A 57671-nucleotide genomic window follows, 5' to 3' on the forward strand; every position below is an offset into this window, starting at 1 on the left:
TCTCCCCTGACAACAACCGTTGTCAGGGATCAAGGTGTCCGAGCCTCGGGGACAACTCCACGCTTTTCGTCCGCTTGACACCCTTCCTCAGGTGTGGCCCGCTCTTGGTGCGGCTTGTGATGGGACCCCACCGCCGACCGCACCCGACTAAGCAACAGGCAGCCGCCCAACGCAACAGGCGTGCCATCAACCCACGAACGGCGCTGGCCCCCATCTCAGATTGCCGGGGTCTGGGGCAGAGCCCCAGGGGAACCACCAAACAGCAACCCGCCAACGCAAACCAGCCACCTACGGACCAGAAGCGTCAGAGAACAGCCCGAACCGCCTCACCAACAGGCGTCTCCCCATTGGTCACTTCCAACGTCTTCCCCACAGTCCCAGGCGTCGAAAGCAACTCCACCAACACAGCCGCAACATCAGCCCGAGTGACCGAAGCCCGAGGCAACCGAGGCGCACCAAGCGTCACAAGCCCAGTAGGAGCATCGTTGACCAACGGCCCAGGCCGCAAAATCGTCCAATCCAGATCCCGCGACCGCAGATCCTCCTCAGCCAACTTCTTGGCCTTCAGGTACACCGCGAACTCAGGATCGACAGAGGCAGAATCAGCAGCCTCGATCCCCACGGTCGAAACCTGGAGAACCCGCCGCACCCCCGCCTCCACACAAGCAGAGGCGAACAGAGCAGCGGCCCCGTAGTCCACGGTGTCCTTGCGGGCGGCGCCAGATCCGGCGCCGGCACCAGCGGCGAACACTGCCGCGTCCGCGCCGTTCAAATACGAGGCGACCGAGTCCAGATCAGCGGACTCCAGGTCGCACAACACCGGAACGGCTCCGGCTTCCTGCACGTCACCGAAGTGATCGGGATTGCGTACCAGCGCGGTGGCGGCGTCTCCACGGGTGGCCAGCTGCTGCTCGAGAAGCAGCGCGATCTGCCCGTGTCCGCCGGCTATGACTACTCGCATGTCCCGACCGTAGATCAGTGCGCCGTGCCCAGCATGACACGTGGTTCAGGAGGCGGTGGCGAGGACCTGCTCGTAGACCAGTTCGTTGACCCAGCGGGTGATGGCGGTGTCCTCGGCGGGGACACTCTCCTGGCGGCCGGACACGTCGACCGAGAGGTCCTTGTCGTCGTCGGCCAGCAGGACCGAGACGCCGTAGCGGCGGACGCGCGGCAGGCAGTTCGCGAGGTAGTCGTGCGAGAAGGCGACCGACTCGGGCAGGACGGCCGCGGCGTTGCCGTAGCGGGCGAAGGGGACGGCGGAGGCCAGTGCGGTGCGCCAGTGGCGGGCGACGGCCAGGACGCCGACGATCTTCACGGCGGCGGGGGGAACGCGGCCTTCCATCTCCGGCCACACCCAGGTGGAGACGGTGGTCTTGTCGGCCTCGGGGCCCGCACCCACGCACACGCGCTCGGCGTGGGCGTCGGCCAGGAGCTCGGCCACCACGACGACCTTGCGGCCCATCAGGACCATTTCGGGGAGAACCACGCCGTGCCAGCCGAGGCGGATCGCCGCAGCGGCTGCCAACTCCTCGACGGACGCGGGCAGTTCCGGAACCGGGACCGGGGTGGTCGACAGACCGTTCGAGCTGTCGAGTGCCGCGATCCTTGCTGGGGTGCTGCTCACGCCAGTGCCTCCTCGTCACCCGCGGCGGGAGATCCGCCGCGTTTCGACTCGTGCTCTGGATAAGAATTAGCAGGAAGCGCGCGGCCCGCCCCCAGGTCACAGGACCCCCTGCGATCGACGGCGCGGACCGGTCGGTGACCGGTCGAGGAGTGGTGAGGGGAGTTCGGTCCTACGGTGCTGCCGTCTGGGTGACGTTAATCCGTATGGACGCACCAAAAGACCTGCTCAAAGTGGGTGCGCCAGGCGTGGCGGCGAAATGCCGGTGAGCGGCGCCGTTCGCCGTCCGGCGACCGTTCACCGCGCCAGAACGACCACCTACATGACGATCACTGTTTTGCCGGGGCCGTGACCTGCGAAAACATCAACAGCGCCGCGCAACGGCAGACGGCGCGAAATGGGTACTTCCAGGTCACCGGCCTGCACCAACGACGTGAGGCGCACCAACGCCTCACGCGACCCCTTCAGACCGAAGTTCTGCGCAGGATCACTGGAGACGTAGTTGGTGTTGAAGGCCAACGGCGCGTAGCGCGCGTTCGCCTCGAACGACGAACGGTCGGCGCTGACGAGGTCGATGAGCGCGTCCGCCTCCACGAGGGAGTCGCCGCGACCGACGGGGATGACGCGCTTGCCGGCCGCACGCGCGATCTGGACGGCGAACGACCCGACGCCGCCGGACGCACCGACGATCAGGACGGAGCGAGCGGCACCGAGCGACTCGACCAACTGCAAAGCCGTCATGCCCGCGGTGGGCAATGCGGCGGCGACGGCGGGATCCATGTCTTCCGGCAACGGTGCCAATGGGTTGGTGGCCGGAACTGTGACGTACTCGGCGTATGTTCCGCCGCCGACGGGACGCCGGAAGAACGTGCCGAAAATCCTCTCTCCGGAACCTTCCACCACTCCTGCACCATCAGTTCCGGGAACGAGGGGGAACTGATGTGGAGCGGAGTCCCGCAGCATCCCGTTCACGACTTTGCGGTCGAACGGGTTCACGCTCGCGGCGAGCAGGCGCACCTTCAGCTCATCAGGGCCCGCCACCGGCTCCGGAACCTCGACCAGCTCGAGCTCCGCGCCGAATTCCGCCGCTGCCATCGCCCACATGCCGACCCCCGAACGAGTGACAGACATCACCTGTTGGATCAACGAATCCGATACCACCGATCAACGAAAGAACCCCCCTCGCGATTCCGCGAGGGGGGTTCTTTCTGTCTTTCGATGGGCAAGGGGGGAGTTGAACCCCCACGTCCTTTCGGACACACGGACCTGAACCGTGCGCGTCTGCCATTCCGCCACTTGCCCCTGGAGACGTTGGAAACACTAGCACGCGTCCAAACCAGGTTCCTAATCGCCCCCTGTAGGCCTGGTCGTACCCGGATACGATCGGTGTGGACGCCCGGCCGGGCGGGACGAGCGGAAGGAGTCGACATGGGCCTGCAACGCTTCGAGCGCAAGCTGGAAGGTCTGGTCGGCAACACCTTCGCGCGCGTGTTCGGCGGCAGTGTTGTGCCCCAAGAGGTGGCACAGGCACTGCAACGGGAGGGTGACAGCAACATCCGCGAGCTCGCGGGTGGCAGACTGCTAGCCCCCAACCACTACAAGGTGCTGCTCGGAGCTCAGGACCACGAACGACTTGCGGGCGACGAGCAGGATGAACTACGCATCACACAGCTTCTCGCAGAGGGCCTGCGGGAGCACCTGGCCGAGTCCGGATGGGATACCTATGGTGACGTCGTAGTCTCCCTGGAGCGCTCCGAGGCGCTGCACACCGGACAGTTCCGAACCAGCTCGTCCGTCGACCCCGACGTGAAAGCGGCCAGCCGACGGTCAGCACCACCTCGCACCGCAGGAGACCGATCCATGAGCCAGCCACCCGGCTACGGACAAGGACAGGGCCAGCCCGCCCAGGACCCTTATGGTCAGGGCGGCTACGGCCAGCAGGGCTACGACCAGCAGCAGCAGGGCTATGACCAGCAAGGTTATGGCCAGCAGGGTTACGGCCAGCAACAGGACCAGGGCTACGGCCAGCAGGGTTACGGCCAGCAGCAGGGCTACGACCAGGGTTACGGCGGCGGCCAGCAGGGCGGCGGCTACGACCAGGGTTACGGCCAGCAGCAGGGCTACGGCCAGCAGGGCTACGACCAGGGTTATGGCGGCGGCCAGCAGCAGCAGGGCTACGACCAGGGTTACGGCGGCGGCCAGCAGGGCGGCGGCTACGACCAGGGTTATGGCCAGCAGCAGGGCGGCGGTTACGACCAGGGTTACGGTCAGCAGCCGGCCGGCGGTTACGACCAGGGTTACGGCCAGCAGCAGGGCTACGGCCAGCAGGCAGGCGGCTACGACCAGGGCTACGGCCAGGGCGGATACGCCCCTCCGGCCACCCAGGGCGCCAACCGTCAGCTCAACGCGACGCTGCACCTCGACGACGGATCCAACCGGACGTACAACCTGAAGCAGGGTGGAAACGTCGTAGGACGTGGGCAGGAAGCCGACTTCCGCCTCCCGGACACCGGGGTCTCCAGGCGCCACCTGGAAATCTCGTGGGACGGGCAGAATGCGATGCTCGCTGATCTCGGTTCGACCAACGGCACCACGGTGAACGGCACGCCAGTGCAGACTTGGCAGCTCGCGGAAGGCGACGTCGTCCGCATCGGCCACTCGTCACTGGTCTTCCGCACCGCGGGCTAGAGGTCGACACGGGCGTCGGTAAGCAACTCAAGGCAGGAGCGGTTACAACCGGTGCCAGAGCTGGTGATGCAGCTGACCAGAGCGGGCTTTCTCGTGCTCCTCTGGCTCTTTGTGCTGGCCGCCCTACGTGTGGTCCGCTCTGATCTCTACGCAGCCTCAGGGCTCCGGGCGTCAGGTCTGCCCGGATTCCGGAGGTCCGAGAAGTCGGCGAGGGGAAGCAAGGCGCCTCGGCAACTCGTGGTCACCCACGGGGCGCTGACGGGCACCCGCATCTCGCTCGACGGCAGGCCGATCCTGATCGGCCGCGCTGACGACTCCACTCTCGTCCTGGACGACGACTTCGCGTCGACCAGGCACGCGAGGCTGTCCATGCGCGGTACCGACTGGTACGTGGAGGACCTCGGCTCCACGAACGGCACCTACCTAGACCGAGCCAAGGTCACCGCACCCCTGCGCGTACCTCTCGGCACCCCGATCCGCATTGGCAAAACGGTGATCGAGCTGCGCTCATGACCTTGGTTCTTCGATACGCGGCCCGCAGCGACAGGGGCCTGGTTCGCGCCAACAACCAGGACTCCGTGTACGCGGGCCCCCGCCTGCTCGCAGTAGCCGACGGCATGGGTGGCCACGCCGCCGGTGAGGTCGCGAGCAAGGTGGTCATCGCCTCGCTGGCCCACGTCGACGACGACGAGCCCGGCGACGACCTCCTCGGCAAGCTGCGCGACGCGGTCGCGAGTGGCAACGGCGCCATCTCCGAACTCGTGACGAGCGACCCGGACCTGGAGGGCATGGGCACCACGCTCACGGCCATCCTGTTCGCGGGCAATCGCCTGGGTCTCGTGCACATCGGCGACTCGCGCGCGTACCTCCTGAGGGAGGGTTCCTTCGCGCAGATCACGCACGACGACACGTTCGTCCAGTCGTTGATCGACGAGGGCCGGATCACCCCGGACGAGGCCGCCACGCACCCGCAACGCTCGTTGCTGCTGCGCGCTCTCACGGGGCACGACTTCGAGCCCAGCCTCACGGTGCGCGAAGCCCGCTCCGGCGACCGGTTCCTGCTCTGCTCGGACGGTCTGTCCGGTGTCGTGAGCCTGGAGACGCTCGACGAGGCGATCCGCATCACCGACCCGCAGGCGTGCGCGGACCGGATGATCGAGCTCGCGCTCAAGGGCGGCGGCCCCGACAACGTCACGGTGATCGTGGCGGACGTCCAGGACGTCACCTTCGGCGACGACTACCCGATCGTCGGTGGCGCGGCCGGTGACGGCAGCGAGGAGCACAACACCCCGCCCGACTCCGCGGCGTCCCGTGCGAGCGCGCTCACGCAGCAGCGCCCGCCGATGCCACCGCGGATGGAGGCCCCGCCGCCGCCCCCGCAGGACCCCAAGCGCAAGAAGCGCAACGCCCTCAAGGCGTTCGCGCTCATCTTCGTGCTGGTCCTGCTGGCCGGTGTCGTGGCGGTCGGCGGCAAGCTGTGGCTCAACACCCAGTACTACGTCGGCGCCACCGAGGACGGCCAGGTCGCGATCTTCCGCGGCCTCAACGGCTCCGTGCTCGGCTTCAAGCTGTCGTCCAAGATCGAGGACTCGTGCCCGCCCGGATCCACGGGCTGCACCCCGATCACGCTGAAGGACCTGCAGGAAGCCGGTCGCAAGACCATCACCGCCGGCATCCGCAGCGACAACGGCCTGGACGGCGCGCGCGCCGCGGTGCGCTTGCTGCGCACCGAGCACATGCTGCCGCTGTGCAAGGACACGTCGTCGACGTCGAGCACCACCACGACGCCGCCGAGCACCCCGTCCAGCACGCCCAGCAGCACGCCCGGCAGCTCCTCCAGCACGCCGCCCCCCAACGGTTCGGCGAACCCGGAGACCGGTTCCACCGAGCCTTCGCTCACCCCCTCCCAGCAAAAGCCGGGTGTGGAATGCCGGGAGGGTCCGTAGTTGATGGGCTCGCCCGCCCCCACCGGGGAAGGCTCACCAGGCGCGTCGGTGGCGACGAACACGTCGCCAGGGCTGAAGGCGCCGACGCGGCGCGGCACCGAACTGGTGATGCTGTCGTTCGCCGCCGGCCTCGTGACGCTGGCACTGATCCTGGTCGAACTGAACCAGGAACGCTCGCTGAGCATGAGGATCCTCTACCTCGGCGTCGCGTACCTGGCGCTCTTCGCCTGCGCTCACCTCGCGGTGCGCAGGTGGGCGCCGTACGCCGACCCGGCGATCCTCCCGTGCGTCGCGCTGCTCAACGGGCTCGGACTGGTGGTCATCCACCGGATCGACCTGGCGCTCGAGGGCACCGTCTTCCTCGACGGCTCGACGTGGGACCCGGTGGCGTTCAAGCAGGTCATCTGGACCGGCATCGGGTTGCTGATGTTCGCGGCGACGCTGAAGTTCCTGCCGGACCACCGGATGCTCGCGCGCTTCGGCTACACGTTCGGCCTCGTCGGACTGGTCGCCCTGCTGCTGCCCGGTGTGCTGCCCGGCTTCATCGCGCCGACGATCAACGGCGCGAAGATCTGGCTGCGCATCGGCCCGTTGTCGATCCAGCCGGGTGAGTTCGCCAAGATCCTCCTGATGGTCTTCTTCGCCGCGTTCCTCGTGTCGAAGCGGGACCTGTTCACAGTGGCCGGCCGCCGTTTCCTCGGCATGGACCTGCCCCGCGCCCGCGACCTGGGCCCGCTGTTCGCGGCCTGGGGCGTCACGGTCGCGGTCATGGTGCTGCAGAAGGACCTCGGCTCCTCGCTGCTGTTCTTCGGCATCGTGCTCGTGCTGCTCTACGTCGCCACCGAACGTGCGGCGTGGGTCGTGCTCGGCCTCGGCCTGTTCTCCGGCGGTGCGATCGTCGCGTGGAAGCTCTTCACGCACGTGCAGCAGCGCGTGGCGAACTGGCAGGACCCGATCGCGCGCTACGACGTGGTCGGCGGCGGTTACCAGATCTCGCAGTCGCTGTTCGCCCTCGCGACCGGCGGCATCGGCGGTGCCGGGCTCGGCGCGGGCCGGCCGGAGATGATCCCCGAGGCCAACACCGACTTCATCACCGCCGTGATCGGCGAGGAGCTCGGGTTCGTCGGCTTCGCGGCGCTGCTGCTGGTCTACATGGTCTTCGCGTTGCGCGGTCTGCGCGGCGCGATCTCGGTGCGCGACAGCTTCGGCAAGCTGCTGGGCGGCGGTCTCGCGTTCGCGGTCTGCTTCCAGGTGTTCATCGTCGTCGGCGGCATCACCAAGCTGATCCCGATGACGGGCATCACCGCGCCGTTCCTGTCCTACGGCGGTTCGTCGCTCCTCGCGAACTACATCCTGGTCGCGTTGCTACTGCGAATTTCTGCGGCGGCGAGGGCTCCTCAGCGGGCCGCGAAGCCGAAACCCCAGCAGCCGGCCATCGCCGACCAGCACACTGTGATGGTGGAGCGTCCCAAATGAACACACCGCTCCGCCGCGTCGGCATGGCCATGATGGTGATGATCCTGCTCCTGCTGGGCAACGCCACGTGGGTCCAGGTGATCAACGCCGACGAGTGGCGAAAGAACGCCTACAACCGCCGGGTGCTGCTCGACGAGTACGCCCGCAAGCGCGGTCTGATCACGGTCGCCGACGGCACGGTGATCGCGGACGTCAAGGAGACGACCGACCGCCTGCGGTTCCTGCGCACCTACAACGCGGGCCCGGCCTACGCGCCCGTCACCGGGTACCTGTCGGTCACCTACGGCACCTCCGGCATGGAGCGCGCCGAGAACGACCTGCTGAACGGGTCGGACGACAGGCTGCTGGCGCGCCGCATCTCCGCGCTGATCACCGGTCGCGACCCGGTCGGCGGCAACGTGCAGCTCACCCTGAACGCCAAGGTGCAGCAGACCGCGTACGACCAGCTGACGGCGAAGGGCTTCACCGGCTCGGTCGTCGCGATCAAGCCGGACACCGGTGAGGTCCTCGCGATGGCGAGCACGCCGTCCTACGACCCGAACCTGCTCGCGAGCCACGACGCGAACGAGCAGGCGTCGGCGTGGAAGCAGCTCACCGCGAAGGACGCGAACGACCCGCTGGTCAACCGCGCGACGCAGGCCCTGTACCCGGCCGGTTCGACGTTGAAGGTCGTCGTCGCGGCGGCCGCGCTCGCCGACGGCAAGAACAAGGACACGCAGTACACGGCCAAGGGGTCGATCACGCTGCCCGGCAGCCAGACGCCGCTGCCGAACTTCAACGGCACCCCGTGCGGCCCCGGCGAGACGGTGTCGATGGAGACGGCGCTCGCCAAGTCGTGCAACACGGCGTTCGGTGAGATGGCGGGCCAGGTCGGTGCCAGCAAGCTGCGCCGGCAGGCCGAGAAGTTCGGCTTCAACGACCCCGACCTCACCGTGCCGCTGGCCGTGGAGACCTCGACGCTCGGCCCGATCCCGGACGAGGCGTCGCTCTACCAGACCGGCATCGGCCAGCGCGACGTGCAGATCACGCCGCTGGAGAACGCGGTGATCGCGGCGACGATCGCGAACAACGGCAAGCGCATGCAGCCGTACCTCGTGTCGAAGATCCTCGGCCCGGACCTCAAGTCGATCGAGGACACCGAGCCCGACGAGGTCGAGACCGCGATGAGCACGGCGAACGCCAACGCCCTGCGCGACATGATGATCCAGTCGGAGATCAACACCGGTGGTGAGGGCCGTCTGCAGAACGTGCAGGTCGCGTCGAAGACCGGTACCGCGGAGCACGGTTCCGACGTGACCAAGAACAACCCGCACGCCTGGTACATCGCCTTCGCGCCGGCGCAGAAGCCGGAGATCGCGATCGCGGTCATCGTGGAGGACGGTGGCGACCGGGGTCTGGGCGCCACCGGCGGCAAGGTCGCCGCGCCGATCGGGCGCGCCGTGATGAACGCGTACCTGGCAGGCCGATGATGCTGACCACGGGCCAGCTCCTCGCCGACCGCTACCGCCTCACCAGGCGGATAGCGGTCGGTGGCATGGGAGAGGTCTGGGAGGCGGCGGACGACAGGCTCGACCGCCGCGTCGCGGTGAAGGTGCTCAAGGCGGAGCTCTCCGGAGATCCCGAGTTCCTGCACCGCTTCCGCGTCGAGGCGCGGATGACCGCGTCGCTCAACCACCCCGGCATCGCGTCGGTGCACGACTACGGCGAGACGGCGTCCGTCCCGGACGGGCCGGAGGACACGGCGTACCTGGTGATGGAACTCGTCGAGGGCGACCCGCTCGCGACGATCATCTCCCGCGGCCGGCTGAGCGCCGACGTGACGCTGGACCTGTTGGAGCAGACCGGGAACGCGTTGCAGGCTGCCCACGAACGCGGGCTCGTGCACCGCGACGTGAAGCCCGGCAACATCATGGTCACGCCGTCGGGGAAGGTGAAGATCACCGACTTCGGCATCGCGAAGGCCGTGGACGCGGCACCCGTGACGCGGTCCGGCATGGTGATGGGCACCGCGCACTACATCGCCCCGGAACAAGCTCTTGGCGGCGAGGCCGAACCGGCGAGCGATGTTTACTCGTTGGCTGTGTGTGGCTACGAGTGCATGGCCGGTCACCGGCCGTTCCTGTCGGACAACGCGGTGACCGTGGCGATGATGCACATCCGCGACATCGCGCCGCCGCTGCCGCCGGACGTTCCTCCGGGCGCGCGGGCGTTGATCGAGGCCACGCTGGTGAAGGACCCGAGGCAGCGCTACCGGACCGGCGGGGAGTTCGCCGCGGCGGTCAGCGCGGTGCGGGTGGGCCAGCCGCTTCCGACGCCGTCGGGGTTCACGATGCCCCCGCCGATCCCGCAGCAGGTCGTGCAGCAGCCGCCACCGCCCCCGGTGTCGCAGTCGCTGCCGATCCCGCAGCAGCAGATGCCGCACCACCCGACCGGCCCGGTGCACACGATCACCCATCCGCCGCATCAGACCGGCATGCAACCGGCGCACCCGAGCGGAACGTTCACCCCCATGCCGACAGCACCGGGGAGAAACCGGACCGTCGTCTGGGTTATGGTCGCTTTTCTGGTGACCGTGCTCCTGGTGCTCGGCGTGGTGGTCGTGTGGAAGATGACCACGCAGTCGAACGGTGGCAACGGGCAGGGTGGCCGGCCGACCGCCTCGAACTCGGTGAACCCGAACGCACCGGCGAGCGGGCAGGCGAAGCCTGATTCCGCCGACCGGATCCCGGGAAGTTCACCGAAGCGGATCAACGAGGACGACTACATCGGTCGTTCCGGCGACGAGGTCAGCATCGACCTGATCGACCACGGCCTGGAGCCCCGGGTGCAGAGCGCGCAGGGCACGTCGCCGGGCGACCTGAAGAAGTGCAGGGTCACCGCCATCGCGCCGACAGGCGAGGTGCCGGCCGGCTCGCAGGTGAAGGTGACGTGCGCGCCATGAGAAGGACCAGAACCGTTTTGGGAACACCGTCGACGAGGAGCGGGACGAAGCACCGATGAGCACTCCGCGACTGCTCTCAAACCGCTACGAACTGGGCGAGACACTCGGGTACGGCGGCATGTCCGAGGTCCACAAGGGGCGGGACGTCCGCCTCGGCCGAGACGTGGCGATCAAGGTGCTGCGAGCAGACCTCGCCCGCGACGCTCAGTTCCAGGAGAGGTTCAAGCGCGAGGCCCAGAACTCGGCCGCGCTGAACCACCCGGCGATCGTCGCGGTGTACGACACAGGCGAGACGCAGACCGAGTACGGCCCGTTGCCGTACATCGTGATGGAGTTCGTCGACGGGCGGACACTGCGCGACATCGTGAAGACGCAGGGCCCGCTGTCGGGCAAGCGCGCGATGGAGGTCATGGCCGACGTGTCGGCCGCACTCGACTTCAGCCACCGGCACGGCATCGTCCACCGCGACGTGAAGCCGGCCAACGTGATGATCACGAAGTCCGGCGCCGTGAAGGTGATGGACTTCGGCATCGCCCGTGCGCTGCACGACGGCCAGGCCGCGGTCACCCAGACCGCCGCGGTGATCGGCACCGCCCAGTACCTGTCGCCGGAACAGGCGCGCGGCGAGTCCGTCGACGGCCGTTCCGACGTCTACGCCGCCGGGTGCGTGCTGTTCGAACTGCTGACGGGCGAGCCCCCGTTCACCGGTGACTCCCCCGTCGCGGTCGCGTACCAGCACGTGCGGGAGGACCCGAAGGCCCCGTCGCAGCTGAACCCGAAGGTCTCGCCGCAGCTCGACGCGATCGTGCTGAAGGCGATGTCGAAGGGTCCGGCGAACCGCTACCAGTCGGCCGCGGAGATGCGCGCCGACCTGGTTCGCGTGCTGTCGGGCCAGCGTCCGTCCGCGCCCGCCGTGATGACGGCCGAGGACCGTACCGCCGTGATGAACGAGCAGGCGGCCGCACGTCCCGCGCGCACGCAGGTCGTGTCCGGTGGCAGGCACCGCCCGGCGGCGTTGAAGTCCGAGCCCGGCGACGACTACGACCCGCTCGCCGACGAGGAAGAAGAGCGTCGCGCGAGGCGCAAGAAGGCCATCATGGTCACGCTGGTCGTGATCCTGTGCGTGGCCGTGCTCGGCCTCGCCGCGTGGATCACCGCGAACGTGATGGACAGCAGCAGCGGCAGCGACACCCCGGAGAAGGTCCCGGTCCCGTCGATCGTCGGCCTGAGCCCGCAGGACGCCAAGGAGAAGATCACCCAGGCCGGCCTGGTCCCGGTGCAGGAGGAAGTGGCCTGCGAACCCGGCACCGGTGGCTCACCCGCGAAGTGCAACGCCGACCAGATCAACAAGGTGGTCGGCACGAACCCGCCCGAGGGCACGCAGATGTCGAAGGGCGGGAAGGTCACCATCTCCATCGGCGCGCCTCCCGGTGAGGGCACCGTCCCCGACCTGAAGGGCAAGACCCCTTCGGAGGCCCAGGGAATCCTGGACAAGGACCCCAACGGCTTCAAGCTGCAGCAGGCCAACGAGACCGTCGAGGTCGAGGACTCCACCAAGGCCGGCAAGGTCGCGCAGCAGGTCCCGGACGTCGGCGTGAAGCTGAAGAAGGGCAGCACGATCACCATCCAGCTCGGCAGGGCACCGGACAAGGTGAACGTGCCGAACGTGGTCGGTGACGACCAGGGCGACGCCCGCCAGACGCTGGAGGGCGCGGGGTCGAACTTCAAGGTCGTCATCGACGAGGTCGACAGCGCGAGGCCGCAGGGCACCGTCCTCTCGCAGACGCCCGCCGGCAACGCCAAGGTCGACAAGGGCACGACGATCACGCTGAAGGTCTCGAAGGGCAACCAGTTCGAGATGCCCGACCTGGTCGGTCTCGAGCAGAGGGCCGCCGAGAACAAGCTGAAGTCGCTGGGCTGGAACGGTTCCTTCAACGTGCAGAAGGAGCAGACCACCGACCCGACGAAGCGCGACCAGGTGCTCTCGCAGCAGCCGGCCAAGGGCACCGCGATCAGCAAGGGCACCGCGGTGAACGTGACCGTAGGCCAGCTGGGGATCGGCGGCAGTTAGTCCCGAACGTGCGAAAGGGCGGCTTCCTCGCGGAAGCCGCCCTTTTTCGTGTGCGTCAGAGTCGAGCGGCGGCGGCGAGCGTGCGCATGCCGCTCTCGAGCTGCGCGACCGTGGCCTCGGGGACCTCGAAGCCGCAGACCTTCAGCCAGTTGGCGAGCATCCGGTGGCCGCCGTCGGTCAGCACCGACTCGGGGTGGAACTGCACACCCTCGACCGGGAGTTCCTTGTGGCGCATGCCCATCACGATGCCGGTCTCGGTCTTGCCGGTGACCTCGAACTCCGCGGGAATCGTCTCCGGCAGCACCGTCAGCGAGTGGTAGCGGGTCGCGATGAACGGCTGCGGCACACCCGCGAGAACACCCTGGCCCTCGTGGAAGACGATGCTCGTCTTGCCGTGCAACAACTCGGGCGCGCGGTCGACCGTGCCGCCCCACACCACACCGATGGCCTGGTGGCCGAGGCAGACGCCGAAGACGGGTTTGCCGATGTCGGCACACTTCTTGATGACGTCGATGCTCGCGCCCGCGCGCTCCGGCGTGCCGGGCCCGGGGCTGATGAGGACACCGTCGACCTCGTCGATCTCGTCGAGGTCCACCTCGTCGTTGCGCCGCACGACGCACTCCGCACCCAGCTGAGCCAGGTACTGGACGAGGTTGTAGACGAAGCTGTCGTAGTTGTCGACCACGAGCACGCGCATGAAGAGAGCCTAGTCGGTCGAGTCGAGTGAGTTAGCTCTCGTCCGAGTTGAGGTAAGGCTACCCTAAAATAGGTGTCATGAGTCGCCCCTTGCGCGTCGCGGTCGTCGGCGCCGGCCCGGCAGGCGTGTACGCCGCCGACATCCTGACCAAGTCCGACGTCGACGCGCAGATCGACCTCTTCGAGAAGCTGCCGGCGCCCTACGGCCTCGTCCGCTACGGCGTCGCCCCCGACCACCCCCGCATCAAGGGGATCGTGGGCGCACTGCAGAAGGTGCTCGACAGGCCGTCCGTCCGCTTCTTCGGCAACGTCGAGTACGGCGTCGACATCAAGCTCGACGACCTGCGCCAGTTCTACGACGCCGTCATCTTCTCGACCGGCGCCTCGTCCGACCGCGCCCTCGACGTCCCCGGCATCGACCTTCCGGGCAGCTACGGCGCCGCCGACTTCGTCTCCTGGTACGACGGCCACCCGGACGTCCCCCGCACCTGGCCGCTCGAGGCCAAGTCCGTCGCGGTGCTGGGCGTCGGCAACGTGGCCCTCGACGTGGCCCGCATCCTCGCCAAGACCGCCGACGAGCTCCTGGTCACCGAGATCCCGCAGAACGTCTACGAGGGCCTGGCCTCCTCCCCCGTCACCGACGTGCACGTCTTCGGCCGCCGGGGCCCGGCCCAGGCCAAGTTCACGCCCCTGGAACTGCGCGAGCTCGACCACTCGCCGAACGTCGAGGTGATCGTCCACGCCGAGGGCATCGAGTTCGACGAGGCCTCGATGCACGCGATCAGGACCAACAAGCAGGTCGAGATGATCGTGAAGACCCTCCAGGAGTGGGCGATCCGCGACGTCGGCACCCGCCCCCGCCGCCTGCACCTGCACTTCCTCGAGGCACCGGTCGAGGTCCTGGGTTCCTCGTCCGTCACCGGCCTGCGCACCGAGACCCAGGAACTGACCGGCGACGGCAACGTCCGCGGCACCGGCGCCTTCACCGACTGGGACGTCCAGGCCGTCTACCGCGCCGTCGGCTACCTCTCGACGCACCTGGCCGACCTCCCGTTCGACCACGTCTCGGGCACGATCCCCCACCAGGCGGGCCGCGTGCTGGACCTCGACGAGGTGCCCATGCCCGGCGTCTACACCACCGGCTGGATCAAGCGGGGCCCGATCGGCCTCATCGGCCACACCAAGGGCGACGCCCTCGAGACCATCACCAGCCTGCTGGAGGACGCGGCCGCTCTGCCTCGCGCCACCTCGCCGTCGCCGGGCTCGGTGGTGGAGTTCCTCGAGCAGCGCGGGGTGCCGTTCGTGACCAACGAGGGGTGGAGCCGGTTGGACGCTCACGAGATCGCCTCGGGTGCGGCGCACGGGCGTGAGCGGGTCAAGGTCGTGTCGCGCGAGGAGATGACCTCGATCTCGAACGGCTGATCGCCGTTCCCCGATGAGGCCGCCATCGCGTGTGGGCGCGATGGCGGTCTCACTTGTCTTCGGCCGTGACCGGCGACTACTCCGTGGTGACGTTGTTGAACGGCAGCTTCGGCTCCGCCCACGGGAACACCACGAACATCAGCAGCGCGACGATGCCGAGGACCAGCACGACGGCCTCGATGACGCGCAGGTACAGCGGGCCCGGCAGGTGCGCCCAGATCCAGCCGTACATCAGGCCTCCGTCATCTCGGGCGGCACGAAGCCGTCGGCCACCGGGTAGCTCTTGGTCTCGATGGCGTGCACGATCAGGCGCTGCTTGTCGGAGAACCGCGGGTGGCAGGTCGTCAGGGTGAGCAGGCGGGCCTGCTTGTCGGCGGGGACGGTGGTGCCGACCTGGTGCGGGATCGGGGCGATGACCTCGCCCTGGGTCGGGACGACGATCTCCTGGCCGACGGTCTTGGCGTAGGCGTCGCCGAGGGTCGTCGACAGCGGTGCGACGCCGGCGCAGGCCGCTTCCTTCGACTTCGGGTTCGAGGCCCAGCCCGACACCTCGCTGCTCATGGGGAGCACGCGGTAGACGAACCACTGGGTCTGGGTCTGCACGACGATCGAGTTGCAGGACTCGAGGAGGTCGAGGTCGTTGAACGGGGCGCCCTTGCCGACCCGGTGGCCGGCGATGGAGAAGTTGCCGGCCTCGCCCGGCTGGGCGGTGTCCTTGTAGTGGCCGGGGCCGATTTCGAGGTGCTTGTCCGTGGTGCCCTCGACCACGGAGAACTTCCAGTCGTTGCCGAAGACGGGGATGTACATCTTCGCGAAGGCCTTGCCCTCGATGAGGTTGAGCTTCGACTGGCGGTTCGGGTCGGCCGGGGGCGGGGTGACGACGTCCGAGTTCCACTCGGAGTCGAGGGCCGCGGTCGCGTCCTCCTGCTTTCCGGCGGAGAGCAGGTCGGTGACGTAGACCTCGTAGACGACGAACAGCAGCACGACCAGGCCCATGGTGATGAGGGCCTCGCCGAAGCCGCGCACGGCCTTGCGCCCGAGGCTGTCCGGCGGCAGTTCGTCCTTGGCCGGTTCCTCGTCGTAGTACTCGTCATCGTCGTAGTGGTCGTCCTCGACGCGCGCGATCACCTCGGTGGGCGGGTCGACCGGGCGGGGACGCGGGGGCATCGGGCGTGGAGGCATTCCGCGCGGTGGCGTGCCGGGCGGCGGACCGGGACGGCCGGGCTGGGGCATTCCGCGGGCGGGCGTGCCGGGCGCGGGCGTTCCGCGAGCCGGTGTGCCGGGTGCGGGAGTGCCTGGCGCCGGGGTCTGGAAGGGCTGACCGGGGCGGGCCTGGGCCGGGAAGGGCTGGCTCGGGAAAGGCGGGCCCTGGCGGTGCCGCGGCGGTGCGTTCGGGGGCAGGCTGCCGGAGAAAGCGCTGGTGAACTGCGTTGCTTCCGGCGGCGGCAGCGGGCGGGGAGTCGGAGTGGCCCGCACCTGCTGAAGGTCATCACGACGGGGTGCAGGACGCCGTGGAGGCGGCTGCTGCGGTCCCGAGTTCACCTGAGAACCTCCGCGCGCACTGTGAACTGAAAACAACTGCGTCTACAAGGATGGTTCGCTGACCACCATCGCTACGTTAACGTGTCTCCTGAGTAGTGCACGTAAACTCGCGTCACTCACGGATATCCACGTCAGGCGAGGACAGCATGCCCAAGTCGAAGGTCCGGAAGAAGGCGGTCTACACCGCACCCACTGACCGCCGCACGCCGGTCAAGGTCAAGGCAGCGGGGCCGTCTCACCCGGTCTACGTCGTTGTCATGCTCGGCTTCATGCTGCTGGGCCTCGCGTGGCTCGTGGTGAACTACATCGCGGCCGAGAAGATCCCGTTCATGCTCGAGCTGGGCGCGTGGAACTTCGCCATCGGCTTCGCGCTGATGATCATCGGTCTGCTGATGACGATGCGCTGGCGCTAGGCGCTCACCAGATCACGGTTCGTGAGGTCGGCCCGGACGTCACACGTCCGGGCCGACCTTTGTTCGTGCCACGTTCACCTGGTTCATCCGAGCGTCACCGAAGCACACCGCTGTAAGTCATCCCCATTGGGGACAAGTCCTGTGGACAACTTTGCACCAAAATGCACAAGCGACGGTTTTCCCTCATGCGGACCCGTTCGGTTGTCCACAATTCATGCGGCACACTCGACAGGGTGACTCGCACCTGGTCCACACCCGCCCCGTTGGTCGCCATCGCGTGGGTGGCAGCCCTCGCCCTCGCCTTCGCGACGTTCATCGCCGACGACAACGCGGGCCGTCTCCTCATCGGACTGGCAACGCTGCTGGTCAGCTACCTCGCGGCGTTCGGGTCGATCGCCAGGCCGAGGCTCACGGCGGACGCGGACGGGCTCGCGGTGCGCGGGTTCGCGAGCACGACGCTGCTGCCGTGGCACGAGGTGAAGGTCAAGTTGCAGACCACCCGCCGGCTCGGCAGGGAACAGCAGTCGTTGGAACTCGACGCCGACGACCGCCTCGTGGTGCTCACGAGACTGGACCTCGGCGTCGATCCCGAAGAAGTCGCCGGAGTGCTTCACGCGCTGCGCCCGTGAATCAGTTCTAGCGGCACGTCCTGGCGTACTCGAGGACGAGTTCCGCGGCTGTGTCGAGTTCGGAGGCGCGCAAGAGGAACATGCCACCGAGCAGCAGAACAGCCACTGCCACAGCGCCGATCTGGTAGGCGTTGCGGTTCTTCTGCGGCGCCTTGACCATCGCGAGCGTCAGCAGGCCGCCGATCACGAACCCGCCGAGGTGCCCGAGCAGCGAGGCGTTGGTGAAGAGGTTCGACACCAGGTTGATGCCGACGACCACGAGGATCGTCGAGATGTCGCGCTTCTGGCGCTTGAACACGATCAGCAACGCGCCCATCAGGCCGAACACCGCACCGGACGCTCCGGCGAGCTGCTGGCAGACGGTGCCGAAGTAGAACGCCGCCGCACTGCCGCCGAGGAGCGACAGGAAGTACACGGCGCTGTACCGCAGCTTGCCGAGTTCCTGCTCGACGACGGGGCCGACCACGAAGAGCGCGGCCATGTTGAGCGCGAGGTGGATCAGGCCGAAGTGCATGAAGCCCGAGGTGAGAATGCGCCACCACTCACCGTTGGCGGTGAGCTCCGGAATCATCGACGTCGCCGTGAACAGCCCTGACCGCTGGTTGTTCATCGGACTGCCGGACTGGACGACCGTGACCACGTACGCGATCACGTTGAGCGCGATCATCACCTGCGTGATGATCGGGCGGCCGTTCGAGACCACCGCGCCCGCGGAGGTGCGGACCTGGCGGACCGAGCGGGCGCCTTCGTTCACGCAGTCGACGCACTGCATGCCGACCGAGGCGTCGCGCAGGCAGTCCGGGCACGCCGGACGGTCGCACCTGGTGCAGCGCAGCCGGGTGGGCCGATCGGAATGACGTGCGCAGACCGGAGTCTCCGGCTGCGCTCCGATCGGCCCCTCCGGTGGCACGGATGCGTTGCTCACGCGCGTTCGATCGTGATCCGCTCGATCTTGATGTCCTTGACCGGACGGTCGCCCGCGCCGGTCGTGGTGCCGCCGATGGCGTCGACGACGTCGCGCGACTCCTGGTCCGCGACCTCACCGAAGATCGTGTGCTTGAAGTTCAGCCACGTCGTCGGCGCCACGGTGACGAAGAACTGGGAGCCGTTGGTGTTGGGCCCGGCGTTCGCCATCGCGAGCAGGTAGGGCTTGTTGAACTGGAGCTCGGGGTGGAACTCGTCCGCGAAGCGGTAGCCGGGGCCACCGCGGCCGGTGCCGGTCGGGTCACCGGTCTGGAGCATGAAGCCGGCGATGACGCGGTGGAAGAGGGTGCCGTCGTAGAACGGCCCCGACTTCGCGCCACTCGCGTTGGCCTCGGTGTAGTCCCGGGTGCCCTCGGCGAGCCCGACGAAGTTCGCCACCGTCTTGGGGGCGTGGTCGGGGAACAGGTTGATGCGGATGTCGCCCTGCGTGGTGTGCAGGGTCGCCGTCACCTTGGTCCCGACGAAGGATTCGTTGCTGTCAGCCACCACTCCATCGTGCCATCACAGGCGGGGATGTTCAGAAACGGGCACGATGGGTACCTCTAGAGCATCACCGGACGACAACGTGTGGAGCAGAGGATGGACGAGGTGGACGTCATGACCCGTGCCGGCGAGAACGTGGGCAAGGCTGTCGGCACCGGTCTGAAGGCCGCGCGTCAGGGTGTCGTTCGCGCTGGTCACGTCGCTGAGGTCAAGCTCGCCGAGCGGGGCATCACGGCCGACCAGGTTCGCGGCGCACTCGTCGAGCGGGCCGACACGCTCATGGGCAAGGCCGAGGACTGGGAGAAGCAGACTCGTCGCTCTCGCAAGCGCCTCGCCAAGAAGAGCGCGCAGACTCGCGCCGACCTCATGGGCAAGGCCGAGGTCGTGCGCAAGGAAGTGAAGAAGGCAGCCAAGCACGCGCGCAAGGACGCGAAGGTGCGTGCCAAGGAGATCCGCAAGGCCGCGGCCCAGCTCGGTGCGGACGCGCCGAAGCGCCGCCGCTGGCCGTGGGTGCTGGGCCTCCTGATCGCGGCCGCCGCGGCGGGATACGTCGCGATGACGCGCAGGCCGCAGGAGGTCTACCTGCAGGAAGAGGAGCAGGCCCCGCACGCGGAGCCCGTCCTCAACGGGCAGGTGCCCACCCAGAAGGAGCCGGTCAAGTAGGACGGATCCGGTAAGTCATAGCTTCAGCCCCTTGATCGCCTCTTCGGCGATCCGGCGGGCCTTGATCGACTGCTTCTGGTTGCTCGTGACCACGACAGCGGCGTCGCTCTTCGCCACGGCGTAGACGACGCCGCTGTCGTCGTTCACGTACCCTCCGGTCCACCCGGTGGGCGAGTTCGCGGGCTGTGAACCGTCCGGCGCCGCCTCGTTCACGATTTTCTTCGCTATACCAGCGTCGCCCACGTACACCCTCACGGTCAGCTGGATCTCCGTCGCGTTGGCGTAGAAGAAGCATGCCGGGTGAGGTTCGTCCGTTGACAGTTTCACCTTCGGCACGAGCTGACCGTTGGCCTGCGCGACATAACTGGTCGCCAGGTACGGGCACGTGCCGTCTTTCGCGGGCTTGGGCGCCGGCGGCACCGTCGCAGCCGCGCTGGTCGAGGTGGTGACCTGCTGGCGTTGGTCCGCCGGCACCGGCGAGGCCTGACCGCCGACCGTGCCGCACGCGGCGAGGACACCGAGCAGGGGCAGCAACAGTGCTCGTTTCATAGGGGCAACAGTCAACCAGATACGCGAAGCGGCTCACGCGGCACACTCAAATTGGTCCATACCTTTAGTGCCCTGCCCCCTGCCACCGCGCCCCGGAAGGACGTTGAACCATGGAGTTCCTGGAGCAACGACGAGAGCACGCCCTGGCGCTGTTCCGCATCATCATCGGTCTGTTCTTCGTGTTCCACGGGGTCCAGAAGATCTCGAAGGGAACCGAACTGCTCTCCTGGCCGGGCGGCCCCATGAGCCTCATCGAACTGGTGGGCGGTGGACTCGTCCTCATCGGCCTCTGGACGCGCTGGGCCGCCCTCATCAGCTCCGGCGCCATGGCCTACGCCTACTTCGTGGTCCACCAGCCCAAGGGCCTCCTGCCCATCCAGAACGGCGGCGAACTGGCAGCCGTCTACTCCTGGGCCTTCCTCCTGCTGGTCTTCACGGGCGCCGGCGCGTGGAGCATCGACCACCTCCGCAACAAATCCGCGAAGAAATCACTCGCCAACGCCTAGCCCCAGCCAGAACGCACAAAAGCCCGCTCCCAACGCCGCGAGCGGGCTTTGGCATTGAACGAAAGCCGATGGACCGCCTGATGGGCCACCGATGCCGAAGGCGAGGAGGCCCGGGGGTCCGGGGGCGGAGCCCGCCGGCTGGGGTCTGGGGGCTCGGCCCCCAGAAAACACTTCGGGCCGAGGAGGTCTGCGCTTTCTGCAGACACTCCTCGGCCCGAGGAACGAATATGGAGACGAGGGGAATCGAACCCCTAACCCCCGCCTTGCAAAGGCGGTGCTCTGCCAATTGAGCTACGTCCCCAAGCCTGATGGGTGGTGAACCACCCGTCAGAGCGAAGATCAGTCGGTGGGGGCGGTGGCCTCGCGCCACAGGTCCGCGTCGGCCTTGGCCGAACGGTTGCGCTTCACGAAGAACAGGACCGCACCGGCGACCACGACGAGTGCGATGATCTTCTTAGCCACTCTGAACCCCTCCAAAGACGGTTATGCCCCGACCTACCGGACCAGCCTACAGGCTTTGTGGGTCTTCAGCCGGGGCTCCGGAACGCACGTCCGGATCAGAATCAAGATGGTGATTCGAGAGAGTTTCGAATCGAGTGGGCCTAGGAGGACTTGAACCTCCGACCTCTTCATTATCAGTGAAGCGCTCTAACCGCCTGAGCTATAGGCCCTCGATCAACTATCACCCGCTCGGGGCGACGAGGAGAACCTTACAGGATCGTCCTCGCCGCTCCCAAATCGGGGGTCACTCACGCTCGGAGAGCGTCAACTCCAAGCCACCGGCCAGGTCCGCGGACACGTTGTAGACGAACGCGCCCACGGTCGCGAGGGCCGTGAACAGCACGATGTTGACGGCACCGATGATCGCCGAGACGCCGAACACGCGGCCGGCACTGATCAGCGGTTCGCCGGGCTCGTTGGCCTGGAGCAGGTCGTTCGCGGTGCTGTTGATCTTGTCCCAGACGCCCATGCCGTGCAGCACGCCGTAGAGCACGCCGACCGCCACGAGCCAGACGAAGAACAGCGCGACGCCGAGCACCAGGGCGAGCTTGAGCACCGACCACGGGTCGACGCGCTTCACCTGCAGCGAGGCGCGGCGCGGGCCGCGGCCGGGACGGCGGGCCGACGGGGTGGACGCGGCAGGGCGAGCACCGCTGCCCATGTTCACCGACGTGCGGCTGCTGCCGAGGCCTGCGGGCACTGCCGAGCCCGTGACCACGGGCTTCTGCACCTTGACGGTGTCCGGGTCGGTCGACGGGAACGCCGGCGCGGGCTCGGAGGCCGGAACCGGCGGCGCGGCCGGAGCCGTGTACGTCTCGGTCGCCTCGTGGTGCGAGGCTTCCGTGTCGTTCGTCACTCGCTGCCAGGGCGGCGGTGCCGAGACGACGACCGGCTCGTCCGCGGTGGGCGCCGGGGCGGCGGCCTGGGCGGACGGCGCCGGCGTGCTCAGGGAGACCGTCTTCTCCTCGACCGGAGCGGCCGAAGCGGCCGGCGCGGGAGAAGCAGCCGGCGCGGCCGGGGCCGGTGCCGGAGTGGCGGCGGCGGGTGCCGCCGGCTTCTCCTTGGTCTCCGCGGCGGCAGGAGCGGCGGCTTCCGCCGCCTTCTCCGCCGACACGGGCTTGGTCTTGTCCTGCGCGGTTCCACCCGAGGAACCGGAGGCCGCCGCTGCCGAATCCGCCTTCTCCGCAGCCTTCTGCGCGGACTTCTGGGGAGTCGGTTTGGTGATCACCGCGGTTTTGTCCGCGTCCCGACCTTCGCGGTTCTCGGGTGGAGTCACGAGCTTGTCCTTGACCTCTCGCTAGCGATTCCGGCTACTCGGCCGAGTCGGTGGGGGTGGCTGCCTCGTCGACGGCAGAGTCCTCCGCGACAGACGTCTCACCGATAGTGACGTCGACGGCCTCATCCGCGTTGCGTGCGACGGCGATCAAAGTGGTGCTTTCGCCGAGGTTCATCAGCCGCACGCCCTTCGTCTGCCGTCCAGCCTTGCGCACCTGCTCGGCTCGGGTCCTGATGACCCCGCCGCTCGAGGTGATGGCGTAGAGCTCGTCGTCCACGTCGACGATGAGCGCTCCGACAAGCCTGCCACGTCGGCGGTCGTGCTGAATGGTCAGCACACCCTTGCCACCGCGACCCTGGACCGGGTAGTCCTCGATCGGCGTTCGCTTCGAGTACCCACCGTCCGTCGCGACCAAAACGAAGAGCCCCTCCTGGACGACGCCGACGGAGAGCAGCTCGTCATCGGCGTTGAACCGCATGCCCTGCACGCCTGACGTGGCACGACCCATGGGGCGCAGCACGTCGTCGGTCGCGTGGAAGCGGATCGACTGGCCGTCCGCGGAGACCATGAGCAGGTCGTCATCGGCCGAGCACAGCACGGCTCCGACCAGCTCGTCGTCCTCACGCAGGTTGATGCCGATTAGTCCACCCGATCGGTTGGAATCGAAGTCCGACAACTTGGACTTCTTGACCAAACCCTTGCGGGTGGCGAGGACGAGGTACGGCGACACGTCGTAGTTCTTGATCTGGATGACCTGCGCGATCTCCTCGTCCGGCTGGAACGCGAGGAGGTTCGCGACGTGCTGGCCGCGGGCGTTGCGGTTCGCCTCGGGCAGTTCGTACGCCTTCGTGCGGTACACACGGCCCTTGTTCGTGAAGAACAGGATCCAGTCGTGCGTGGAGCACACGAAGAAGTGCGCGACGATGTCGTCCTGCTTGAGCTGGGCGCCCTGGACGCCCTTGCCGCCGCGCTTCTGCGCCCGGTAGAGGTCGGTCTTGGTGCGCTTCGCGTAGCCGGTGCGCGTGATCGTGACGACCACGTCCTCGACCGCGATCAGGTCCTCCATGGACACGTCGCCGTCGAACGGGATGATCTTCGTGCGGCGGTCGTCGCCGAACTTGTCCACGATCGCCGTGAGCTCGTCGCGCACGATCTTGCGCTGGCGCTCCGGCTTTTCGAGGATGTCCTTGAGGTCGGCGATCTCGACCTCGATCTCGGCCAGCTGGTCGATGATCTTCTGGCGCTCCAGGGCCGCGAGGCGGCGGAGCTGCATCTCCAGGATCGCGTTGGCCTGGACCTCGTCGACGTCGAGGAGCTCCATCAGGCCCGTGCGCGCGATGTCCGGCGTCTCGGACCGGCGGATCAACGCGATGACGGCGTCGAGCTGGTCGAGCGCCTTCACGAGTCCGCGCAGGATGTGCGCGCGCTCTTCGGCCTTGCGCAGGCGGAACTTCGTCCGCCGGACGATGACCTCGATCTGGTGCTTCATGTAGTGCCGGATCATCTGGTCGATCCGCAGCGTGCGGGGCACGCCGTCGACCAGCGCCAGCATGTTCACACCGAACGAGTACTGCAGCTGGGTGTGCTTGTAGAGGTTGTTCAGCACGACCTTCGCCACCGCGTCGCGCTTGAGCGTGACCACGATGCGCATGCCGATGCGGCGGTTCGACTCGTCGGCGATGTTCGCGATGCCGGTGAGCTTGGCGTCGCGCACGAGCGAGGCGATGTTCTCGACCAGGTTGTCCGGGTTGACCTGGTACGGCAGCTCGGTGACGACGAGGATCGTGCGGCCCTTGGTGTCCTCGTCCATCTCGACGACCGCGCGCATGCGGACCGAGCCGCGGCCGGTGCGGTACGCGTCCTCGATGCCGGAGGTGCCGAGGATCTGGCCGTACGTCGGGAAGTCCGGGCCCTTGATCCGGGCGATCGTCGCCTCGAGGGTCTCCTCGTCGGAGGCCTCGTGGTTGTCGAGCGCCCACACCACGGCGTCCGCCACCTCGCGGAGGTTGTGCGGCGGGATGTTGGTCGCCATGCCGACCGCGATGCCCGAGCTGCCGTTGATCAGCAGGTTCGGGATGCGCGACGGGAGGACGACCGGCTCCTGGATGCGGCCGTCGTAGTTGTCGCGGAAGTCGACGGTCTCTTCCTCGATGTCGGCCAGCATGTGCATGGCCAACGGGGAGAGCCGGCACTCGGTGTACCTCATGGCGGCAGCCGGGTCGTTGCCCGGCGAGCCGAAGTTGCCCTGGCCCTGGATCAACGGGTAGCGCAGCGCCCACGGCTGGGCGAGACGCACCAACGCGTCGTAGATCGCCGAGTCGCCGTGCGGGTGGTAGTTGCCCATCACGTCGCCGACGACGCGCGCGCACTTGTTGAAGCCGCGGTCGGGGCGGAAGCCGGAGTCGAACATCGAGTACAGGACACGGACGTGCACGGGCTTGAGCCCGTCGCGCACGTCCGGCAGCGCACGACCCACGATGACGGACATCGCGTAGTTGATGTACGAGTTCTGCATCTCCTGCTGGATCTCGACCGGCTCGATGCGGTCGTGCTGCGGGGGCAGAGTCGTCTCGCTCACTGTTCTCTTTCCTTCTCGCCAGAAACGCCAGGATGCCTAGGGATCGAGTTCGAACTCAGATGTCGAGGAACTTGATGCTCTTGGCGTTGCGGGTGATGAACGAACGGCGTGCTTCGACGTCCTCGCCCATGAGCACGCTGAACAGCTCGTCGGCGGTGGCCGCGTCGTCCATGGTGACCTGGCGCAGGATTCGGTTGGCCGGGTCCATCGTGGTCTCCCACAGCTCCTCGGCGTTCATCTCGCCGAGACCCTTGTACCGCTGGATGTTGTCGTCCTTGCCGAGCCGCTTGCCGCCCTCGAGGCCTGCCTTGATCACGGCGTCGCGCTCGCGGTCGGAGTAGACGTACTCCGGCTCCGCGCGCTGCCACTTGATCTTGTAGAGCGGCGGCTGCGCGAGGTACACGTGGTTGTGCTCGATGAGCGGCTGCATGAAGCGGAACAGCAGCGTGAGCAGCAGCGTGCGGATGTGCTGGCCGTCGACGTCGGCGTCGGCCATCAGCACGATCTTGTGGTAGCGCAGCTTGGAGAGGTCGAACTCGTCGTGGATGCCGGTGCCGAGCGCCGTGATCAGCGACTGGACCTCGGTGTTCTTGAGGACGCGGTCGATGCGCGCCTTCTCCACGTTGATGATCTTGCCGCGGATCGGCAGGATGGCCTGGTACATGGAGTCCCGGCCCTCCTTGGCCGAGCCACCCGCGGAGTCGCCCTCGACGATGTAGAGCTCGCAGCGCTCCGGCTCGGTCGAGCGGCAGTCCTTGAGCTTGCCGGGCAGGCCGCCGATGTCCAGCGCGCCCTTGCGGCGCACCAGCTCGCGGGCCTTGCGGGCGGCGATGCGGGCCTGCGCCGACGACACCGACTTGGTGACGATGGTCTTGGCCTCGTTGGGGTGGCGCTCGAACCAGTCGGCCAGGTGCTCGTTCGTCGACTTCTGCACGAACGACTTCGCCTCGCTGTTGCCCAGCTTGGTCTTCGTCTGGCCCTCGAACTGGGGCTCCTTGAGCTTCACCGAGATGATCGCCGCGAGCCCCTCGCGGATGTCGTCACCGGTGAGGTTCGTGTCCTTCTCCTTGAGGAGCTTCTTCTCGCGCGCGTACTCGTTGACGACTCGCGTCAGCGCGGCGCGGAAGCCCTCCTCGTGCGTGCCGCCCTCGTGCGTGTTGATCGTGTTCGCGAACGTGTAGACCGACGCCGTGTAGCCGGTGTTCCACTGCATCGCGATCTCGACCTGCAGGTCGTCGCCCTGCACCTCGAAGCCGATCACCTTCTGGTGCACGGCCTCGCGCGTGTGGTTGATGTGGCGGACGAAGTCCTCCAGACCACCGGGGTAGTGGAAGACGCGCTCCTTCACCGCGGCCTTGTGGCCCTCGGCGTCGGCTTCCTCGTCCTCCGGCGAGACCCGCTCGTCGCGCAGGATGATCGTGATCCCCTTGTTGAGGAACGCCATCTCCTGCAGGCGGCGTGCGATCGTCTCGACGTTGTACTCGGTCGTCTCGAAGATGTCCGGGTCGGCCCAGAACGTGACGGTGGTGCCCGTCTCCGTCGTGGGCTCGCCCTTGCGCAGCTCGTGCGCGGGCTTGGAGCCCTCGTAGCGCTGGGTCCAGACGTGACCCGCGTTCTTGATCTCCAGGTCGACGGCGGTGGACAGCGCGTTCACCACGGAGATGCCGACGCCGTGCAGACCGCCGGACACCGCGTAGGAGTCGCTGTCGAACTTGCCGCCCGCGTGCAGCTTGGTCATGACGACCTCGACCGTCGGCACGCCCTCGACGGGGTGGATGCCGGTCGGGATGCCGCGGCCGTCGTCGATCACCCGGATGCCGCCGTTGGCCAGCAGGGTGACGTCGACCGTCGTCGCGTAGCCGGCCATCGCCTCGTCGACCGAGTTGTCCACGACCTCCTGGACCAGGTGGTGCAGACCGCGCTCGCCTGTCGAGCCGATGTACATGCCCGGCCTCTTGCGCACTGCCTCGAGACCCTCGAGGACGGTGATCGAGGACGCGTCGTACTCATTCTTCTTAGCTGACACGGGCCTGGAGTCTCCTCGCTGATGCGGGCAGGGCCCGCACGGTGTTCCCCGACTGCTGGGATGGTGACGCTCTACCCGTGATTCTACCGGGGCACCCCGACAGAACGGGGGCAAGGACACCTTTGATTCGGTCACAGAGCGCCTCAAGGCGCTCAAGACGGGTCAGGACGGCTGAAAAGGGGGTTCAAATCCGCTGGTGAACGCTCATTGAGCCACAGAATCGCCGCTGAGCCCTTGACAGGACCTCACCCGTAGGTGTCACGCGGGCCGCGCCCAGGCGCGTGCCTGGGGCCGTGTCGCCAGCTCGGAGCGTCCGGTCCCTTGATCTTGAGCTTCTTGACGACGCCGTTGCCCACGCCCGCGGCGATCCGCTTGATCAGCTCGCGCTGCAGGAGGCGCAGCTGGGTGGCCCACGCCGTCGACGACGCCTGGACCGTCAGTTCCCCGTCACTGAGCGCGATCGGTTTCGCGTGCTCGGCGACGTCCTCCCCCACCAGTTTCGCCCAGCGACCGAAGACCTGGCCACCCTGGAGCTGCTCGACCCAGCCGCGGTCCGCCGCGATCCTGGACGCGATCCGCCCGAGCGGCTGGGGGTCGCGGTCGTCCGGCCCGGCACCCGACCAGCGACGCCGACTGCGGTTGACCGGACGGCCCTTCGACTTGCTCCCCGGCACCCGTCCGCGGGCCTTCGCGCTCGCCTTCGCCGCCTCCAGAGCGGCCCTGGCGAGGTCCGAACCCTTCAGTGGCTCACCCTCAGGTGTGAATGAACCTGTGGACAAGTCGGGTTTTGTGACGGAGTTATCCACACCATCCACAGACTTGTCCCCAGATGTGTGGGCGGACACACCCGATCGAGCTACATATGGGGGCTTCGAACCCCCAGAGTCAGCCTCTGGGTCAGACACGCCGCACCTCCCCGCCGTGGACCTCGAACCGAGCACCGCTCAGCTCGTCGGGAACGTCCTCCGCCACCGCCGCGGTGATCAGCACCTGCTCGGCGGCGGCCGCCACCTTGGCCAGCTGCTGCCGCCGGCCGCGGTCCAGTTCCGCGAAGACATCGTCCAGCACGAGCACCGGTTCGATGCCGTCGACACGCATCAGCTCGTACCCGCCCAGCCTCAGGGCGAGCGCGAAAGACCATGACTCTCCGTGACTGGCGTAGCCCTTCGCGGGGAGCTCACCGAGCGTCAGGTCCAGGTCGTCGCGGTGGGGACCGACGAGGCACACTCCGCGTTCGATCTCCTGCCGCCGCACCCGGTCGAGCTCGGCGAGCAGCAGGTCCTCGATGCTCTCCCGGTCCTCCGGCAGGTCGCCGACGCTCGACCGGTACGAGATGAGCGCCGGACGCGACTCCGGAGCGACCTCCGCGTACGCCGAGGTCACGTGGTCCGCCATGTCGCGGACCAGCTTCAACCGCGCGGCCAGCAGTTCCGCGCCGTGCTGGGCGAGGTGCCCGTCCCAGACGTCGAGCGTCGAGAGATCCGCCGACCGCGAGTGCTTCACCGTCTTCAACAACGCGCTGCGCTGCTTCAACACGCGGTCGTAGTCGCTGCGCACACCTGCGTACCGCGGCGCGCGCAACACCAGCATCTCGTCGAGGAACCTCCGCCGGTCGCTCGGATCGCCTCTCACGAGAGAGAGGTCCTCCGGTGCGAACAACACGGTGCGCAGGATCCCGAGCACGTCGCGCGGCCGGGGCACCGGACCGCGGTTGATCCGCGCCCGGTTCGACTTGCCGGCCGTGATCTCCAGTTCGACGAGCAGCTCGCGGTCGTCGTTGACCACGGCCGTGCGCACCACGGCGCGCTGGGCGCCGTGCCGGATCAGCGGCGCGTCGCTGGACACGCGGTGCGAGCCCAGCGTCGCCACGTACCCGATCGCCTCGACCAGGTTCGTCTTCCCCTGGCCGTTGCGGCCGACGAGCACCGACGCTCCGGGCTCGAGCTCCAGGTCGGCGAGCTCCCAGGAACGGAAGTCGCTGACCTGGAGGTGTCTGACGTGCACTCGCTAGCCCTGGGTGCTGCCGCCGCCGGACGACGGTCCGGCGAGGTGTACCGAGTGGCCACCGAACTGGTTGCGCAGCGCGGCGACCGCACGCATGGCGGGCGAGTCCTCCTGCCGCGACTGGAACCGCGCGAAGAGCGCCGCGGAGATCACCGGGAGCGGCACCGCGTTGTTGATGCCCTCCTCGACGGTCCACCGGCCCTCGCCCGAGTCCTCGACGTACCCGCGCAGGTCGTCGAGCTCCGGGTCGGACTCCAGCGCGCGCACCAGCAGGTCGAGCAGCCACGACCGCACGACGGTTCCGCGCTGCCAGGCCGAGATCACGGCCGGCACGTTGTCCACGACGTCGGTCTTGTCGAGCAGCTCGAAGCCCTCGGCGTACGCCTGCATCAGGCCGTACTCGATGCCGTTGTGGACCATCTTCGAGTAGTGGCCGGCGCCGACCTTGCCCGCGTGCGCGAAACCTTCTTCACGCGGACCCTCCGGACGCAGCGCGTCGAAGATCGGCATGGCCTGCTCGACGTGCTTCGCGTCGCCGCCGACCATCAGCGCGTAGCCGTTCTCCAGGCCCCACACACCGCCGGAGACGCCGCAGTCGACGTAGCCGATCTCCTTCTCCGCCAACAGGTCCGCGTGGATCCGGTCGTCGGTGAACTTGGAGTTGCCGCCGTCGACCACCAGGTCGCCCGGCTCCAGCAGTTCGGACAGCTCCTTCACGGTGTTCCGGGTGATGTCGCCCGCGGGCACCATCACCCACACCACGCGAGGCGTCTGGAGCTTGGACACCATGTCCGCCAACGACTCCGAGTCGGTGACCTCGGGGTTGCGGTCGTAGCCGATCACCTCGTGACCGGCACGGCGCACCCGCTCGCGCATGTTGAAACCCATCTTGCCGAGGCCGACGAGTCCGAGCTGCACGGTGTTCTCCCCTACGTTCTTGCGGTACCCGGTAAGGGTTTTCTCAGCCGGGAAGGCGAACGGGCATGAGCAGGTACAGGTAGCCCGGCGCCACGTTCCCATCCTCGTCCACCGGCTTCAGCAATGCCGGTCGGCTGGGTGTGGTGAAGGACAAGTGGACTTTCTGCGTGCGGACGGCACCGAGTCCGTCGAGCAGGTAGCCCGGGTTGAACGCGATGGTGACCGCGTCGCCGGTGTACTCGACCGGGAGCTCCTCCTCGGCCGAACCCTCGTCGTCGCCGCCGGCGGACAGGCGCAGGCCGCCGTCCACGAACTCGAGGCGCACCTGGGTGCCGCGCTCGGCGACGAGCGACACGCGCTTGATCGCCTGCTGCAGGGCGTCGATGTCGATGATCGCCGCGGCCGAGTGCTCGGAGGGCAGCAGCTGACGGTACTTCGGGAAGTCGGCGTCGAGCAGGCGGGTGGTGGTCCGCTTGCCGGAGCCGGACAGGCCGAGCAGTCCGTCGTTGGCCGCGAGCGACATCTCGACCTTGGCGCCGGACGAGCCGAGCGTCTTGGCCGCGTCGCCCAGGGTGCGCGCCGGGACGAGGACCGCGACCTCGCCGAGGGACGCGTCGGGCTCCCACGGGAACTCGCGCATCGCGAGGCGGAACCGGTCGGTGGCGACGAGCGTCAGCTTGCCCTCGCCGATCTCGACGCGGACGCCGGTCAGCATCGGGAGCGTGTCGTCCTTGCCGGCCGCGACGGCGACCTGGCTGACGGCCTCACCGAAGACCTCGCCGGGGAGCTCACCGATGAGCTGCGGCATCGACGGGAGCGCCGGGTAGTCCTCGACCGGCATCGTCGGGAGGCTGAACCTGGCGCTGCCGCAGCTGATCATCATGCGAGCGCCGTCGACCGCGATCTCGACGGGGTGGTTCGGGAGCGCCTTGGTGATGTCGGCGAGAAGACGCCCGGAGACCAGGGCGCGGCCGCCGTCCGCGATCGTCGCCGGGACACCGACCTGGGCCGAGACCTCGTAGTCGAACCCGGAGACCGTCAGCGAGTCGTCGGACTCCGCGTCGAGCAGCACGCCGCCCAGCACCGGAACCGGTGGACGGGACGGAAGGCTGCGAGCGACCCAGGCGACGGCGTCGGCCAGGCCGTCGCGTTCGACGCGGATCTTCATGAGGCGTCCTTTCCTCGACAGTCGACAAGCCCAACCACGACAACGTGCCAGTGGGGGTTAGGGAGCCTCGTCCCTCGGCAACCCGAGGTGCGGAGCAACCACGTTAGAGCGTCCTGGCCCTTCCCGTCACTTCGGGGTTCGGGCACCGATCCCCGGGAACCATCCACCGCTGTTTTGCTTTTGAGTTCTTCCTAGAAGAGATCAAACAGCAGTAACAGTAAGGGTTGTGGATTGTGGGGACAGGCGTTAAACCTGCAGGTCAAGGTGTCACCCACCATGTGGACTAGCGGGGGATGGCACCCGGGGACAGATCGGCGCACCCGGGGACAGCCAGTTGTGCACAGGTCTCGGTCCACAGATCGTCCACAGTTGTCCCCGGGTGCGTCCCCGGGTGCGGGCCAGTTGTACCCGGGTGTTCAACAGGCTTCTGTGGCCAGATCGTGGCCGGGGCCACAGACTTTTCCAGTTGTCCCCACCCCTTCGAGTGCCGGGGGCGAACAGAAAGCTTCGCCGCGCGGCCGATCGGGCCTCGTCTACCCGGGTACGTGCGCGGCGCGTGGTGGTGATTGGAGCCGCACGTACTGATGCAGTCCCATCGCCTCGCACGAGTCGTCCCCGGGTGTCGGCCGTCGAGCCGCGACCGCGCGCCCGGGTGCTCCCCCTCCGTCCGGCCGTCCCGTCCCCGGGCGCCGGGGTCCGGCCGGGGGCACCGTCGTGGGCGGACGAAAAAGGGGCCCTCCGCGGTGGAGGACCCCTTCGTTGCTACCCGGGTGGATCAGGGAGTGTGGCGGGCGCGCTGCTTGATGCGCGACGTCAGCTCCTGCACCTGGTCGTAGATGCGCCGGCGCTCGGCCATCTCCTTGCGGATCTTCTTGTCCGCGTGCATGACCGTCGTGTGGTCGCGGCCGCCGAACGTCTGGCCGATCTTCGGCAGCGACAGGTCCGTCAGCTCGCGGCACAGGTACATGGAGATCTGACGTGCCTGCGCAAGCGCTTTCGTCTTGCCGGGGCCGCACAGGTCGTCGATCGAGACCCCGAAGAACTCGGCGGTGACCGCCATGATCATCGGTGCGGTGATCTCCGGCGCGTGCGAGTCCGGGATGAGGTCGCGGAGCACGATCTCGGCGAGCTGGATGTCGACCGGCTGGCGGTTGAGCGACGCGAACGCCGTGACGCGGATGAGCGCGCCCTCGAGCTCGCGGATGTTGCGTTCTATGCGGGAGGCGATGAACTCCAGCACGTCCGCCGGGGCCGCGAGCCGGTCCTGGGCCGCCTTCTTGCGGAGGATCGCGATCCGCGTCTCCAGCTCCGGCGGCTGGATGTCCGTGATCAGGCCCCACTCGAACCGCGTGCGCAGGCGGTCCTCCAGCGTCTCCAGCCGCTTGGGCGGCCGGTCGCTCGACACCACGATCTGCTTGTTCGTGTTGTGGAGCGTGTTGAACGTGTGGAAGAACTCCTCCTGCGTGCCTTCCTTGCCCTCCAGGAACTGGATGTCGTCGACGAGGAGCACGTCGATGTCCCGGTAGCGGCGCTGGAAGGCGACCTTGCGGTCGTCGCGCAGCGAGTTGATGAAGTCGTTGGTGAACTCCTCGGTCGACACGTACCGCACGCGCATGCCGGGGAACAGGCGCTGGGCGTAGTGCCCGACGGCGTGCAGCAGGTGCGTCTTGCCGAGGCCGCTCTCACCCCAGATGAAGAGCGGGTTGTACGCACGGGCCGGAGCCTCGGCCACCGCGACGGCCGCGGCGTGCGCGAACCGGTTCGAGGCGCCGATGACGAACGTGTCGAAGTTGTACTTCTCGTTCAGCCTCGTCTGCGACGGCGACGGGTTCGCGGGCCGCGTGTACGGGAGGTTCGAGTTCGGTGTCGTGCCCACCGCCGCGTTCGCGGTGTTGAAGGTCGGCCAGATCTCGGTGACGGCGGCGAGCGCGTCGCCGGCCTCGTCGACCTCTTCTTCCGAGCCGTCCGGGTTCAGGCCCTCGTCCGTGATCACGGAGCCGGGCGTGTCGCCGACCGGGATCGCCGGGACGACCGGCGGCACGGGCTGGACCTGCGCGGCCTGCAGCGCGTGGACCGGGATCGGCGTGGTGGGCGGGCTCACGACGGGACTCACCGGTTCCGGCGAGTCGACCTTCACCGCGAGGGAGACCGAGCGGCCCAGCCTGCGGGAGAGCGCCGCGGTGATCGGGTCGCGCAGTGCGCGTTCGATCGCTTCCTTCGCGAAGTCACTGGGAGCAGCGAGCAGTGCCGTTCCATCCAGCAAACCGATCGGACGGGTGACCCTCATCCACGCGCGCTGCTGGGGGGACAGGTGGCTGGTCGCCAGTTCCTGCACCACCTCGGCCCACACGAGACCAAGATCGACCTGCTGGTTCGACACCTCCGCGCTCCCCTCCCCTCCGCCGGAGCCAAAGACTCCACATGTGGACACGGAGAATAGAGGTATCCACAGAGTTATCCACAACTGTGCACTAAAAGGTGCGTTGTGTTGCCGGTCGGTGGCGGCTCCCACGCCAGCCCCGGCATGCGCGAAGGACGAACGGTAACAAGGCCCGGCACGCCTCACAAGACGTGGCCTCGGCCACCCCGATTTGGTCGCCGCACCCGGGCATGCGTACCCTCAGACGAGTCTCCCGCTTGCGACGGGCGCCTTTCGCGCGCCTACGTCCACTGCCGTCGGGGACAACCACAAGGCTTTGTCAGCAGTGAAGCACCGGGAGACCGACCGTGAGCAAGGGTAAGCGCACCTTCCAGCCCAACAACCGCCGCCGCGCGAAGACGCACGGCTTCCGGCTGCGCATGCGGACCCGTGCCGGCCGCGCCATTCTGGCCGCGCGCCGCAGCAAGGGCCGTGCCACTCTGTCCGCCTGACAGCGGCTGGTAAGCGCAGCGTCGTCGTGCTCCCACCGGCCGCCCGGCTCACCCGCAGCCAGGACTTCGGCCTGGTGGTCCGCCGAGGCCGCCGCGCCGGACGACCCCGGTTGGTCGTCCACGTCTTGAAGCCCGACGTGCCCACCTTGGATTCGTCCAAGGTGGGCTTCGTCGTGAGCAAGGCAGTTGGCAACTCGGTGGTCCGCCACCGCGTCTACCGCCGCCTGCGCCACGTCGTGCGTCCCGCCTTGGCAGAGATGCCGCCGGGAACTCTCGTCGTGGTCAGGGCGTTGGCACCAGCAGCCGAGGCGTCGAGCTCCGAGCTCGCCGCCGATTTCTCCTCTGCCCTGCGCAAGGTGCTGCGATGACCACGTTGCCCGCGAAGGTCGCGCTGCTGCCGGTGCACTTCTACCGGAAGTTCATCTCGCCGCTGCTGCCACCGACCTGTCGCTTCTACCCCAGCTGCAGCGCATACGCGGTGGAGGCGTTGACCGTCCACGGTGCGTTGCGAGGAACCTGGCTGACCATCCGCCGGTTGCTGCGCTGCGGACCCTGGCACCCTGGAGGCCTGGACCCCGTTCCGCCGAGGCGGCAGGTCCCCGACGTATCCACCGAGGAGTAGCTCCCGTGCTCAACTTCATCTACTACCCGGTGTCCTTCATCTTGTGGTGTTGGCACTGGGTGTTCGGCAAGGTCTTCGGTGAGTCGAGCGGCTTCGCCTGGGCGCTGGCCGTCATCTTCCTGGTCTTCACGCTCCGCGCCATCCTCTTCAAGCCGTTCGTCGGCCAGGTGCGCTCCATGCGAAAGATGCAGGAGTTCGCGCCGGAGATGCAGAAGCTCAAGAAGAAGTACCCGAACGACCGCCAGCGCCAGGCGCAGGAGATGCAGAAGCTGCAGTCCGAGCACGGCGTCAACCCGCTCGGCGGCTGCCTGCCGATGCTGGTGCAGATCCCGGTGTTCATCGGTCTGTTCCACGTGCTGCGCTCGTTCAAGCCCGGCTGGGGCGAGGTCTACTTCTTCGACAAGCAGGGCGTCGACTCGTTCGTCAACGCCAAGCTCTTCGGCACGAACCTCTCGACGTTCATCACCATGCCGGCCGACCAGCTCGCGACGTACGGCACCGAGCGCCTGAACGTCATCCTGCTGTCGGTGCCGCTGATGATCGTGGCGTCCATCGCGACCCACTTCACCGCGCGCCACTCGGTCGCCCGCCAGAACGCCGCGGCGCTCGACAACCCGCAGACCGCCATCATGAACAAGCTGACGCTCTGGATCTTCCCCCTGGGCGTCCTCGCCGGCGGCTTCTTCTTCCCGGTCGCGATCCTGCTGTACTGGCTGTCCAACAACGCGTGGACCCTCGGCCAGCAGCACTTCGTCTACAAGCGCATCGACGCCGAGGAGGAGGAGAAGAAGGCCACGGTCGTCGAGACCCGCCAGGCCCTCGCTCCGAAGCCGGGCGCGAAGCCGGTCAACCCGAAGAAGCCCGCACCGGGAGCCAAGCCGGCCAACGGCGCCAAGCGCATGCCGACCGCGGGCCCGTCCGGCGCGCCGAAGGCCCCTTCCACGGACGCTGCCGCCAACGGCAACTCCAACACCGAGATCCCCGGCCTGACCCCAGGCCGATCCACCAGCAAGAAGCCGGGCAGCAAGAAGCGCCGCTGATTTCGGGCGTTGCCCCGGAGAGGAGACATCGTGTCGGAGACCTTGCAGGCGACCGACGACGTGGAGGCGTCGTCGGAGGCCGCAGCCGAGTCCGAGACCACGGCAGAGGCTGAGCCGCAGTCGCAGAGCAAGACCGAGGACCTGCTCGTCCAGGAAGGCGACATCGCGGGCGACTACCTCGAGCGCCTGCTCGACCTGCTCGACTACGACGGCGACATCGACCTGGACGTGGAGAGCGGCCGGGCCATCGTCAGCATCGACGGCGGCGAGGACCTCGCCAAGCTGGTGGGCCCCCGAGGCAACGTCCTCGAGTCGCTGCAGGAACTCACCCGCCTCGCAGTCCAGCAGGAAACGGGAGTCCGCTCCCGCCTCATGCTCGACATCGCCCAGTGGCGCGCGGGCCGCCGCGCCGAACTGGCGGAGATGGGCCGCACCACCGCAGAGAAGGTGGCCGCCTCGGGCGAGCGCGCCCGCCTGCACCCCATGACCCCGTTCGAGCGCAAGGTCGTCCACGACGCCGTCGCCTCGGTCGCCGGTGTGCACAGCGAGAGCGAGGGTGAGGAACCGCAGCGGCGGGTCATCATCTTCCCCAAGCCGTAACCGGCACTGCTCCACCTCACGGCCCCTGGTTCCCACCGGAACCAGGGGCCGTTTGCTGTGCGGGGCACAGTGGGCTCTGCGGTGAGGGAAGGGGACACGGAGTGCGGGCGGGTTCAGAGACGAAGGAGGCGAAGAGAGGCGGCGCGGTGTTTCGGAGACGAGGACGTAGCTGAACGGGCGGTCCTGCCTGCGGCCACCAACCCGCTGCCGTCACCATCAACCCGCCACGCGCTCGCCACCGATCCCACTTGTCCGACCGCCCCGCTTAACGGACTGGTGCGTGCTTGCCCGTCGCCAGTCGCCCCGCTCAGCGCCTACCGCCAAGCCCTGCCGCCCGCCGCTCAAAGCCCGCCGTCCTCTACCCGCCTGCGGCCCTCCGCCCATCCGCTGCATCTCGCCACCGACCCGCGGCCCGCCGTGCGTCACCGCCGACCGTCCACCAGCCCGTCCCTTGCCGCAGCCCGCTCCCCCGCGACCCACTCGACGTTCCACGTGAAACCGACTACCCCCGCGCCGCCCACCAAGCAGCCAGCCACTCCTTCTGCGCCTCCGTGTCCGGCACCGGAAACCCGCGAGCCGCCGAGATCAACCGCCACGCCTCCCCCGGCTCGACCCCCTCCATCCCCAACAGCAACCCGGCCAACAACGACGACCGCCCGATCCCCGCCCAGCAGTGGAACACCACATGAGCCCCACTCCGGTACAACGCGTGGAGCGGCTCAACGGCGGCCACCGCCAACGCCACATCAGGCACCGACTGGTCCGGGATCGGGAAGCAGACGTACCGCAGCCCGGCGGCCACCACCGCCCGCTCCTGATCCACGAGGTCGCATTCGACCCGTTCCTCGTCGGTCTGAGCGGACACCAGCACGTCCACGCCGAGCCGGCGCAACTCGGCCAGCTTCCCCTCCAGGAACCGCCCGCCGGCCGGGTGGGACATCGTCGAGACCTTGCCGGGACCGTTCCAGGCGACGGTGTGGAGAGGCGATTTCAACTTTCCCCCAAGTTTCACGTGAAACGGCGCTCAGGATTTGGCGGAGCGCCGGGTCGATCCGTCATGATGGTGCCCTGGCATTCGCCAGCTTTTCCACCGGCCGCTCGAACGTCGCCGCCGCGTGGTTTCACGTGAAACGCTCACGGACGGAGAACATGGCCGGGGAGTTGCCCGACAACGCGAAGCTCGTCTTCGGGGAGCACGTTGATCGTGCCGCCGAGTTCGTCAGGCTCCTGGAGGAGCACGGCGTCGAGCGTGGACTCATCGGTCCCCGCGAGGTCGACAAGATTTGGGAACGGCACGTGCTCAACTCGGCGGTGATCGAGGAGCTGTTCCAGCAGAACGAGCGCGTCGTTGATGTGGGTTCCGGAGCTGGGTTGCCGGGGGTGCCGCTCGCGATCGCGCGGCCCGATCTGAGGATCACGCTTCTCGAGCCGATGGCGCGGCGCATCGCGTGGCTCGAGGAGGTCAAGGATCGGCTGGGCCTCGACAACGTGACGGTCCTCCGCGGGCGTGCGGAGGAAGGGCCGGTGCGCGCGCAGTTGAAGAACTGCGACGTGGCCACGGCACGGGCGGTGGCGCCGCTCGAGAAGCTGACGAAGTGGTGCCTGCCGCTTCTCAAGGGTGGCGGGCGGATGGTGGCGCTCAAGGGCGAGCGCGCGGTAGAAGAGCTTGAACGCGACGGTGCCGCGGTGGCCAAGGCCGGGGGCGCCAACCCCCGTGTCGTCGTCGTGGGAGCGGACGTACTTGAGGTGCCTACGACGGTGCTCATCGTCGAGCGCCAGACGCGGAGGGAACGGTGAGCGTGTACCCCGAGTTCCACGCGGCCGATGTTCCACGTGAAACGCAGCCCTCCAAACACAAAGCCAAGCCGACCAACAACGGAGATGACAGCGCCGTGGTGTGGACCCCGATTGCAGAAGAGGCGGCTCGTGCGGCAAGTGTGCTGCACCCCGACGAGTCACTGCTCCCCCGCCCGACCCATCGCCGGGTGATGACCGTCGCCAACCAGAAGGGTGGCGTCGGCAAGACCACGAGCACGGTGAACCTCGCCGCGGCGCTCGCGATCCACGGGCTCAAGGTGCTCGTGATCGACCTCGACCCGCAGGGCAACGCCAGCACGGCGCTCTCCGTCGAGCACCGCAGCGGGACGCCGAGCGTCTACGAGGTGCTGCTCGGCGAGATCTCCATCGCCGAGGCGGCTCAGGTCAGCCCGACGTCGCCGAACCTCTTCTGCGTGCCCGCGACGATCGACCTCGCCGGCGCCGAGATCGAGCTCGTCTCGATGGTGGCCCGTGAGTCGCGGCTCCAGGAGGCGCTCTCCCCCGAGGCGCTCGACCAGCTGCAGCCCGACTACGTCTTCATCGACTGCCCGCCGAGCCTCGGGCTGCTGACCGTCAACGCGATGGTCGCCGCCCAGGAGGTGCTGATCCCGATCCAGTGCGAGTACTACGCGCTGGAGGGACTGAGCCAGCTCATTCGCAACATCGAGCTCGTGCAGCAGCACCTCAACCCGGACCTCGCGATCTCCACGATCCTGCTCACGATGTACGACGGCCGCACGAAGCTCGCGGACCAGGTGACCAGTGAGGTGCGCGGCCACTTCGGCGACGTCGCCCTCAAGACCGTGATCCCGCGCAGCGTGAAGGTCTCGGAAGCGCCAGGATTCGGGCAGACGGTGCTGACGTACGACCCGGGTTCGCGCGGGTCGATGAGCTACCTCGACGCTGCCAAGGAGATCGCGATTCGCGGGGCCAAGAGGGAGGGCGCATGACGGAGCAGCGCAAGGGCGGACTCGGGCGCGGTCTGGCCGCACTCATCCCCCAGGGTCCGCCGATCGGTGCGCCCAGCGTCCGGACCGCCGGAACGGTCGGCCAGACCGGCACGAGGACCCAGACCCTCCAGTCGACCGGTGAGGTCGCGGGGGCGGTGTACCGCGAGATCGCGGTGACCGCGATCCGCACGAACGCGAAGCAGCCGCGCCAGGTGTTCGACCAGGACGCGATCGACGAGCTCTCGTTCTCCATCAAGGAGTTCGGGCTCATGCAGCCGGTCGTGGTCCGCGAGCTGACCGCGGACACGTTCGAACTCGTCATGGGCGAGCGCCGGTGGCGTGCCACGCAGCAGGCCGGGCTCAAGACGATCCCGGCGATCGTGCGGCAGACCGCCGACGACGTCATGCTGCGCGACGCGTTGCTGGAGAACATCCACCGCGTCCAGCTCAACCCCCTCGAAGAGGCGGCGGCCTACCAGCAGCTGCTCGAGGAGTTCGGTGTCACGCACGAGCAGCTCGCCGACCGCATCGGCCGCAGCCGCCCCGTCGTCACGAACACCATCCGGCTGCTGAAGCTCCCCCTCCCCGTTCAGCGACGGGTCGCCGCGGGCGTGCTGAGCGCCGGCCACGCGCGCGCACTCCTCGGTCTGGACGACGCGGGCATGCAGGAGGAGCTGGCGGCACGGATCATCGCCGAGGGCATGTCGGTCCGCGCGACCGAAGAAGCGGTCACCGTCGCCAAGAACGAGAAGCCGAAGAAGGAGAAGGCCGCCCCGCGCAAGCAGCTGCACGCGCCCGGTCTGCAGGAGCTCGCCGAGCGCCTCTCCGACAACTTCGACACCCGCGTGAAGGTCGAACTCGGGCAGCGGAAGGGTCGGATCGTCGTCGAATTCGGGTCAGTTGATGATCTTCAACGGATCATCGGCATGATGAGCCCGGAAACGACAATTCGGACATCGGAGTAGGCCCATAGGATCACCCACGGGCCTTATGTCACGGTGACGATGACGCCCCGCATCCATTTGGATACGGGGCGTCACCTATTTGAAGATCAGCCGACGCTGATCTTCGTGACCGTCAGCCCGCCGATTTCGACGACCTGACCGCCGCCGAACGAGCGACGGGTGGTCTCCCCGTCCGCTTCCGCGTACTCGACCCATCCGTAGTTGGCGTCGTCGGGATTGATGCTCGACACCCGAGGCAGGTCGACCCCGAGAGTGCCGGCGTCGCCGTAGCAGTTCGTCCGCTGCGCGCCGGACCCGTCCACCCAGTGGATCTTCACGCCGTCGCCCGCCGAGCAGTCGGTCTGCTCGATCGCGAACGCCGGCGTGGCCATGCAGAAAGTCGTCGCCACCGCGGCGGCGAACGTGAGCATGCGCAAGTTGTCCCCCCTTGATCAACCTTCAACGCCAGTGTGTCGGCACGCGCACCCGAGGCAAGCATTTTCGGCGCAAACAAAAAGTGCGGCACCGAGAAGCTCGGCACCGCACTTTCGAGAGAAGAACTTCAGCGAGCGACAGCCCGCTCGACCAACCCGGCGTAGATCTCACCCAACGACTGCCCCGCCGCCTCGACGGCCATCGGCAGGAGCGACGTCTCGGTCAGCCCCGGCGACACGTTCACCTCGAGGAAGTAGACGGTCCCGTCCTCGGCCACGACGGCGTCGGTCCGCGACACGTCCCGCAGCCCGAGCAACCGGTGTGCCGCGACCGCGAGCTCCCCCACCGCCTTGGCGGCGGTGGCGTCCAGCCGGGCCGGCGCGTGGAAGTCGGTCAGCCCCGCGGTGTACCGAGCCGTGTAGTCGTAGACGCCGCTCTCCGGAACGATCTCGACGGCCGGCAGTGCGTACGGACCCTCCGGTCCGTCGACGACGGCCACCGCCACCTCCACCCCGGAGATGAACTGCTCGGCCAGCACGGTGTCCCCGTACGCGAGGCACCCGACCATCGCCGGCGGCAGTTCGGCGGCGTCACGGACGACCTGAGCGCCCAGCGCCGACCCGCCCTGGTCCGGCTTCAGCATCAACGGCAGCCCCAGCGTCGAGACCATCGCGTCGAGCACCGGCTTGGCACCCAGCTCCCGGAACGTCGCGTGCGGCAGCACGATCCACTCCGGCGTCGCCAGCCCGGCACGGGCCAGCTCGGCCTTGGCGGTCGGCTTGTCCCACGCCCGGCGGCACGCCCGCGAGTCCGTGCCCACGTACGGCACGCCGAACATCTCGAGGATCGCCTGCACCGACCCGTTCTCGCCCTCGCCGCCGTGCAGCGCGACGACGACGGCGTCCGGGCGTGAGGACTGCAGGCGAGAGAGCAACGAGGCGTCGGCGTCCCACTCCTCCACCGTCAGGCCCACCGACCGCAGGGCAGCCGACAGACGGCGGCCGGAGCGGATCGAGACCTCGCGTTCGTGGGAGAGCCCACCGGACAGCACAGCGACCATGCGGTCAGCCACAGCAAAACTCCAAGGATCAGGCGGTGTCGGGCGACGGGGTCTGCGGACCGGACAGCTGACGGCCCGGCGTCGCCCCGAACGTCGCTGCCAGCTGCATCTCTTCCTCGATGACGTTCGCCAGGCGGCGGACGCCCTCCCGGATGCGCTCGGGCGTCGGGTAGCAGTACGAGATCCTCAGCTGGCGAGAGCCGAAGCCGTCCGCGTAGAAGCCGGTACCGGACGCGTACGCCACACGGGCCGTCACGGCGCGGGGCAGCATCGCCTTCGTGTCGATGCCCTCCGGCACCGTCACCCAGACGTAGAAGCCGCCATCCGGAATGTTCCACGTGGAACCTTGCGGCATGTGCTGCTCGAGGGCCGAGATGGCCGCGTCGCGCCGTTCCCGGTACGCCTCGCGGTAGGTCTTGATCTGACCCTTCCAGTCCTGGGTCGACAGGTACCGGGACACGATCATCTGGTTCAGCGTGGGCGGGCACAGCGTGGCCGACTCGGCCGCCAGCACCAGCTTCTCGCGCACGGCGTGCGGCGCCAGCACCCAGCCGACCCGCAGACCGGCCGCGAACGTCTTGGAGAACGAGCCGAGGTACACCACGTTGTCCGGGTCCATCGACCGCAGCGCCGGGTACGTCTGGCCGTCGAAGCCCAGCAGCCCGTACGGGTTGTCCTCCACGACCAGCACGCCGTACGACCGGCAGATCTCCAGGATCTCGGCCCGCCGCGACACCGCCAGCGTCACGCCGGCCGGATTGTGGAAGTTCGGGATCGTGTAGAGGAACTTGACCCGCTGACCAGCGCGCTTGCAGGCTTCGAGTGCCTCTCGCAGCAGCGACGGCACGAGCCCGTCAGCGTCCATGGCCACGTGCACGACCTTCGCCTGGTACGCCGTGAACGACCCGAGGGCACCCACATAAGAAGGCCCCTCGGCGATCACCACGTCACCGGGGTCGCAGAAGATCCGGGTGACCATGTCGAGGCCCATCTGCGAGCCCACGGTCACCACCACGTCGTCCGGGTGGCCGTTGATGCCCTCCAGCGCCATGACGTCGCAGATCTGCTCGCGCAGCAACGGGACACCGTGCGCCGAGCCGTACTGCAGGGCCACCAGGCCCTCGGACGCGACGAGCTGGCCGATCTCCGCGGACAGCGATTCCAGCGGCAACGCGGCGAGGTGCGGCATGCCGCCGGCCAGCGAGACGACCTCGGGGCGGGACGCCACTGCGAAGAGTGCCCGGATCTCCGATGCCGTCATCCCTGCCGTGCGCGCTGCGTAGCGGCGGAGGTGGGGATCAAGGCTTCTGGGGCCCTGCTTGGCTGGCTGACCGGGCATCGTCATGGGGACTCCTGTATGGGAAATGTCCCGAGCGAGTGTAACCGTCGTCCCGTTCAGGGCACGCGCCTTCCGGGTTCCGTCACATTCGCCTACCCTCGTATGGGTTCGCTTTGTGTGTTAACGGGTGGAGGTCGGGGTGTCCCGTCGCGTCGTAGGCGTCACGCTGGACAACCTGGAGCATCTCTCCAAGCACAGCAGAACGTGCGTCTTCTGGGAGTTGGCTCCTCACCTGCGTGAACAGGCAGAGGAATACGGCGACACCGAGTTCGAGAAGGAAGCCTGGGTTTCCAACGTCCTGCTCGAATGGGGTTCGTGCGGTCGCATCATCTACTGCGACGGCATCCCCGCCGGTTCGGTGTTCTACGCACCACCGGCCGCGGTTCCGCGCAGCTCCGCCTTCCCCACCTCCCCGGTGAGCCCGGACGCCGTCCTCATGACGTCGCTGGACGTGCTGCCGGAGTTCCGAGGGGGCGGACTCGCGCGCGTGCTCGTGCAGGCCGTGGCGAAGGATCTGACGCGTCGTGGCGTGAAGGCCATCGAGGCGTTCGGCGACATGCGCCCGGACGACGAGGCGGCCAGTTGCGTCACGCCGGCCGACTTCCTGACGAGCGTCGGCTTCAAGACCGTGCGGCCGCACCCCCGCTGGCCCCGGTTGCGCATGGAGCTCCGCAGCTCCATCACCTGGAAGGAAGACGTGGAGGCCGCCCTGGAGCGCCTTCTCAACAGCGTCACCGTCTCGACGGCGGAACCCAGCTTCCGCCCGGTCTAGTACACCGAAAAGGGCCCCCTCGCAGCGAGCGAGGGGGCCCTTTTCGTCAGTCTGATCAGCTCTTCGACATCTCGTACCGCAGCAGGTCGTTGAACGTGAACGTGCCCGTCGGCTGGTCGTCCTTGCCCAGCAGGTACAGGCGCTTCACGGCCACGAGGATGCCCTCGGCCACGATGTCGCGGAAACCGGGCGTCGCCAGGCGAGCGCGGTCCTCGGCGTTCGTCAGGTAGCCCACCTCGACGCGGACGGCCGTGCAGCGGGTGAGCCGCAGCAGTTCCCACGTCTTGGGGTGCGAACCGCAGCTCGACATCGTCGTGCGGGCGGTGACCTCACGCTGGATGAACCCGGCCAGCGCCTCACCGACCGTGGACGACGTGCCGTTGCCCGTGCCGTAGTGGAACGTGGCCACGCCCTGCGCGTTCGGCGACGAGTTGCCGTCGCTGTGCAGCGACAGGATCAGGTCGGCGCCCGCCTCGTTCGCGAACCGCGCGCGCTCCTGCTCGTCCGGGCAGTTGTCGGGGCCGCGCGTGAGCAGGGCCTCCATGCCGGTGGCGGCCATCTTGCCCTCGAGGCGGCGGGCCAGGTCGAGCATCAGGTCGGACTCGGACAGCCCGTTCACGACAACGCCGCGGTCCTCGCCGCCGTGGCCGGGGTCGATCACGATCCGCTTGCCGGACAGGCGTGAACCGGCACCGCGGAGCCGTTCCTGCTCGCGCAGGAGCTGCGGGCGGCCGCCGCGGACCTTCGGCTGGAGCTGGCGCAACGCGCGCACCGTGTCGGGACCGCACATGCCGTCCACGATCAGGCCGTAGTCGCGCTGGAAGTTCTTCAGCGCCTGCTCGGTCTGCTGGCCGAACACACCGTTGGAGCGGCCGACGTCGTAACCGAGCTCCAGCAGGCGTTCCTGCAGCATCAGCACGTCGTCACCGGTCGTCGGCTGCGACATCAGGAACGCGAGCGGCCGGTCCCCCAACCGGAACGTCGCGTCGCGGAGCGATCGGTAGGTCGCCGGCCCGACGATGCCATCGATGATCAGCCCCCGCTGCTGCTGGAACGCGCGCACGGCGTGCTCGACCTGCTGGTCGAACACCGGCGGCGCCTGTGGGTCGGCCGGCGGAAGCAGTCCGAGCCTGGTCACGATCGACCGGATCTCGGCAACATCACTTCCGACGTCCCCGCGGCGGAGCAGCTGCATGCACCCTCGCTCGACTAGGGCACCGAACTCGGTCGGCGCGTCAGTTGGGAAGTCTTCATTGTGCCCTGTACCGCAGAGTGATCGATGCAGGGCTACTCGCAGTCGCCCCGAGATCACCGCCTCGGCACCAAAACGAACGTGACCCGCTCGTCTTATCGATAGACGGGCGGGCCACGTTGCGCGTTGCAAAGGAATTATTGGCCCATGCAAACTTCTCGGCTCAGGCCAGGACGTCCGACAGGTCCTTCAGCAGCGCCGCCTTGGGCTTCGCGCCGACGATCTGCTTCACCGGACGGCCGCCCTGGAACAGGATCAGCGTCGGCACGGACATGATCTGGTAGTCGCGGGCGATCGACGGGTTGGCGTCGATGTCGACCTTGGCGACGGTGATCTTCTCGCCGTGCTCGGCCGCGATCTCCTCCAGCACCGGCGCAACCATCTTGCACGGGCCGCACCAGGTCGCCCAGAAGTCGACCAGCACGGGCTTCTCGCTGGTCAGCACGTCGTCCGCGAACGACTTGTCGGTCACCGTGACGGTGGCGCCTGCCATGTTGCTCTCCCTAAAACGTCTCGCAGAAGGAACTTCAGATGCTCTTGCCGTAGCCGCCACCGACGGCCTCGGCGGCGATCTCGGCCTGCTCGGTGCCGTGCTCGGCGAGCCACCGCTCCGCGTCGATCGCGGCGCTGCAGCCGGAACCGGCGGCCGTGATCGCCTGACGGTATTCGTGGTCGACGAGGTCGCCGGCGGCGAACACCCCGTCCAGGTTCGTGTAGGAGGACTTGTCCTTCGTCAGGACGTACCCCTCCTCGTCCAGGTCCACCTGGCCCTTGACCAGCGCCGAGCGCGGGTCGTGGCCGATCGCGAGGAAGAAACCGGTGACGGGCAGCTCGGACTCGGCGCCGGTCTGGGTGTCCTTGACCTTGATCGACGACACCGTGCCGTCACCCAGCACGTCGGTGACCTGCGTGTTCAGCTGCCACTTGATCTTCTCGTTGGCGCGGGCGCGCTCCAGCATGACCTTCGAGGCGCGGAACTCCTCACGGCGGTGGATGACCGTCACGGACTTGGCGAACCGCGTGAGGAACGTCGCCTCCTCCATGGCCGTGTCGCCGCCGCCGACCACCGCGATGTCGTGGTCGCGGAAGAAGAACCCGTCGCACGTCGCACAGGCGGACACACCGCGGCCGAGCAGCTCCTGCTCACCGGGGATGTTCAGGTAACGAGCCGCGGCGCCCATCGCGAGGATGACGGCCTTGGCCTCGTACTCGACGCCGTTAGCGACGACCTTCTTGATCTCCCCGGTCAGCTCGACCGACTCGACGTCCTCGGCGCGCAGCTCCGCGCCGAAGCGGATGGCCTGCTCGCGCATCTGCTCCATGAGCTCGGGGCCCATGATGCCGTCGCGGAAGCCCGGGTAGTTCTCGACCTCGGTCGTCGTCATGAGGGCGCCGCCGTACTGCGATCCCTCGAAGACCAGGGGCTCCAGCTGCGCGCGCGCCGCGTAGACCGCCGCGGTGTACCCCGCCGGTCCCGATCCAATGATGATCACGTTGCGCACGCTCACGGCTCTGCAACTCCTCGATCTCGTCGTCTGACTCGCTCAACGGATCGTAGGTGCAGCTAATTCCGTGACTTGACCGACTACCTCGGCTTGATGGTCGTGTCGGCCAGAACGCCCGCCGGCTCGTCCGGTCCGCAGGTCTTCGGATCCAGCACGACCAGCCTGAACTCACCGAGTCCCGCGGGCAGGATCGCCATCACGGCGTCCTTGCCCTCGAGGTTGATCGGGCTGATGCCGAGCGGCGTGCCCGAGCTGGTGATGCCACCGCCCTTGAGACAGCCGGCCAACCGGTCCGGCGTCTCCAGCGGGCCGTAGTTCTGCGCCTTGAGCACCTCACCGACCGCGGAACCCAGCTCGTCGCGCTTGAGCGACAGCGGAGGGGCGGCGTCGGCCGGCGCGGACGTGGCTGCGGGGGGTTGTGCGGTGTTCGAGTTCTGCTCCGCACCCGGCGACACGGCAAGAACGATGCCGAACGCGGCCGCGGCGGCGACCAGCACACCGCCACCGCCCAGGCCGAGCCTGCGGTTGCGGCGCTTGCGGGCGTCGTTCAGCGAGACCACCGGCGCGATGCCGGGACGGGCCTCGGCGGCCAGCGCCGCGTCGATCCGCGCGGCCACGTGGTCGGGCATCGGGATCGGCGGCAGCGAGTGCAGGTCCTCCAGCGTGGCGTCGAGAGCCCGGAGGATCTCGGCGGCGTCCGCGTCGGCCTCCACCCTCGGGCGCAGCTGTGCGGCGACCTCAGGGGGCAGCACGCCCGCGTGCAGGTCCGCGATGAGGTCAACCGACCACGGCGGACCCATCGGCACGCGCTCCATGCCGGTCATCGGCCCTCCCACTGACGTTGCTCTTGCACATTCACACCGTCAGCTGGGACGTTCGCATCTGCGATTCGGTTCCTGAGGTGCCCGAGAACTTTGGCCAGCTTGGCGCGACCTCGCGCACACCGGCTCTTGACCGTGCCCTCCGCGATGCCGAGCATCTTCGCCGTCTCGGCGACCGAATACCCCTCGACGTCGACCAGCACGATGGGCGCCCGCTGCTCTTCCGGCAGCTCCATCAACGCCTGCTGCACCATGAGGCTGGTCTCGCGGTCGCTCATCGCGTCACGGGGCGCGACGGGCTCGCCGGGACCGGCCTCGGGCAACGGCACTGTCGGTCTTGTTTGTCGGCGTCTCATCCGGTCGAGGCACGCGTTCACCACGATCCGGTGAAGCCAGGTGGTGACCTGTGACTCCGCGCGGAACGACGACGCCGCCCGGAAGGCTGAGATGAACGCCTCCTGGAGCGCGTCCGCCGCCTCTTCGGGGTCGCGCAGCGTGCGCAACGCCACCGCCCACATCCGGTCCCGGTGCCGTTTGACCAGCTCCGAGAACGCGTACGGGTCACCTGCGGCGTGGGCCGAGATGAGATCGGCGTCCGAGCTGGCTGCGGCGGTCACGAATGGCACTTTAGCGAGGGTGATCACAGATCACCCGGACAGGTCTACTCAGCGTGCGCGCGTAGTTCTACTGAGCCCTGGTGTACAGGACCTCGCGGATCTCGGTCTGGTTCTTGCCGCCGCCCGAGTTGGTCAGCTGCGTGATCCAGATCAGCACGTGACCGGTCGGCTCGTGCTCGTTCAGCTGGATCTGCGTCTGCCCGTCGGACAGGTCCGCGACGCCGATGACCTTCGTCTCCTCGATCGGCGAGTCGAGCGCCGACGCGACGCGGATCTCGACCTTCGTGCCCTTGCTGGGCGAGGTGACCGTGATCGAGGCCAGCTTCACCGGCTCAGCGAACGACGCCATCAGCCCGATGCCGGGCTTGAGCGCCGGGAACTGCTGGAAGTAGTTGTCCGTCCGCCAGAACGTGCCCGCGTTGTTGTCGACGGCCCGGCTCGCCTGGTTCGCGTTGTCGGGCTGGTTCGTCACGTCGTAGACGCCGATCTGGCCCGGCTGCACCGGTCCGGCCGGCGCGGGCGGGGGCGCGGTCTGGCCGTTCGACCCCGGCTGGTTGATCACCACGGTCGGGCCGCCGCCCTTGGACGGCTCGTCGCTGAAGAACCCGACGATCTGCACGCTCAGCCACACGATCACCGTCAGCGTGGCCACGGCGAGCACGCCGACGCTGATCCACAGCTTCTTCTTCTGCTGCTTGTCCTGCCGCGGGCGCTGGGTCGTCCACACGACCTGGTCGTCGTCGTCATCGCGCGACGACGACACCGGCGGGATCAGCGCGGTCTGGGCTTCCTCGGCCGCGATCTGGTCGAGGACCTGCAGAATCGCCGCGGACGTCCGGATGCCGCCCACCGACGTGTCCTCCAGCGAACGCACCGCGACGGACGACAGGTCGTGCGGCAGGTACGGGTGCAACGCGTTCGGAGCGACCACGGACCCGTCCGGGCCCGTCGGGGCCACCGGCACGCCCTGGGGGCCTCCCGGCAACGCCCACCGGCCGGTGAGCAGCAGGTACAGGATCGCGCCGAGGCCCTTGACGTCGTCGCGCGCGATCGCGTCCGGCCGGGGGCCGGGGAACGCGAGGCGCAGACGGCCGTCCGAGGTGACGCGGATGCGCTGCGGGTGGTCGGCGCCCAGCACGAGACCGGCGTGGTGCGCGCCCTCGATGGCGGCGCCGAGCGGTTCGAGCAGGCGGGTCGCGGCGCCCGCCGGCAGCGGGCCCTCCGCGATGAGGTCCATCAGGTCGGTGCCCTGGGTCCACTCGGCGATGACCATGCCGAGGATGCCCTCGTCGGGGCGGATGCCGGTGCCGGGCGTCAGCACGTCGATCACCCTCGACACACCGGGGTGCGTGAACGACGACGCGTGCATCGCCCGTTCGACCGTGCGGCGGGCACGGGCGGCGGCCTCGCCGTTCGCCAGGTCGCCCAGCAGGATCGTCAGCGCCACGTCCCGGTTGAGCTGGCCGTCCCGCGCGCGCCACAGCTCCGCGTTGGACCTCGCGTCGGCGCCGGATTTCGCGAGCAGCCGGTAGCGGCCATTGCCGATGACGCCGCCGGGAACCAGGGCGGCGTGGACTCCGCTACTCACGGAAACGAGGGTACGGGACGACGGTCACGGACTGGAGTCACCTGCGCCGCACCAAACGGTTGATCTTGGCGATCGCCGGCTGCATCTCGGGCACCCGGAACGCCGCCAGGAGGCCGAACGCGAGCGGCAGGCCGATCAGCGTCACCAGGATGGTCTCGAACCACGCGGCCACCACCGGGTTGGAGAACCCGATCAGGCCCAGGAGCAGCTCGTTCGCGCCCTTCGCCACCGCGAAGGCCACTGCGGACGCCACCACGGTCAGGCAGACGGTCCAGATGGTGAAACCGGTGCGCAGGCGACCGAGGCGGATCCGCAGCCACACCTGACCGACGACCGCGCCGAAGACGAAGCTGAGCGACATCGCGAGCGACACGCCGACGGCGAGCTGGTCGGGCTCGGCCACGGCGAGGAAGAAGTACAGGAGGCCGATCCGGACGGCCACGATCAGCGCCTGGATCAACGTCGGCGTGCGCGCGTCCTTCATCGCGTAGAACACGCGGATCTGCAGCAACGTCACCGCGTACGGCACCAGGCCGAACGCCGACAGCGCGAGCGCCAGGCCGACGGCGGTGCCGCCCTCCACGCCCGACTTGCCGAACCCGAACGCGGCGAGACCGATGGCGACACCGGAGACCGTCATCAGGACGCTGAACGGCATCAGCAGGATCGACGACATGCGGTTGCCGAACAGGAGGTCCCGCACGATGGCTTCGTTGTCGTTGTTCGCCGCCGCACGGCTCATCTTCGGCATCAGCGCGGTCAGCAGCGAGACGCCGAGCACGCCGTAGGGCACCTGGGCGATCAGCCACTGGAAGTTGAACGCCGCCAGCGCGCCGTTGCCGTGCGTGGCGACCTTGGTCAGCACGGTCAGGCTGGCGAAACCGAGGCCGACGTAGAGCAGCACCCAGAAGGCGAGGCCGCCGAACTCGGCCAGCCGCGCGTCCCAGCCGAACCGCCACTTGAAGCGGAAACCGGTCTTGCGCAGCGCCGGGATCAGCACCGACGCCTGGACGGCGACACCGAGCGCGGTGCCGATGCCGAGCACCAGCACGTGGGTGTCGGTCATGGAGACCGGGTTGAGCGTGATGTCACCGGGGAGCAGCCAGTAGACGCCGAGGACCGCGATCACGACGAGGTTGTTCAGGACCGGGGCCCAGGTCGGCAGGCCGAACACGTGCCGGGCGTTGAGCACCGCGCTGAGCAGCGCGGTCAGACCGTAGAACACGATGCCGGGCAGCACCAGGTAGGCGAACGCCGTGACCAGGTCGCGGTTCGCGTTCGGGGAGTCGGCGATGAACAGCGAGGTGAGCAGCGGCGCGCACGCCACCGCTATCACCGTGCCGACGCCGAGGATCGCCGTGCCCATGCTGATCAGCCACTGGGCGTACGACTCCCCGCCGTCGCCGTCCTCCTTCTCGGCCCTGACCAGCAGCGGGATCGCCACACTGGTCAGGATGCCGCCGAGCAGGAGCTCGTTGATCATCGTCGGCAGGGTCGAGGCCGCCTGGTACGAGTCGTTGAGGGTGCCGATGCCGAGTGCCGCGACCAGCAGCACCTTCGAGAGCAGGCCGGTGGCGCGGCTGACGATCGTCGCGATCGCCATCGAGCCGCTCGCCTTGGCGATCGACGGTGCCTGCTGCTGCGGGTCTGGCTGGGTGGTCGTGGCTGTCTCGCTCACGCGCTCGACTTCTCCGGTGTGACGTTCTCGATGGACGGTGCGTCGCCGTTCTCGCCGTTGCGGGCGCGAACCCGCTTGTAGATGCGACGCCCCGAGAGCAGGACGAGCGCGATCCCGGCCAGCATGGTGATGATCACCGTGATGGTGCCGTACGCGGACGACGACACCTCCAGCTTGACAGTGTCACCGAGAGCGACGCCCTCGGGAGTGGTCAGCCGGACGTTGACCGGGAACCGGCCGGACCGCAGCACCTCGACGGGCACGCGCACGACGCGCTCGCCGCGGGCGGGGAGGACCTGGTCGGCGAGGTCGAGCTTGCGGATGCCGGGGGTGTCGGCGAGGTTGATCCGGACCGTCACGCGCACGTCGAGCTTGTTCGTGATCGTGATCGGGATCGGGCTGTCGCCGGAGCCGAGCAGGATCGGGCTGTTCGGCTGCGTCACGCCGACCATGCCGGTCAGGCCGTTGATCTCGCTCTGGCTGACCTCGGCCGCGGACCGGGCGCCCTGCTCGTTGCCCCGCCACGCACCCGACATCGCCCGGAGCAGGCCGAGCCACAGCGGGTCGGCCAGGTCGGCGGGCGACGCGTGCGCCGTGTCCTCCTGCTGCATGGCCGCGACCAGGCCGTTGAGCTCGACGCTCTGGTTCGTCACCGAGTCCGAGATGACCGCGGAGATCTCCCTGGCGCCGGCCTCCGGCGGGTAGGCGACCTTCGCGTTCGTCACGGCAGGCGTGGCGCTGACGAGCTCCTCGAGCCCGGTCTGGGTCGCGTAACCGCCGGCCAGCAGCTTCTGGGCCGCGGTCAGGAACTCGGTCATCTCCGAGATCGGCGCGTGCCAGCGGCGCGGGGGCGCGACCAGCACGTTGCGGCCGTCGCCCTGCCACCCGGCGCGGAACATCAGCACCGCCAGCGCGTTCTGCACCGACACCGGCTGGCTCTCGACCGGCGCGGTCACGCCGGAGAGCGTGCGCGGGCGCGAGTCGCTGCCCTGCAGCGCGTCCGAGACCATCGAGTCGATCTTCACGGCGGTGACCGGGGTCTTGCCGCCGATGCCGACGGGCGCGGTGCCCGGCGCGTCGGCGAGACCCGCCGGGTCCAGCAGCAGCGACTTCACGCCGGGGTAGCGCTGGTCCGGCAGCGGGGTGACCAGCTCGTCGAACGTCGACTGGTCGAGCACGCCGTCCTCTGGCCACACCAGGTCGGGCAGCGGCCGCACGGACAGGACTTCCTGGATGAGCGCGGGACCGTCCGTCACCGCGAGCGTGCGCATGGTGGTGAGCTTCGCCCTGTTCAACGCCACGAGGTCGGCGTCGGCGGACGGCAGCGCGACGACGCACCGGCCCGAGACGGCGAGCTTGAGGCGGTTGAGCCACAGCTGCGCCTCCGTCCGGCCCTTGCCCTCGGCGCCGCCACGCAGCTGGTAGCCGGTGCTCATGGCCTGCACGGTGCGCAGCAGGTCCGGGTCGATGGCCAGGCACATGGCCGTGCTCATCGACGAGATCGCCTGCTCGTAGGCCTGCAGCAGGCCGTACAGCCTGCCGTTGACCGAGAGCGACGTCGCCAGGTCGTCGTCGATCAGCTCCGACTCGCCCTCGCCGCCGAGCCGGACCAGCCGCGGGCGGTCCGCGATCGGCCACAGCACCGTCAGCTTCGCGCCGTTGCCGGGCTTGCCCTTGGTCTCCCCGCCGGGCACGCCGAGCACGGGCAGCAGCGTGGACAGCGCCGCGAGCCGCGCCTGGCCGCCGAAGTCGGGCCTGCCGTTGACGTTCGCGAGGATCGGGTAGATGCCGGGCTGGTCGACCTCGAGCGAGGTCGGCTCGGTCCCGCGCAGCGGCACCTCGAGCGTGAAGTCCTTCTGCTGGCCGGGCTCGAGCTCACCGGCGACAGGCGTGAACTTGGGCTGCACGGCCTCCGCCGCCGCGGGCTCGCGCAACGCGGTGCGCAGGGCGTCCTCGGTGGCGAGCGGCTCCCCGCGCTCCAGGCGCAGCACGATGTCGAACACCTTGCGGTCGCCGACGTTGACGATCTTGCCGGTGATCTTGACGGTGCCCGGCGAGTCGCTCGTGACGAACCGGGGGGTGAGCTGGCCTATGTCGAGCCGCAGGAACTGCGGCTGCGCCTGGCCGGGTTGGGCCGACAGCGATCTGGTCGCCCACACCTGGGTGGCCGGGGCCGGCATGAACGGCAGCGCGTCGACCTCGTCCGGTTGTGACTGCTGGGCGCCGGCGGGCGGCGCTGCGATCACCACGAACGCGGCGACAGCGGCTGTGCAGACGAGCTTCCTCAGGCTCACGCCGACTCCGCCTCGTTCCGGCAGCCGTCGGAGAGCAGTTCGGCGGCTCGGCGGACCAGGCGGCGCTCGTCGGCATGCGCGAGTCGCTCGTCCAGTTCGCCGAGTGGCACCCACGCCACCTCGGTGACCTCCACGTCTTCGTCGGAAAGCTCTCCCCCCGTCGCTTCGAGGAGGAAGTGGTGAACCGTCTTGTGCACCCGGCGGTCGTCAGCGACGAACCAGTAGTCGATCGACCCCAGCGGGCGCAGCACCCTGCTATGAATACCGGTCTCCTCGGCGACCTCGCGCACCGCGGTCTGTTCCGCGGTCTCGCCGGCCTCGATGTGACCCTTGGGCAAAGACCACAGCAACCGGCCCCGCCGGTCAAGTCTTCCGATCACCGCGGCCCGCTGCTCGGAGTCGAGCACCAGGCCACCCGCCGACGTCTCGTCGACGGTCTTGAGCCTCCGGCCCCGGCGCCGCTTCCGGCGTCCCGGCTTGGGACTCCCGGAACGTGCGGCTGACGGGGGCATGTGGCCGATCGTACTTACGAACGTCGAGGACGCCGGTTTTCCGCGTCTCGATCGCTCCAGCAGAATGCGGTGGTGGAGAAGCCCGCCATCACACCAGTCGTCGCCGAGCTCGCCGCTCGGTTCGCAGCCGGGGGCAAGCGCCTCTACCTCGTGGGCGGAAGTGTGCGCGACGCCGTGCTGGAGCGCCCGACGAACGACTTCGACTTCACGACGGACGCGCGACCTGCGGAGATCCAGGAGCTGCTGAGCGGCTGGGCCGACGCGCAGTGGGACACCGGCATCGCGTTCGGCACCGTCGGGGCGTCCAAGAAGGGCGAGATCATCGAGATCACGACCTTCCGCGCGGACGTCTACGACGGCGTGACCCGCAACCCCGAGGTGACCTTCGGCGACTCCGTCGACGGCGACCTGGCCCGGCGCGACTTCACGGTCAACGCGATGGCGTACGACATCGCCGCGAGCGAGTTCGTGGACCCGACCGGGGGCCTCCAGGCGGCCCGTGACGGCGTGCTGGACACGCCGGCGACCCCGCAGGAGTCGTTCGGCGACGACCCGCTGCGCATGCTGCGCGCCGCCCGGTTCGTCTCCCAGCTGGGGTTCACCCCCGCGCCCCGCGTGGTCGAGGCGATGCGGTCGATGGCAGGTCAACTCACCCGCATCACGCCGGAGCGCGTGCAGGTGGAGCTCTCGAAGCTCCTGTGCGGGGCTCACCCCCGCCGCGGCATCGAGCTCATGGTGGAGACCGGGCTGGCCGACGTCGTGCTGCCCGAGCTCACGGCCATGAAGCTGGAGATCGACGAACATCATCAGCACAAGGACGTCTTCGACCACTCGCTGGTTGTGCTGGAACAGGCAATTGATCTTGAAGATGTTGATCAGTCACCCGATCTGGTGCTGAGGATCGCCGCGCTCCTGCACGACATCGGCAAACCGCCGACCCGGAAGTTCGAGTCCGGCGGCGGCGTCTCGTTCCACCACCACGAGGTCGTGGGCGCGAAGATGGTCCGCAAGCGCTTGCGCGCGTTGCGGTACTCGAAGGAGATCACCGAGGACGTCGCCAAGCTCGTCTACCTGCACCTCCGCTTCCACGGGTACGGCAACGGCGAGTGGACCGACTCGGCCGTGCGCCGGTACGTGACGGACGCCGGTGACCTGCTGACTCGGCTGCACAAGCTCGTCCGTGCCGACTGCACGACCAGGAACAAGCGCAAGGCGAACCTGCTGCGCCGGACCTACGACTCCCTTGAGGAGCGCATCGCGCGCATCGCGGCCGAGGAAGACCTCGCGCGCGTGCGTCCGGACCTCGACGGCAACGAGATCATGAAGCTGCTCGGCCTGCCGCCGGGCCGTGAGGTCGGCGCCGCGTGGAAGTTCCTCAAGGAGCTCAGGCTCGACCGCGGGCCGCTGGACCGCGACGAGGCCGAGACCGCGTTGCTCGAGTGGGCCCGCGAGCAGGGGATCACGCCACCCGCTTCGTGACGCATCGTGAGCGAATGCAATCCCCGCGTTAGCGAAGTGTCAGCGCGGGGAGGCACCATGAGAGTGCTCATGGGGGTGATGCAGATGTTCGCTTGGGGACTTTCCGCAGGACCTGCGGCCTACGGCCTCGATGTCCTGACCGACGACCAACGGGCCGTGCTGCGCTGTCTCGCACGCGGTCACGCCGAGCACGAGATCGCGCGCGTGCTCGGCCTGGGCCAGCAGCGGGTGGCCGACGAGGTGGCCGAGATCCTGCGGCGCCTCGATCTACCCGATCGGGTGGCCGCCGTCGTCTTCGCTCACGAAGCCGGGATGCTGCACCTGCCGTTTCCGCGCTGACAGGAACAGGTAGGCGCCCAGCCCGACCAGGTAGAGGCTCGCGGCGACGAGGATCAGGCCGGGCGAGCGCCCGTCCAGGGGGACCACCGTCGCCGTGATCGACACCGCCGTGACCTGCGCGATGTTGAAGAGGGTGTCGTAGAGGGCGAACACGCGCCCGCGCACCTCGTCGCCGACGTCGTGCTGCACCGCGGTGTCGACGCAGAGCTTGACGATCTGACCGGCGAAGATGATCACGAAGCTGGCCAGCAGGATCGACACCAGCGTCATCGGCAGCCCGAGCCCGACCTGCGCGGCGGCCGTGAGCAGCAACGCGCCGCAGATCGTGCGCCGGACGCCGAACCTGTCGACGATCCGGTCGGTCAGGATGCCCGCGAGCAGCACGCCCGCGCCGCCCGCGACCGCGACCTCGCCGAGGCCGCCGATGCCCGCCTTGAGGATGCCGACGTCCTCCAGGCTGTAGCGCATCAGCAGCAGCGTGATCATGAGACTCATGCCGAACGCGGCCCGGTGCGCGAGCAGCGCGGCCAGCCCGGCCGTGACGCTCGGCGTGCGCCAGGTGGCCTTCGCGCCGTCCACCAGGCCGCGGGCGACGGCGCTGAGCGCGTTGGGCGGCTCGTCGACCTCGTCCGGCCCGAGCACGCCCGCCTTGAACCGGCTGGCGATGAACGCGCTGAGCAGCAACCCGACCACGGCGATGCTGGTGGTCCACGCCGAACCGCCGTCACCGGCGCCGAGCACCGTGCGGAAGCCGATCGCGCAGGCGGCACCGATGACGGCCATGATCGCGCCGGCCGTCGTGGCCAGCGCGTTCGCCTCGACCAGGTGATCTTCCGGCACGACGTGCGGCAGCGAGGCGGAGAGCCCGGACCCGACGAACCGGCCTATGCCCATGACGATGAGCGCGGAGACGTAGAGCGGCAACCCGCTGAGCCCCGCACCGACCGCCGCGGCCGTGAGCAGGACGAACGCGGCCCTCGTGACGTTCGCCACGACGATGACCTTCTTGCGGTCCCACCTGTCGAGCAGCGCGCCGGTGAACGGCCCGATCAGCGAGTACGGCAGCAGCAGCACCGCGAACCCCGCCGCGATCGCGGCCGGATCGGCCTGGCGTTCGGGGTTGAAGAGCACGGCGCCGGCGAGCCCGGCCTGGAAGAGCCCGTCGCCCCACTGCGAGGCGAGGCGGGTGGCCAGGAGCCTGCGGTACTCGGGAATGCCGAGGAACCGGCGTGATCCCAGGTGGTGCTTCTCCACCGCAAGCGTTGTCACCGTTGCACTCTAAGCGCGCAGTGGTGAAAACCACGAAAGCCGGACCTCGCGGTCCGGCTCTCCTGGCGCCGGATGCCAGGTCGCCTCACGGCGCGGCGCACTACGCGGCTCCAGCCGAACGGTATTCCGCGAAGGCGGTTGTCTGTTGAGCCCGGGGGACACAAAGACATCCGACACCTCAGTCTAACGGGACGCGGGCCTGAGTTGTTCCGGCGATCACGAGTGATTTCATGGTGACGTGCGTCCCGATGACGAAGTCGAAGTCGAGCCAGGCTCCCTGTTGGTTGCCGCTCCGAGCCTCAACGACCCGAACTTCACGCGCACCGTCGTCTACATCATCGACCAACGTCCAGAGGGGACCCTCGGTGTCGTTCTGAACCGCCCCTCCGAGGTGGCGGTCCACGACGTGCTGCCGCCGTGGGGCTCTCACGTCACGAAGCCGCAGTGCATCCACATAGGCGGCCCGGTCGAGCCGAAGACGGCGCTGTGCCTTGCAGCGTTGAAGGCGGGCACCGATCCCGCGGGTGTGGAGGGTCTGGTCGGCGTGCAGGGCCCGATCGCCCTGGTCGACCTCGACGCCGAACCGGACGACCTGCTGCCGCTGGTGCGCGGTCTGCGGGTGTTCGCGGGCTACGCGGGCTGGGGCGAGGGCCAGTTGCAGGGCGAGATCGACCGCGGCGACTGGATGGTCGTGACCGGCCTGGCCGACGACGTGCTGGTCGGCGCGAACGTCGACCTGTGGGGCAGGGTTCTGCGCCGCCAGGG

55 protein-coding genes, 3 tRNA genes and 1 pseudogene (1 of these 59 running past the window's edge) are annotated in these 57671 nt (G+C 68.5%); 24 read left to right on the forward strand and 35 right to left on the reverse strand.

All coding sequences use genetic code 11. The annotated features are described in order from the left end of the window. Positions 1-304: 304 nt before the first annotated feature. The 4 genes from IE307_RS10005 to IE307_RS10020 form a co-directional block, all read right to left on the reverse strand. Positions 305-961: an NAD(P)H-binding protein gene (locus tag IE307_RS10005; RefSeq protein ID WP_191297642.1), complete on the reverse strand. Its 657-nt coding sequence runs from the start codon at positions 959-961 to the stop codon at positions 305-307. Positions 962-1006: 45 nt separating this feature from the next. After that, positions 1007-1624: a hypothetical protein gene (locus IE307_RS10010; RefSeq protein WP_191297643.1), complete on the reverse strand. Its 618-nt coding sequence runs from the start codon at positions 1622-1624 to the stop codon at positions 1007-1009. 315 nt (positions 1625-1939) lie between these two features. Further along, positions 1940-2716, reverse strand: a complete 777-nt coding sequence (locus tag IE307_RS10015; RefSeq protein ID WP_191297644.1) for an NADP-dependent oxidoreductase — start codon at positions 2714-2716, stop codon at positions 1940-1942. A gap of 124 nt (positions 2717-2840) precedes the next feature. Beyond that, positions 2841-2923 (reverse strand) — tRNA-Leu (locus tag IE307_RS10020). Positions 2924-3049: 126 nt separating this feature from the next. Here IE307_RS10020 and IE307_RS10025 point away from each other — a divergent pair. Genes IE307_RS10025 through pknB form a run of 7 tightly spaced genes read left to right on the forward strand, consistent with a single transcriptional unit; the run spans position 3050 to position 12743 of the window. Then, positions 3050-4309, forward strand: coding sequence for an FHA domain-containing protein (locus tag IE307_RS10025; protein ID WP_191297645.1), 1260 nt, complete (start codon positions 3050-3052; stop codon positions 4307-4309). 51 nt (positions 4310-4360) lie between these two features. Continuing rightward, positions 4361-4822: an FHA domain-containing protein FhaB/FipA gene (locus IE307_RS10030; protein ID WP_030465595.1), complete on the forward strand. Its 462-nt coding sequence runs from the start codon at positions 4361-4363 to the stop codon at positions 4820-4822. Then, positions 4819-6255 carry a PP2C family protein-serine/threonine phosphatase gene (locus IE307_RS10035; RefSeq protein ID WP_191297646.1) on the forward strand — a complete coding sequence of 479 codons (1437 nt, stop codon included), beginning with the start codon at positions 4819-4821 and terminating at the stop codon, positions 6253-6255. The genes IE307_RS10030 and IE307_RS10035 overlap by 4 nt, the downstream gene beginning before the upstream one ends. A 3-nt stretch (positions 6256-6258) precedes the next feature. Beyond that, positions 6259-7731, forward strand: a complete 1473-nt coding sequence (locus IE307_RS10040; RefSeq protein ID WP_191297647.1) for an FtsW/RodA/SpoVE family cell cycle protein — start codon at positions 6259-6261, stop codon at positions 7729-7731. After that, positions 7728-9200 (forward strand): peptidoglycan D,D-transpeptidase FtsI family protein, encoded by a 1473-nt coding sequence (locus tag IE307_RS10045; RefSeq protein ID WP_191297648.1) that lies wholly within the window; start codon positions 7728-7730, stop codon positions 9198-9200. Before IE307_RS10040 ends, IE307_RS10045 begins: the two co-directional genes overlap by 4 nt. After that, the gene (locus IE307_RS10050; RefSeq protein ID WP_191298319.1) at positions 9200-10672 is read left to right on the forward strand and encodes a serine/threonine-protein kinase; all 1473 of its coding nucleotides are present in this window, start codon (positions 9200-9202) and stop codon (positions 10670-10672) included. The genes IE307_RS10045 and IE307_RS10050 overlap by 1 nt, the downstream gene beginning before the upstream one ends. Positions 10673-10727: 55 nt before the next feature. Continuing rightward, positions 10728-12743 carry a Stk1 family PASTA domain-containing Ser/Thr kinase gene (gene pknB / locus IE307_RS10055; protein ID WP_191297649.1) on the forward strand — a complete coding sequence of 672 codons (2016 nt, stop codon included), beginning with the start codon at positions 10728-10730 and terminating at the stop codon, positions 12741-12743. A 55-nt stretch (positions 12744-12798) separates the two neighbouring features. On the opposite strand, the gene IE307_RS10060 is transcribed toward pknB, so the two are convergent. After that, entirely contained in the window at positions 12799-13440 is a 642-nt protein-coding gene (locus IE307_RS10060) for an aminodeoxychorismate/anthranilate synthase component II (protein WP_191297650.1), read from the reverse strand. A 77-nt stretch (positions 13441-13517) separates the two neighbouring features. Between IE307_RS10060 and IE307_RS10065 the strand changes: the two genes are divergently transcribed. Beyond that, positions 13518-14861, forward strand: coding sequence for an FAD-dependent oxidoreductase (locus tag IE307_RS10065; RefSeq protein ID WP_191297651.1), 1344 nt, complete (start codon positions 13518-13520; stop codon positions 14859-14861). A gap of 76 nt (positions 14862-14937) precedes the next feature. On the opposite strand, the gene IE307_RS10070 is transcribed toward IE307_RS10065, so the two are convergent. Then, positions 14938-15093, reverse strand: coding sequence for a hypothetical protein (locus IE307_RS10070; RefSeq protein ID WP_191297652.1), 156 nt, complete (start codon positions 15091-15093; stop codon positions 14938-14940). Further along, complete coding sequence (locus tag IE307_RS10075; protein ID WP_229904583.1) at positions 15093-16337, reverse strand: class E sortase; 1245 nt, start codon at positions 16335-16337, stop codon at positions 15093-15095. The genes IE307_RS10070 and IE307_RS10075 overlap by 1 nt, the downstream gene beginning before the upstream one ends. Positions 16338-16549: 212 nt before the next feature. Here IE307_RS10075 and crgA point away from each other — a divergent pair, with 212 nt between their 5' ends. Together crgA and IE307_RS10085 are read left to right on the forward strand one after the other, a co-directional pair. Continuing rightward, complete coding sequence (gene crgA, locus IE307_RS10080; protein WP_030465604.1) at positions 16550-16816, forward strand: cell division protein CrgA; 267 nt, start codon at positions 16550-16552, stop codon at positions 16814-16816. A 233-nt stretch (positions 16817-17049) separates the two neighbouring features. Next, positions 17050-17445 carry a PH domain-containing protein gene (locus tag IE307_RS10085; RefSeq protein ID WP_191297653.1) on the forward strand — a complete coding sequence of 132 codons (396 nt, stop codon included), beginning with the start codon at positions 17050-17052 and terminating at the stop codon, positions 17443-17445. 7 nt (positions 17446-17452) lie between these two features. On the opposite strand, the gene IE307_RS10090 is transcribed toward IE307_RS10085, so the two are convergent. Together IE307_RS10090 and IE307_RS10095 are read right to left on the reverse strand one after the other, a co-directional pair. Beyond that, positions 17453-18370 (reverse strand): rhomboid family intramembrane serine protease, encoded by a 918-nt coding sequence (locus tag IE307_RS10090; protein ID WP_229904584.1) that lies wholly within the window; start codon positions 18368-18370, stop codon positions 17453-17455. After that, a complete protein-coding gene (locus IE307_RS10095; RefSeq protein ID WP_191297654.1) occupies positions 18367-18915 on the reverse strand; it encodes a peptidylprolyl isomerase in 549 nt (182 codons plus the stop codon). Before IE307_RS10095 ends, IE307_RS10090 begins: the two co-directional genes overlap by 4 nt. 93 nt (positions 18916-19008) lie before the next feature. On the opposite strand from IE307_RS10095, the gene IE307_RS10100 reads away from it, so the two are divergent. Then, on the forward strand, positions 19009-19575 hold the full coding sequence (locus IE307_RS10100) for a hypothetical protein (RefSeq protein ID WP_191297655.1): 567 nt from the start codon (positions 19009-19011) through the stop codon (positions 19573-19575). A 15-nt stretch (positions 19576-19590) separates the two neighbouring features. Here the strand turns inward: IE307_RS10100 and IE307_RS10105 are convergent, their stop codons facing one another. Continuing rightward, on the reverse strand, positions 19591-20124 hold the full coding sequence (locus tag IE307_RS10105) for a DUF2020 domain-containing protein (RefSeq protein ID WP_191297656.1): 534 nt from the start codon (positions 20122-20124) through the stop codon (positions 19591-19593). Between the two features lie 110 nt (positions 20125-20234). Here IE307_RS10105 and IE307_RS10110 point away from each other — a divergent pair, with 110 nt between their 5' ends. Next, positions 20235-20630, forward strand: a complete 396-nt coding sequence (locus tag IE307_RS10110; protein ID WP_191297657.1) for a DoxX family protein — start codon at positions 20235-20237, stop codon at positions 20628-20630. 228 nt (positions 20631-20858) lie between these two features. On the opposite strand, the gene IE307_RS10115 is transcribed toward IE307_RS10110, so the two are convergent. The 11 genes and pseudogenes from IE307_RS10115 to dnaA form a co-directional block, all read right to left on the reverse strand. Continuing rightward, positions 20859-20931, reverse strand: a tRNA-Ala gene (locus IE307_RS10115). Between the two features lie 41 nt (positions 20932-20972). Continuing rightward, a pseudogene (locus IE307_RS46665) lies at positions 20973-21092 on the reverse strand (DLW-39 family protein); the annotation flags it as partial. 135 nt (positions 21093-21227) lie between these two features. Then, positions 21228-21301 (reverse strand) — tRNA-Ile (locus IE307_RS10120). 74 nt (positions 21302-21375) lie between these two features. Continuing rightward, the gene (locus IE307_RS47600; protein ID WP_191298322.1) at positions 21376-22080 is read right to left on the reverse strand and encodes a DUF3566 domain-containing protein; all 705 of its coding nucleotides are present in this window, start codon (positions 22078-22080) and stop codon (positions 21376-21378) included. A 361-nt stretch (positions 22081-22441) separates the two neighbouring features. Continuing rightward, a complete protein-coding gene (gene gyrA, locus IE307_RS10130; RefSeq protein ID WP_191297658.1) occupies positions 22442-24985 on the reverse strand; it encodes a DNA gyrase subunit A in 2544 nt (847 codons plus the stop codon). A gap of 55 nt (positions 24986-25040) precedes the next feature. Continuing rightward, entirely contained in the window at positions 25041-27011 is a 1971-nt protein-coding gene (gene gyrB / locus IE307_RS10135; protein ID WP_191297659.1) for a DNA topoisomerase (ATP-hydrolyzing) subunit B, read from the reverse strand. 245 nt (positions 27012-27256) lie between these two features. Then, positions 27257-27790 (reverse strand): DciA family protein, encoded by a 534-nt coding sequence (locus tag IE307_RS10140; RefSeq protein WP_229904585.1) that lies wholly within the window; start codon positions 27788-27790, stop codon positions 27257-27259. Between the two features lie 118 nt (positions 27791-27908). Next, the gene (gene recF / locus IE307_RS10145; protein WP_191297660.1) at positions 27909-29015 is read right to left on the reverse strand and encodes a DNA replication/repair protein RecF; all 1107 of its coding nucleotides are present in this window, start codon (positions 29013-29015) and stop codon (positions 27909-27911) included. Between the two features lie 3 nt (positions 29016-29018). Further along, a complete protein-coding gene (gnd, locus tag IE307_RS10150; RefSeq protein ID WP_268250354.1) occupies positions 29019-29933 on the reverse strand; it encodes a phosphogluconate dehydrogenase (NAD(+)-dependent, decarboxylating) in 915 nt (304 codons plus the stop codon). 43 nt (positions 29934-29976) lie between these two features. Continuing rightward, positions 29977-31101, reverse strand: a complete 1125-nt coding sequence (gene dnaN / locus IE307_RS10155; protein ID WP_191297662.1) for a DNA polymerase III subunit beta — start codon at positions 31099-31101, stop codon at positions 29977-29979. A gap of 775 nt (positions 31102-31876) precedes the next feature. Next, the gene (gene dnaA, locus IE307_RS10160) at positions 31877-33481 is read right to left on the reverse strand and encodes a chromosomal replication initiator protein DnaA (RefSeq protein WP_191297663.1); all 1605 of its coding nucleotides are present in this window, start codon (positions 33479-33481) and stop codon (positions 31877-31879) included. 347 nt (positions 33482-33828) lie between these two features. Between dnaA and rpmH the strand changes: the two genes are divergently transcribed. The 5 genes from rpmH to IE307_RS10185 all read left to right on the forward strand — a co-directional run bounded on the left by rpmH (position 33829) and on the right by IE307_RS10185 (position 36234). Next, a complete protein-coding gene (rpmH, locus tag IE307_RS10165) occupies positions 33829-33972 on the forward strand; it encodes a 50S ribosomal protein L34 (RefSeq protein ID WP_030465619.1) in 144 nt (47 codons plus the stop codon). A 74-nt stretch (positions 33973-34046) separates the two neighbouring features. Next, positions 34047-34340 carry a ribonuclease P protein component gene (gene rnpA, locus IE307_RS10170; RefSeq protein ID WP_342768719.1) on the forward strand — a complete coding sequence of 98 codons (294 nt, stop codon included), beginning with the start codon at positions 34047-34049 and terminating at the stop codon, positions 34338-34340. After that, on the forward strand, positions 34337-34594 hold the full coding sequence (yidD, locus tag IE307_RS10175) for a membrane protein insertion efficiency factor YidD (RefSeq protein WP_030480223.1): 258 nt from the start codon (positions 34337-34339) through the stop codon (positions 34592-34594). Before rnpA ends, yidD begins: the two co-directional genes overlap by 4 nt. Before the next feature lie 5 nt (positions 34595-34599). Then, positions 34600-35634 carry a membrane protein insertase YidC gene (yidC, locus tag IE307_RS10180; RefSeq protein ID WP_191297664.1) on the forward strand — a complete coding sequence of 345 codons (1035 nt, stop codon included), beginning with the start codon at positions 34600-34602 and terminating at the stop codon, positions 35632-35634. Between the two features lie 30 nt (positions 35635-35664). Continuing rightward, positions 35665-36234, forward strand: a complete 570-nt coding sequence (locus tag IE307_RS10185; protein WP_191297665.1) for a Jag family protein — start codon at positions 35665-35667, stop codon at positions 36232-36234. Between the two features lie 502 nt (positions 36235-36736). Here IE307_RS10185 and IE307_RS10190 read toward each other — a convergent pair. Beyond that, complete coding sequence (locus tag IE307_RS10190) at positions 36737-37228, reverse strand: protein-tyrosine phosphatase family protein (RefSeq protein WP_229904586.1); 492 nt, start codon at positions 37226-37228, stop codon at positions 36737-36739. A gap of 155 nt (positions 37229-37383) precedes the next feature. Here IE307_RS10190 and rsmG point away from each other — a divergent pair, with 155 nt between their 5' ends. The 3 genes from rsmG to IE307_RS10205 all read left to right on the forward strand — a co-directional run bounded on the left by rsmG (position 37384) and on the right by IE307_RS10205 (position 39967). Further along, positions 37384-38031: a 16S rRNA (guanine(527)-N(7))-methyltransferase RsmG gene (gene rsmG / locus IE307_RS10195; protein ID WP_191298325.1), complete on the forward strand. Its 648-nt coding sequence runs from the start codon at positions 37384-37386 to the stop codon at positions 38029-38031. 95 nt (positions 38032-38126) lie between these two features. After that, a complete protein-coding gene (locus tag IE307_RS10200; protein ID WP_229904687.1) occupies positions 38127-39002 on the forward strand; it encodes a ParA family protein in 876 nt (291 codons plus the stop codon). Further along, the gene (locus IE307_RS10205; protein WP_191297667.1) at positions 38999-39967 is read left to right on the forward strand and encodes a ParB/RepB/Spo0J family partition protein; all 969 of its coding nucleotides are present in this window, start codon (positions 38999-39001) and stop codon (positions 39965-39967) included. The genes IE307_RS10200 and IE307_RS10205 overlap by 4 nt, the downstream gene beginning before the upstream one ends. An 86-nt stretch (positions 39968-40053) precedes the next feature. Here the strand turns inward: IE307_RS10205 and IE307_RS10210 are convergent, their stop codons facing one another. The 3 genes from IE307_RS10210 to IE307_RS10220 form a co-directional block, all read right to left on the reverse strand. Beyond that, positions 40054-40377 carry a hypothetical protein gene (locus IE307_RS10210; RefSeq protein WP_191297668.1) on the reverse strand — a complete coding sequence of 108 codons (324 nt, stop codon included), beginning with the start codon at positions 40375-40377 and terminating at the stop codon, positions 40054-40056. Between the two features lie 131 nt (positions 40378-40508). After that, a complete protein-coding gene (locus tag IE307_RS10215; RefSeq protein WP_191297669.1) occupies positions 40509-41453 on the reverse strand; it encodes a D-alanine--D-alanine ligase family protein in 945 nt (314 codons plus the stop codon). Between the two features lie 16 nt (positions 41454-41469). Next, positions 41470-42786, reverse strand: coding sequence for an aminotransferase-like domain-containing protein (locus IE307_RS10220; RefSeq protein WP_191297670.1), 1317 nt, complete (start codon positions 42784-42786; stop codon positions 41470-41472). Positions 42787-42919: 133 nt separating this feature from the next. Between IE307_RS10220 and IE307_RS10225 the strand changes: the two genes are divergently transcribed. Then, positions 42920-43552 carry a GNAT family N-acetyltransferase gene (locus IE307_RS10225; protein WP_191297671.1) on the forward strand — a complete coding sequence of 211 codons (633 nt, stop codon included), beginning with the start codon at positions 42920-42922 and terminating at the stop codon, positions 43550-43552. Between the two features lie 55 nt (positions 43553-43607). On the opposite strand, the gene IE307_RS10230 is transcribed toward IE307_RS10225, so the two are convergent. From IE307_RS10230 to IE307_RS10270, 9 genes are all read right to left on the reverse strand, one after another. Further along, on the reverse strand, positions 43608-44747 hold the full coding sequence (locus IE307_RS10230; RefSeq protein ID WP_191297672.1) for an N-acetylmuramoyl-L-alanine amidase: 1140 nt from the start codon (positions 44745-44747) through the stop codon (positions 43608-43610). 220 nt (positions 44748-44967) lie between these two features. Next, positions 44968-45297 carry a thioredoxin gene (gene trxA, locus IE307_RS10235; RefSeq protein WP_191297673.1) on the reverse strand — a complete coding sequence of 110 codons (330 nt, stop codon included), beginning with the start codon at positions 45295-45297 and terminating at the stop codon, positions 44968-44970. A 34-nt stretch (positions 45298-45331) separates the two neighbouring features. Beyond that, positions 45332-46306, reverse strand: coding sequence for a thioredoxin-disulfide reductase (gene trxB / locus IE307_RS10240; protein WP_229904688.1), 975 nt, complete (start codon positions 46304-46306; stop codon positions 45332-45334). An 83-nt stretch (positions 46307-46389) separates the two neighbouring features. Next, positions 46390-47133: an RsmA family anti-sigma factor gene (locus tag IE307_RS10245; RefSeq protein WP_229904587.1), complete on the reverse strand. Its 744-nt coding sequence runs from the start codon at positions 47131-47133 to the stop codon at positions 46390-46392. Beyond that, positions 47130-47747 carry an RNA polymerase sigma factor SigM gene (sigM, locus tag IE307_RS10250; RefSeq protein WP_090071983.1) on the reverse strand — a complete coding sequence of 206 codons (618 nt, stop codon included), beginning with the start codon at positions 47745-47747 and terminating at the stop codon, positions 47130-47132. The genes IE307_RS10245 and sigM overlap by 4 nt, the downstream gene beginning before the upstream one ends. A gap of 67 nt (positions 47748-47814) precedes the next feature. Further along, a complete protein-coding gene (locus IE307_RS10255) occupies positions 47815-49335 on the reverse strand; it encodes a protein kinase family protein (RefSeq protein WP_191297675.1) in 1521 nt (506 codons plus the stop codon). A 37-nt stretch (positions 49336-49372) separates the two neighbouring features. Next, positions 49373-51013 carry a murein biosynthesis integral membrane protein MurJ gene (gene murJ / locus IE307_RS10260; protein ID WP_229904588.1) on the reverse strand — a complete coding sequence of 547 codons (1641 nt, stop codon included), beginning with the start codon at positions 51011-51013 and terminating at the stop codon, positions 49373-49375. Beyond that, positions 51010-53307 (reverse strand): DUF6049 family protein, encoded by a 2298-nt coding sequence (locus IE307_RS10265; protein WP_191297676.1) that lies wholly within the window; start codon positions 53305-53307, stop codon positions 51010-51012. Before IE307_RS10265 ends, murJ begins: the two co-directional genes overlap by 4 nt. Continuing rightward, on the reverse strand, positions 53304-53819 hold the full coding sequence (locus IE307_RS10270; protein ID WP_191297677.1) for an NUDIX hydrolase: 516 nt from the start codon (positions 53817-53819) through the stop codon (positions 53304-53306). The genes IE307_RS10265 and IE307_RS10270 overlap by 4 nt, the downstream gene beginning before the upstream one ends. 72 nt (positions 53820-53891) lie before the next feature. On the opposite strand from IE307_RS10270, the gene IE307_RS10275 reads away from it, so the two are divergent. Beyond that, positions 53892-55298, forward strand: a complete 1407-nt coding sequence (locus IE307_RS10275; protein ID WP_373305980.1) for a CCA tRNA nucleotidyltransferase — start codon at positions 53892-53894, stop codon at positions 55296-55298. Positions 55299-55355: 57 nt separating this feature from the next. Next, positions 55356-55637 carry a LuxR C-terminal-related transcriptional regulator gene (locus IE307_RS10280; protein ID WP_191297679.1) on the forward strand — a complete coding sequence of 94 codons (282 nt, stop codon included), beginning with the start codon at positions 55356-55358 and terminating at the stop codon, positions 55635-55637. On the opposite strand, the gene IE307_RS10285 is transcribed toward IE307_RS10280, so the two are convergent. Continuing rightward, entirely contained in the window at positions 55566-56906 is a 1341-nt protein-coding gene (locus IE307_RS10285; RefSeq protein WP_229904590.1) for an MFS transporter, read from the reverse strand. The two genes, IE307_RS10280 and IE307_RS10285, sit on opposite strands and share 72 nt — an antisense overlap. A 238-nt stretch (positions 56907-57144) precedes the next feature. Between IE307_RS10285 and IE307_RS10290 the strand changes: the two genes are divergently transcribed. Then, positions 57145-57671, forward strand: the 5' portion of a protein-coding gene (locus IE307_RS10290) for a YqgE/AlgH family protein (RefSeq protein WP_191297680.1). The gene runs 52 nt beyond the window's last position; 527 of the gene's 579 nt are visible here — the first part of the coding sequence; it begins with the start codon at positions 57145-57147; the stop codon falls past the right edge of the window.

Origin of the sequence: Lentzea cavernae (assembly GCF_014653695.1) — a bacterium.
Classification (GTDB): Bacteria; Actinomycetota; Actinomycetes; order Mycobacteriales; family Pseudonocardiaceae; genus Lentzea; species Lentzea cavernae.

Coding starts and splice junctions, on each gene's coding strand:
- IE307_RS10220 (WP_191297670.1), bottom strand. CDS start 42,786: ATGACGATGCCCGGTCAGCCAGCCAAGCAGGGCCCCAGAAGCCTTGAT.
- IE307_RS10060 (WP_191297650.1), bottom strand. CDS start 13,440: ATGCGCGTGCTCGTGGTCGACAACTACGACAGCTTCGTCTACAACCTC.
- crgA (WP_030465604.1), top strand. CDS start 16,550: ATGCCCAAGTCGAAGGTCCGGAAGAAGGCGGTCTACACCGCACCCACT.
- IE307_RS10210 (WP_191297668.1), bottom strand. CDS start 40,377: ATGCTCACGTTCGCCGCCGCGGTGGCGACGACTTTCTGCATGGCCACG.
- IE307_RS10105 (WP_191297656.1), bottom strand. CDS start 20,124: ATGAAACGAGCACTGTTGCTGCCCCTGCTCGGTGTCCTCGCCGCGTGC.
- pknB (WP_191297649.1), top strand. CDS start 10,728: ATGAGCACTCCGCGACTGCTCTCAAACCGCTACGAACTGGGCGAGACA.
- IE307_RS10205 (WP_191297667.1), top strand. CDS start 38,999: ATGACGGAGCAGCGCAAGGGCGGACTCGGGCGCGGTCTGGCCGCACTC.
- IE307_RS10035 (WP_191297646.1), top strand. CDS start 4,819: ATGACCTTGGTTCTTCGATACGCGGCCCGCAGCGACAGGGGCCTGGTT.
- rsmG (WP_191298325.1), top strand. CDS start 37,384: ATGGCCGGGGAGTTGCCCGACAACGCGAAGCTCGTCTTCGGGGAGCAC.
- IE307_RS10005 (WP_191297642.1), bottom strand. CDS start 961: ATGCGAGTAGTCATAGCCGGCGGACACGGGCAGATCGCGCTGCTTCTC.
- IE307_RS10065 (WP_191297651.1), top strand. CDS start 13,518: ATGAGTCGCCCCTTGCGCGTCGCGGTCGTCGGCGCCGGCCCGGCAGGC.
- dnaN (WP_191297662.1), bottom strand. CDS start 31,101: ATGAAGATCCGCGTCGAACGCGACGGCCTGGCCGACGCCGTCGCCTGG.
- IE307_RS10070 (WP_191297652.1), bottom strand. CDS start 15,093: ATGTACGGCTGGATCTGGGCGCACCTGCCGGGCCCGCTGTACCTGCGC.
- IE307_RS10015 (WP_191297644.1), bottom strand. CDS start 2,716: ATGGCAGCGGCGGAATTCGGCGCGGAGCTCGAGCTGGTCGAGGTTCCG.
- trxA (WP_191297673.1), bottom strand. CDS start 45,297: ATGGCAGGCGCCACCGTCACGGTGACCGACAAGTCGTTCGCGGACGAC.
- IE307_RS10050 (WP_191298319.1), top strand. CDS start 9,200: ATGCTGACCACGGGCCAGCTCCTCGCCGACCGCTACCGCCTCACCAGG.
- IE307_RS10230 (WP_191297672.1), bottom strand. CDS start 44,747: ATGCAGCTGCTCCGCCGCGGGGACGTCGGAAGTGATGTTGCCGAGATC.
- IE307_RS10280 (WP_191297679.1), top strand. CDS start 55,356: ATGAGAGTGCTCATGGGGGTGATGCAGATGTTCGCTTGGGGACTTTCC.
- IE307_RS10040 (WP_191297647.1), top strand. CDS start 6,259: ATGGGCTCGCCCGCCCCCACCGGGGAAGGCTCACCAGGCGCGTCGGTG.
- IE307_RS10245 (WP_229904587.1), bottom strand. CDS start 47,133: ATGACCGGCATGGAGCGCGTGCCGATGGGTCCGCCGTGGTCGGTTGAC.
- IE307_RS10270 (WP_191297677.1), bottom strand. CDS start 53,819: ATGCCCCCGTCAGCCGCACGTTCCGGGAGTCCCAAGCCGGGACGCCGG.
- IE307_RS10100 (WP_191297655.1), top strand. CDS start 19,009: ATGGACGAGGTGGACGTCATGACCCGTGCCGGCGAGAACGTGGGCAAG.
- IE307_RS10045 (WP_191297648.1), top strand. CDS start 7,728: ATGAACACACCGCTCCGCCGCGTCGGCATGGCCATGATGGTGATGATC.
- IE307_RS10110 (WP_191297657.1), top strand. CDS start 20,235: ATGGAGTTCCTGGAGCAACGACGAGAGCACGCCCTGGCGCTGTTCCGC.
- IE307_RS10025 (WP_191297645.1), top strand. CDS start 3,050: ATGGGCCTGCAACGCTTCGAGCGCAAGCTGGAAGGTCTGGTCGGCAAC.
- yidD (WP_030480223.1), top strand. CDS start 34,337: ATGACCACGTTGCCCGCGAAGGTCGCGCTGCTGCCGGTGCACTTCTAC.